The following is a 56,986-nucleotide window of genomic DNA, read 5'->3' as shown; positions in this document are numbered from 1 at the left end:
TCGTCCGCTCAGGGTTAGTCGGGACCTAAGCCGAGGCCGAAAGGCGTAGGCGATGGACAACAGGTTGATATTCCTGTACCACCTCTTTATCGTTTGAGTGATGGGGGACGCAGGAGGATAGGGTAAGCGCGCTGTTGGATATGCGCGTCTAAGCAGTTAGGCTGGAAAGTAGGAAAATCCGCTTTCCGTGAAGGCTGAGCTGTGATAGCGAGGGAAATTTAGTACCGAAGTTCCTGATTCCACACTGCCAAGAAAAGCCTCTAGCGAGATAAAAGGTGCCCGTACCGCAAACCGACACAGGTAGGCGAGGAGAGAATCCTAAGGTGAGCGAGAGAACTCTCGTTAAGGAACTCGGCAAAATGACCCCGTAACTTCGGGAGAAGGGGTGCTTTTTGAGGTGAATAGCCTCGAAGAGCCGCAGTGAATAGGCCCAGGCGACTGTTTAGCAAAAACACAGGTCTCTGCGAAGCCGCAAGGCGAAGTATAGGGGCTGACGCCTGCCCGGTGCTGGAAGGTTAAGAGGAGGGGTTAGCTCACGCGAAGCTCTGAATCGAAGCCCCAGTAAACGGCGGCCGTAACTATAACGGTCCTAAGGTAGCGAAATTCCTTGTCGGGTAAGTTCCGACCCGCACGAAAGGCGTAACGATCTGGGCACTGTCTCAACGAGAGACTCGGTGAAATTATAGTACCTGTGAAGATGCAGGTTACCCGCGACAGGACGGAAAGACCCCGTGGAGCTTTACTGTAGCCTGATATTGAATTTTGGTACAGCTTGTACAGGATAGGTAGGAGCCTGAGAAACCGGAGCGCTAGCTTCGGTGGAGGCGTCGGTGGGATACTACCCTGGCTGTATTGAAATTCTAACCCGCACCCCTTATCGGGGTGGGAGACAGTGTCAGGTGGGCAGTTTGACTGGGGCGGTCGCCTCCTAAAGAGTAACGGAGGCGCCCAAAGGTTCCCTCAGAATGGTTGGAAATCATTCGTAGAGTGTAAAGGCACAAGGGAGCTTGACTGCGAGACCTACAAGTCGAGCAGGGACGAAAGTCGGGCTTAGTGATCCGGTGGTTCCGCATGGAAGGGCCATCGCTCAACGGATAAAAGCTACCCCGGGGATAACAGGCTTATCTCCCCCAAGAGTCCACATCGACGGGGAGGTTTGGCACCTCGATGTCGGCTCATCGCATCCTGGGGCTGTAGTCGGTCCCAAGGGTTGGGCTGTTCGCCCATTAAAGCGGTACGCGAGCTGGGTTCAGAACGTCGTGAGACAGTTCGGTCCCTATCCGTCGTGGGCGCAGGAAATTTGAGAGGAGCTGTCCTTAGTACGAGAGGACCGGGATGGACGCACCGCTGGTGTACCAGTTGTCTTGCCAAAGGCATCGCTGGGTAGCTATGTGCGGACGGGATAAGTGCTGAAAGCATCTAAGCATGAAGCCCCCCTCAAGATGAGATTTCCCATAGCGTCAAGCTAGTAAGAACCCTGAAAGATGATCAGGTTGATAGGTCAGAGGTGGAAGCGTGGTAACATGTGGAGCTGACTGATACTAATCGTTCGAGGACTTAACCAATTTTTAAAGCGAACTCGTAGTTTACAAACACTTCTTCTGCATTATCTAGTTTTGAGAGAACGATCTCTCTAACAAAATAGTCTGGTAATTATGGCGAGAAGGTCACACCCGTTCCCATACCGAACACGGAAGTTAAGCTTCTCAGCGCCGATGGTAGTTGGGACGAAAGTCCCTGTGAGAGTAGGACGTTGCCAGGCTGTTTTATCAATTTTTATACTTTTAATCGTCGCGGGGTGGAGCACGTTCGAATAATCTTCTTCGAATATTCTACAGCGCAACAATTGAGCCACTCCTTGAATAAGCTTTCCGAAATCGGGGCGGTCTTAAACAAAGAGCATGCTCAAAAATAATTTTATTTTACCGTCGCGGGGTGGAGCAGTCTGGTAGCTCGTCGGGCTCATAACCCGAAGGTCGCAGGTTCAAATCCTGTCCCCGCAATATGGTCCGGTAGTTCAGTTGGTTAGAATGCCTGCCTGTCACGCAGGAGGTCGCGGGTTCGAGTCCCGTCCGGACCGCCATATATATGCTAAAATCAAGTGCGAAACCAAGTTTCGGCTTTTTTTTATTTCATCTATTAGGTTTTTTTGCACATTAAGGTTATAATTATGTACACTACATATGGAAAAGCATCCTTAGGAGATATCCTAAGGTTTTTTTTGCACTTAAATAAGGTAAAATGAGAGTAAAGGATTGCTAGGAAAGTAAAAGGTGATTGAATGAACCAACTTGAATGGAAGACTACAAATTCTGAGGAAACCTCAACATTGGCCGAACGCTTGGCTCAGCTTTTACAGCCAGGTGATGTGATTGCCCTTGAGGGTGATTTAGGAGCCGGAAAAACGACCTTTACCAAAGGCCTTGCTAAAGGGTTGGAAGTTAAGAAAACCGTTAACAGCCCTACTTTTACAATTATTAAAGAATATAAGGGCAGGTTGCCCCTGTATCATATGGATGTCTATCGAGTAGCGGATGCTTTTGAAGATCTTGGTTTTGATGAATACTTTGAAGGGGACGGCGTAACAGTAGTGGAATGGGCTCATTTAATTGAAGAGCAGCTTCCACAAGAACTATTAACTATTTTCCTGTATCGTGAAGAGGAAGATCAAAGGAAAATGGTATTCGTGCCAAAGGGCAATAGATATGAGCAACTATGTAAGGAGATTTTTAGATGACTATATTGGCGATAGATACTTCAAACTATGCATTGGGAGTAGCGCTTTTAGAAGAGAATCAAGTATTGGGAGAATACATTACTAATTTAAAAAAGAATCACTCTGTTCGGATTATGCCGGCTATTGAAACTTTAATGAGTGATTGTGAACGGGTACCAGCAGATTTAACGAAGATTGTGGTTGCTAAAGGCCCTGGGTCTTATACAGGAGTAAGAATCGGTGTTACGATTGCAAAAACACTAGCATGGACTCTTAATATCCCTCTTGTGGGTGTTTCAAGTTTAGAAATTTTAGCCGCGGGAACTGGACGATATTTTGATGGAATGGTGTCTCCCTTGTTTGATGCTAGAAGGGGACAAGTCTATACAGGCTTATATCAATTTGTAGACGGAAAGCTTACAGTGAAGAAACAGGATCAGTTAGTGATGCTTGATGACTGGGTGGATAGGTTATTAGATATCGACAAGCCAATCATATTTGTAGGAAATGACCTGCCAATTCATAAAGCTAAAATTGAAGAAGTCTTGGGACCTAAAGCCATTTTTGCAAGTATGACAGAACATAACCCACGTCCAGCTGAACTAGCTTTATTAGGAAAAGAACAAGCTGGAGACGACCTACATTCTTTTGTACCAAATTATATACGTTTAGTAGAAGCGGAAGCCAAGTGGCTTGAAGCAAAAGGAAAAATATAAAATGGATAGGGAAAGAGAAATATGGTAGATTCTTATGTTTTTCGATATATGAGGGAAGAAGATATTGAACAAGTACTAGAGGTAGAACATGCGTCTTTTACTACTCCCTGGAGCAGGGAAGCATTTTATAATGAAATACACAATAATAAATTCGCTGTCTATATTGTCCTTGAGGAAGAAAATCAAATCATTGGCTATTGTGGAACATGGGTTGTCATTGATGAAGCACACGTGACGAACGTGGCCATAATGCCTGGGTATCGGGGAAAAAAGCTAGGGGAGGCATTAATGACAAAGCTAATGTCTGTCGCTAGGGAGTTAGGAGCTAGAAGTATGACACTTGAAGTAAGGGTAACGAATCATGTCGCACAATCCCTTTATCGGAAATTAGGATTTCAAAATGGCGGGATTCGAAAGAATTATTATTCAGATAACCAAGAAGATGCACTAGTAATGTGGGTGAATTTATGAAAAAAGATCAGTATATTTTAGCCATAGAAACAAGCTGTGATGAGACGGCAGTAGCGATCATTAAAAATGGTCGTGAGATTGCAGCCAATATCGTGGCATCTCAAATAGAAAGTCACAAGCGGTTTGGAGGGGTAGTACCTGAAATTGCCTCCCGTCACCATGTTGAGCAAATAACCATCGTGATGGAGGAAGCGTTGAATCAGGCAAACCTTACAATGGCTGACTTGGATGCCATTGCTGTCACAGAAGGTCCTGGATTAGTGGGTGCGCTATTAATTGGTGTAAATGCCGCAAAGGCTTTGGCGTTTGCCCATAATAAGCCGCTTGTACCGGTCCACCATATTGCCGGGCATATCTATGCAAACCGGCTGGTAACAGAAATGAAATTTCCATTGTTGTCTCTGGTGGTCTCTGGTGGTCATACAGAGCTTGTTTATATGAAAGAGCACGGTCACTTTGAAGTAATAGGTGAAACAAGAGATGACGCGGCTGGAGAAGCCTACGATAAGGTGGCAAGAACGTTAAATATGCCGTATCCTGGCGGTCCGCATATTGATCGCTTAGCACAGGGAGGAAGGCCAACGATTGATCTACCTAGAGCATGGCTGGAAGAAGGTTCATTTGACTTTAGTTTTAGCGGCTTGAAATCTGCTGTTATTAATACGGTCCACAATGCGGAACAGCGCGGTGAAACGATCGCACCTGAAGATCTTGCGGCAAGCTTCCAAGCGAGTGTCATTGAAGTACTGGTGAAAAAGACGGAAAAGGCTGTTGCCCAGTATGGGGTGAAGCAAGTATTAGTAGCAGGCGGGGTGGCAGCCAATAAAGGACTAAGAAATGCACTAGAAAAGGCGTTTGCTGACCAACCTGAAATTGAATTAGTGATTCCTCCGTTAGCCTTGTGCACCGATAATGCAGCTATGATTGCGGCAGCAGGAAGCATCATGTTTGAAAAAGGAATCAGAGCAGGTCTTGCGCTTAATGCGAATCCAGGATTGGATATTGAAATGCATAATAACGAGTAACCCTTCCTTATTGGAAGGGTTTTTTTCGTAAATGCTAGATAGAACCATTTTTTAAAAGAACCTTTGGATTGCCTCCGGAGCATCATTGTTATATACCAGCTTCCAGGCATCAAGAACGTTTTCTTTTGTTACTTTTAGCGCGGGGACAGCTACATAGGATGGTGCTTGTTTACCAAGTAGTGCGTATCCTGCCAAGAGCGCTTCAGCAACTCCCTGATGATAGGGCATCTGAGCACCAAGACCCTTGATAAGTCCATCCTTTGCCATTTCTAAAGCAACATTAGCACCTAAATCAATCGTCGTGATTACCAAATCATCTCTTCCTGCCGAACGCGCAGCAGCTAATGCTCCTTCAGCTGGTACATCCCATACGACAAATATTCCCTTTAAATCTGGATGTTTAGCAATCATGGAGGCAGCCACTTTCTCACTTTGATTTGGATCGATAATCCCGCAATGTTCGATGATTTTTATTTCATGGTATTTTTCTCTTATCGTCTTTTCAAATGCTTCTGTTCTTTGTTTAGTGGCAAAGAAATTAGCATCATGGTAGATTACTCCAATCTTACCTTTACAGTCTAATTGTTCTGCCATAATATGGGCAGCCTCTACACCATTTCCATAGTTATCAGCTGAAACGATACTGACATAATCCTTTCCAGGCTGTAAATCCTTTGGTATGTTTTCCATAAAAACCAGCTTGACACCAGATTGCCCCACATGTTTATAAGCAATTGCCGATGAAAGTGTGTCTACAGGAATACTGATAAGTATATCCGGCTTTTTGGTTAAAATTGTTTCGATATCAGCAAGTTGCTTTTCCCATTTAAATTGAGCATCTGTTACTGCAACTACTTCAATTCCCATTTTATCAAAAGTGGCCTTTAACCCGTTTATTACAGACCTTGACCAATCATTATTAGTATAGTGCATGGAAATAGCCGCCTTATAATTGTGTTCCTTCAGCATTTTCAAGTCTTTTAAAGATAACTGAAGAGTTTTTGCAGAAACTGCGGCTTCACCATGCGGCCCCGTGCTTAATATGCTATGTTCTGGAATATCTTGCTTTATCGTACTATTAAAGGTCTGACTTACGGTGTGCAAAAATTCTTTTATATCAATAGGTTTTGTCAGGTAATTACTAAATCCTATGGCTAAGGTATGTTGAATATCCTGGGGCATGGCATTGGCACTAACAGCAATTACAGGAATATCTTTTGTTTTAGCCCCTATTTTTAAAATGTCAAACACTTCATATCCATGGATATCTGGCAAGTCAAGATCAAGCAAAATTAAATCGACTTTTTCTGTCATTGCCATTTCTAATCCTTCTTTTCCAGTTCGAGCTAATAAGAGGTTATAGGAGGGCTGGGATTTCATGATGCTACTGACAAAGTGTAAGTTCGGCTCGTTATCTTCAATATACAGCAAATTAAAGTTATCTGCCTTTCCGTGATTTTCTAAAGGAGCTTTTACTCGCTCTCCCCATTGTACAGCTGCCTTTAATTCATTTGGGAGGGGGAGACTAAAGCAAAAATCACTGCCTTTTCCTTTTTTGCTCGATACACTAATTTCTCCTCCCATAAGATGCACCAGTTGTTTCACTAATGACAGTCCAATGCCAGTGCCTTCTTCTTGTGTCCCTTCAACACGATAAAATGGAACAAACACTTTATGATACTCTTCAATAGACAGTCCTACACCTGTATCCACGATATGAATCACCATTATATTTTCTTCTATATGAGAAATAATTTTTACTTTTCCACCCTCCCGATTATATTTAATGGCATTTTCGAGAAGATTGAGAAGGACTTGTTTAAGTCGAATGGAATCAGCAAGAATGAATGTGTTTTGCCATTGATTTAATTGTTTATGAATACGGATATTCTTCTTTTTAGCCAGTGGCTGGATGATATTAATACATTCATTGATAACAGTAAGAAAATCAATCTCTTCAATAGAGACCTTTAAGTTACCTGTCTCGATTCTTGATAAATCCAAAATATCATTTATTAAATTTAATAAGTGACCTCCTCCACTTAATATCTCATTCACATAATCGTGCTGTTCTTCACTTAAAGATTCATCCATTTCTAATAGCTGTGCAAAACCAAGTATTCCATTCAATGGTGTACGTAGTTCATGACTCATCTTTGAAAGAAATTCTGATTTGGCCATGTTTGCTTTTTCAGCCTCTTCTTTCATCTGAATGATGTCGTGTTCCATTTTTTGTCGCTCGGTAATTTCGGAAATAGTAACAAGGGCAGCCTGTCCCCCATCTTCATTTGTTTTTAGAGGTGTTGAATTAATGGAAAGCCATTTCCTGTCCTGAATCTTGTTAGTTACTCCAATAATAAAATTTTGAAAGGGAATACCCTTTTCAAGGGTGATAACATTTGGTAACTCGGAATAAAGTAACCGAGATCCATCATCTTTTACAAAATCAAGTTGCATCAAGGTGGATTCAGTTAAAAATTCAGCTTTAATACCTATTACCTTTTCAACATTGTCATTCAAAGGAATATACTTACCTGATTTTTCATGAATAAGTACGCATTCCGACATAGTCCGAAGAACTTCCTTATATAAGTTTCCTTTATCGATTGATTCCATTTTTTCCTCCTAACAATAGAACGAATAGTCATGGATTACTTGTAGCTTTCAGCTTCATTATAGCCAAGAAGGTCATTTTCGAGTATTCACTTTTTGGGAAAAAGTACTAAATAAATTATAGTTTGCAAGCGTTTACTTATTTTATTACAATTTATTAGAATCCTTTTTTATACTTCATCTAGTATATCAAGGAAAATGTCTGTAATCATACCATATAAGGGCTATTTATAACATACAAAAGAACTGGAAGGGGGATGAAAATGAGAATCCTGATTGCTGAGGACAATGCGTCATCTAGAAAATTGTTAAAGCATTTGATAAAACATATACCAAACTATCAAATTGTTGGAGAAGCAGTTAATGGAGAGGATTTAATTAACAAGGTAATGATAGAAAAACCCGACATCGCATTAGTCGATATTAATATGCCATTGTTAAACGGAATGGAGGCAGTGAAATCCTGTAAAAAAATTGTTCCATCTTTACAAGTAATCTTTATTACCGGCCATGATGAATATGCCTTAGAGGCTTTTGCTGTTCATGCAATCGATTACATTATCAAACCAATTGAGCGTGACAGGCTTTATTCTGCATTAGAGCGAGCATCTTCCTTAAAGAACCAGGATGTCATGATCCAGCAACCACGAGTCAAAAAAGAAATAATTGTAAAGCAACATCATTCCACTACCTTTATTCCTTTGGATGATATACTATTTATCGAGAGGGTAGATCGTAAATCGGTCATCCATATGCTAGATCAAAAAATCGAAATGAATGAGACGTTAACAAACCTAGAAGATTTGCTTGATTCACGCTTTGTTGTCTCCCATCGCTCTTATATCATAAATTTGCAGTATTTAATAAAAATAGAAGCAGTTGGTCAAATGTATATTGCTTACTTTAAAAATCACAATGAGACAGCAAAGGTTTCAAAACATAAGGTTACAGAACTACAAAAAAGTAAATCTATGTAAAAGTAAGGCTCAGTTACCTGAGTCTTATTTTTTTTGAAAATCTACTTTTTTTGTCCGTAGGGATTGATGCGTGATTTGTGAGGAAAGAATGGTGTATTGAATGGACGAAATCCTTGTCTGAAGCTAGTTAGACAGCAATTTTGTAATCGATTACAATCCATTTATAGAGCAGGAAAGGAAAAGATAATAAGATGGTTGGGATTGTGGATGTAGCAAAAAAAGCGAATGTTTCTACTGCCACCGTGTCTAGAGTGCTTAGTAAACCTGGAGCTGTAAGAGAAACGACGACGCAAAAAGTTTTACAAGCAATACAAGATCTAAATTACCAGCCGAATGCCTTAGCTCGTCAGCTTAGAAGACTTGAGACGAAAACTATATTAGTAGTTGTGCCAGATATTACAAATCCGTTTTTTTCAAAGGTGTTAAGAGGACTTGAGTCAGTGGCAGTTGCGAATGGTTACCAGGTCCTATTAGGGGATACCGGTAATGATGTGGAGCAAGAAACTGGGTACCTTAATATTTTGCAACAAAAAAAGGCAGATGGAATGGTGTTGTTAACCGCAAGAATGGATTCTCAGGCTATTGAAGAAGTATCTCGCTGTTATCCCGTTGTATTAGCATGTGAATATATTGAAGGTTCCAATATCCCTACTGTTTCTATTGATAATATCAGTGGTGCTCGAAAGGCCTCTGAATATTTAATAGAGTTGGGACATGAAAGAATTGGATGTATCACCGGTCCCCTTGATGTTGTATTGAGCCGGGATCGTCTAAAGGGGTTTTACCAGGCAATGGCTCAATGCAATTTGACCGTGGAGCCTGTTTTAGTGCAAGAGGGGGACTTCACTTTTGAAAGCGGTTTTAATCTTATGATGAAATTTTTTGCCCTTGGGGTTCTTCCGACAGCTGTGTTCGCTGCCAACGATGAAATGGCGATGGGGGCTATCAGAGCAGTGAAATCAAAAGGGTTAAGGGTGCCAGAGGATGTATCCATCATTGGATTTGATGATGTGAGGTTTGCCAGCATTTTTGAGCCAGCTCTCACTACCATTGCTCAACCAGCGTTTGAAATCGGCGAACATGCAATGGAGCTACTCATGAAACTCATCAATAAAGATGAAGTTATGAGAGAACAAGTTATTTTAGAAGATCAATTGGTGGTCAGAGAATCTTGTCAAAAGAACAAATAAAAATTTTTATTAAAAATGTAATCCATTACATTTTACCTTTGTTAGCAAGCTAATTCTGCGATTTTATCAAACAAAAATGCAATCGATTACATTTAGGGAGGTGATTCTGCTTTAGGAGATGCAATGGAACATGGCAGGGGTCATTACTTTAAAGATGGAGTGAATATAAATGAAACTTGGATATCAAACAAATACGTGGGGCGGCGTGGTTGGTCACCCAGCAGGAGTTACGTCGGTAAAGGATTTATACTACCTTGCTAATGGATCTACGGTGGAAGCGTTAAGAGATATCGCAGCAGCAGGATATACGGGCTTTGAAATATTTGATGGTAATCTAATGCAATTTGTTGATAAAAAAGAAGAATTTAGCTCATTGTTAAAGGAACTTTCGTTAACCTTAATTGGTGTCTATACCGGAGGCAACTTTATTTTCCCAGATATTTTGGAAGAGGAATTAACAAAGATTGAGCTAGTAGCCGCTTTTGCATCCGAATTAGGAGCAGAACATCTAGTAGTAGGTGGAGGAGCCATCCGTGGAAAAGGAATAAAAGAAAGCGATTACCCGGACTTAGGAAATGCTCTTAATAGAGTAGTAGAAATTGCTGAAAAATATAAGTTAATTGCTAGTTATCATCCGCATTTAGGGACAAACGTTCAAGCACCGGACCAGCTAGATAAATTAATGCCATTAACAAGAATTAATTTATGTCCTGACACTGCACACATCGAAGCAGGTGGAGGAGACCCTGTTGAAGTGATTAAAAAGTATGCAGACCGAATCAAGTATATCCATTTTAAAGATTACAAGGATGGAGAATTCGTTCCTTTGGGCGAAGGTAACCAAAACTTTAACGAAATGTGCCGCTTATTAAATGAAGCAAACTATGATGGCTGGATTACAGTGGAATTAGATAGCTATCCTAACCCAAAAGAGGGGGCAGAAATTAGTAGGTCCTATCTAGCAAAATTTGAGGTATTACAACAAATATAAGAAATGAATGAGAATGGGGGAGAAAAATGAAAAAATTATTTTCTATTTTAATGGTCGTTTTGTTTGTCAGCAGTATGGCCTTAATGGGGTGCAGCAAAGACAGTGCATCAACGGAAAAAAGCTCAGAAGCAGGAACAAAGGAATTAGCACCTGAAACTGGTCCAATTACGATTAACCCAGACCTTCCTGGTGATCAGGAGATTTTAAGTAAAGGTCCTCATGGAGAAAACGCCGTATCTGCTAAGACACTTCAATTGTCCGAAGAGGATGTTGCCAAAATTAAAGAGGGTAACTATAAAGCAGCAATAGTCATGCACTACGCAGGAAATGATTGGTCAACTGCTCAAATCGAAGGGTTAAAAGCTACACTAAAAAGAATGGGAATTGAAGTAGTAGCGGTAACAGATGCTCAATTCAAAGCAGAAAAGCAAGTCTCTGATATTGAAACTGTTCTTGCGAAAAAGCCGGATATCATTATTAGTATTCCAGTTGATCCTGTTTCTACTGCCGATGCTTACAAAAAGGCAGCTGATGCTGGGGTAAAGCTAGTATTTATGGACAACACGCCAAGTGGTCTTGAGGCTGGTAAGGATTATGTAAGTGTTGTTTCTGCGGATAACTATGGTAACGGTGTAGTAGCCGCCGATATTATGGCAGAAAAGCTCGGGAAAAAAGGGAAGATCGGAATGGTTTTCCATGATGCAGACTTCTTTGTAACGAAGCAAAGGACCGATGCATTTGAAAAAACAATGAAGGAAAAATACCCAGATATTAAAATCGTAGCACGCGGTGGTATTACGGATCCGAACCAAGGTGAGAAAGTTGCTTCTGGGATGTTAACAAAAAACCCCGATTTAGATGGAATTTTTGCAGTATGGGATGTTCCGGCTGAAGGTGTTTTGGCAGCTGCCCGCACAGCAGGAAAAGATAACCTTGTCATTACCACTATTGATTTAGGAACCAATGTGGCTTTAGAGATTGCCCAAGGAGGCATTATTAAAGGGCTAGGTGCTCAGCTTCCATATGACCAAGGAATCTCAGAGGCAATTTTAGCTGGATATGCTTTACTTGGAAAGGAAGCACCACCATATGTAGCCGTTCCATCTTTACAAGTAACAAAGGAAAATGTCTTAGATTCTTGGAAGCTTGTATACCATAAGGATGCTCCAGATTCAATTCAGAACGCAGCAAAATAACATTTAATATAATTGGGGGAAAATATAATGAAAAAGCTAAATGTAGGTATGATTGGTGGAGGATTTATGGGAAAAGCACATGCTCTTGCATATGCAGGGATGCCGATGTTCTTTTGGCCGGCACCAGCTGTTCCACACCGCCATACCGTAGTCGATGTAAACGATCAATTAGCCAAGGATGCAGCAGATCGTCTTGGATTTGAACACTATTCATCTAATTGGAGAGAAGTCGTAGCTAATCCAGACATTGATATTATTGATATCGTGACACCTAATGATTCTCATGCTGAAATCGCAATTGCGGCAGCGAAAGCTGGTAAGCATATCATTTCTGAAAAGCCGTTGGCAAGAAATGCTGCCGAGGCAAAAACGATGTTAGATGCAGTTAACGTAGCTGGAGTAAAGCATATGGTCGCGTTTAACTATAGAAGAACGCCAGCCGTAGCGCTTGCGAAGAAATATATTGAAGAAGGAAGAATCGGTAAAATTCTTAACTTCCGTGGAACGTATTTACAAGATTGGTCTGCAGATCCTAACTCACCACTATCTTGGCGTTTCCAGAAAAAAATTGCAGGTTCTGGTGCTTTAGGCGATATCGGTACACATGTTATTGATTTTGCCCGCTATCTTGTAGGTGAAATTTCAGATGTTAATGCAGTTGCGAAAACATGGATTCCAGAACGTCCGGTGCAATCAGGCGGTGCAGATAAATTAGGTACTGTTAAGGGTGGGGAAGATGTTCCAAAAGCGGCAGTTGATGTAGATGATGAATTTACTACACTTGTGAAATTTGCTAACGGTGCCATTGGTAGTATCGAAGCCACTCGTAATGCATGGGGCCGCAATAATTTCCTAACATTTGAGATTCATGGTGAAAAAGGTTCCTTATATTTCAATTATGAGCGCCGTGATGAACTTCAGGTTTGTTTTGCTGATGATCCAGGAGATGCAAAAGGCTTTAGAACCGTTTATACAGGACCAGCTCATCCATATGGAGAAGGACTATGGCCTATCCCAGCTTTAGGTATTGGTTATGGAGAAACAAAGATTATTGAAACCTACGATTTTCTAAAATCGATTGTAGAAGATACCAATGTTTCACCTGATTTCCTTGATGGTTATCAAATCGCTGTAATTTCGGACGCGATTCTTGAATCTGCAGAAAAAGGTGTTTGGGTTAACTTAAATAAAAGTGTAGCAAACGTACGTTAATAAAATGATAGAGGCTGCTCAGTGAGTGAGTAGCCTCTTGTAAAAAAAGAGGGTGATGGACTTGGAACAGACAATTCTTAAAATGGAAAATATCTCAAAGTCCTTTAATGGAATTACCGTTTTAAAATCAGTGGGATTCTCGGTAGAAAAGGGGGAAGTTCATGCCCTCATGGGTGGAAATGGAGCTGGGAAATCCACGTTAATGAAAATATTAACCGGTGTTTATAAAGCTGATTCTGGAGATATTTTTATTGATGAAAAACCGGTTTCAATAAAGAATACAAATGATGCAAGAGCCAATTATATTTCAATGATTTACCAAGAATTTAGCTTAATTCCTACATTAACCGTTGCACAAAATATTTTCTTAACTAGAGAATCGAAGAATGCATTTGGATTACTAAACGATAAAGAAGGTATTGAACGGACAAGAGAGTTATTAAAAGAACTTGAAGTAGATATTGATCCCAATGAAGTAGTCGAAAATTTAGGAGTAGGTTTTTGGCAGATGACGGAAATTGCCAAAGCATTATCCCAAGAAGCGAAAATCCTCATTATGGACGAACCAACGTCTTCATTAACCAAGAAAGAAACGGAAGTTCTCTTCTCTTTCATTAATAAATTAAAGCGAAAAGGAATTTCTATTATATATATATCCCACCGTATGGATGAAATTTTTGAGATTTGTGATCGCATCACGATTCTCCGAGACGGCAAAAATGTAGTAACAGAACACTGTGAATCTACCAGTTTAGAAGCTGTTATTCAGCATATTGTTGGGGCGGAGTTAGATAAGGCGTTCGACTGGAAGGAACGTATTTATTCTATGGATGTCACCCCTGCTTTGGAAGTAAAAGAGTTAGCATCAGGAACAAAGGTTCAGGATATTAATTTTAAGCTATATCCTGGTGAAATCTTAGGGGTAGCGGGTCTGATGGGAAGCGGAAGGTCTGAAATGGCACGTTCCATATTTGGAATAGACCCGAAAGAAAAAGGAGAAATTTTTGTTAAGGGCAATAAAGTGTCTGTGAAGAGCCCGAATGACGGGATTAAAGAAGGGCTTGCCTTGATTCCTGAGGACCGAAGAGTTCAGGGGTTAGTTCTCGACCATTCGGTTAAAGATAATTTAATCCTCCCTTTTGTAAAGAATCTTAAAAAAGGAATTTTTCTCGATGAGAAAAAAGCCAATAGACTCTCAGAGCAATTAGTGGAAAAGTTAAATATTAAGACGGATGATATTTTTAAAACGACTAAATTATTATCAGGGGGTAATCAACAAAAGATTGTTTTGGCTAAATGGTTATCAAATAATCCGGATGTTCTTATACTAGATGAGCCAACCATCGGTGTGGATATTGGTGCCAAAACAGAGATTATGGATATTATTCGCGAACTGGCTGACAATGGTAAGGCCATAATCGTCATTTCTTCGGAACTTCCTGAACTTTTAGCAGTAAGTGACAGGGTTATTGTTCTCCATGAGGGCAAGGTCACGAAGGACATTAAAAGAGCAGAGATAAACACAGAGGAGGAGCTTCAACATGCTATCCAAGGATATTAAAGTAAATGAACCAACAATTAGAACAAACCCTCAGCTGAAAAAGAAATTCGAATGGCGTAACTATATAGTCTACTTTGCCTTTATAGGTGTTTTAATCTATTTTTCTATGACTCTTTTAGATGATGGCTTTCTATCGTCTACTAACCTTTTAAATATTGTACGACAAACAGCGATGATTTCGATTATGGCGGTAGCTATGACGTTTGTCATTAGCACAGGGGAAATTGACTTATCCGTAGGATCGGTCACAGCTTTATCCTCTTTAACAGCAGCCTTAGCTTTACAAGCAGGTTTTGGGATCGTCGGCGGTCTGATTGCTGGTGTGGGAACCGGATTAATAATTGGATTAATCAATGGTTTGTTGATTACGAAAGTAGCCATACCATCCTTCCTTGTGACATTAGGGATGATGGGTATTATAAAGGGTGCGGCGATGTGGGTTACAAATACCGCACCGGTCCCAATTGTAGATGTTAATTTTAACTTCTTATTCGGTTCTGGAGATATTGGCACTGTGCCCATTCTATTAATTTGGACGCTCCTAGTAACAATCGTAGGGCATGTTCTTTTACGAAAAACAGCATTTGGAAGACAGACCTTAGCAACAGGTGGAAATGAAAATGCAGCTAAATTTTCTGGAGTAAAGACAGCAAAAATTAAACTAATGGTCTTTTTAGGAACGGGTTTAATGGCTGGATTCGCTGGAATTTTATATGCTGGGCGGATGCATGCAGGAAGATTTACCTTCGGTGAAGGGGATGAGTTATCAGTTATCGCGGCTGTCATTCTTGGCGGAACTAGTCTTTTTGGCGGAGTGGGAACAGTTATTGGAACTGTTATTGGTTCCCTTATGATTGGAACGATTAATAACGGCCTAATTATTATGGGGCTTGATGTCAGTCAACAAATGATTATTAAAGGTTTGATTATCATTCTTGCTGTTGCCTTCGGGAAAAAAGCCGTTTCTAAATAATTCATCATTCAGGGGAGGAGAATATCAAAATGGAAAAAATAAAGGTGGGAATAATCGGGACAGGTTTTATTGGACCAACACATATAGAGGCAGTGAGACGACTAGGGTTTGTAGAAGTGATTGGTCTAGCAGAGTCAAATCAGGAGGCTGCTGAAAAAAAAGCAGCTGAGCTTGGTATTCCTAAGGCATATGGTGATTACAAGGACATGCTGCAGGATGAAGAAATTCAGGTGGTACACAATTGTACACCGAATCACCTTCATTTTCAAATTAATAAAGAGATCATTTTAGCGGGTAAGCATGTGCTTTCGGAAAAACCGCTTGCCGTTTCTAGCCAACAATCGGCTGAATTGTTAGCATTGGCACGAGAACATCAAGTGGTTCATGGTGTTAATTTTAACTATAGACAATTCCCATCAGTCCGCCAACTAGAATCCATGGTTCGAAATGAGGAGTTAGGAAAAATAAACCTTGTTCATGGCAGTTATCTTCAAGATTGGCTTTTATATGAAACAGATTACAATTGGCGTTTAGCACCTGAAGTTGGCGGAAAATCACGTGCAGTGGCAGATATTGGTTCCCACTGGTGTGATACGGTTCAATATGTAACAGGAAAGAAGATTGCTGAGGTATTTGCAGATTTGGGCACGGTCCATCCGACCCGAAAAAGGCCAAAACAGAATGCTGCTACGTTTGGAGTGAACGCTGGAACTAGGGAAGCTCAGGAACAGCAATTTGAAGATGTTCCCGTAAATACAGAAGATCTTGCATCTGTTCTCGTTCGATTTGATGATGGAACACGTGGTGTATTTACTGTTTCACAGGTAAGCGCTGGACGGAAAAATCGGTTAAGTTTTGAAATTAATGGTAGCCTTGGTTCTGCATTTTGGAACCAAGAAGAACCTGAAAAAATTTGGATTGGTAATCGAAATAGTCCGAATGGAGTGTTACTTGCAGATCCTGGATTGTTCAATCCAGACGTGAATTCAGCTATTCACCATCCTGGAGGGCATAACGAAGGCTGGCCAGATGCATTGAAAAATATGATGTTACATTTCTATTCTTTTATTCGTGATGGAAAAAATTTATCGACCGATCGACCTACATTTGCAACCTTTGAAGATGGTCATCTATCAATGCTTATTACGGATGCAATCTTAGAAAGTCATGAGCATCAAAAATGGACAATGGTGCAAGTGGAACAGGGGGTGCAACAGTGAAATTAGGTCTCTTTACTGTTCCTTATCAGGGCTTGTCTTTTGATGCGATGTTGGATAAGATGTGTGAGCTAGGGATTGAAGCGATTGAATTAGGTACGGGAAATTATCCTGGGAATCATCATTGTAATCCAGATGTATTACTAGATGAACAGGAAAAAATAAAGGCGTTTAAAAAGGCAGTGGAAAGCAGAGGGTTGATGGTTAGTGCTCTAAGCTGTCATGGGAATCCACTCCATCCCGATCAAACCATTGCTCAAAAAGCACATGATGTATGGCGTAAAACGGTGTTGCTTGCTGAACAATTAGAAGTACCGGTTGTCAATACGTTTTCGGGGTGTCCAGGTGATCATCCTGGTGCGAAATACCCAAATTGGGTGACCTGCGCTTGGCCGCCGGATTTTTTGGAAATTTTGAACTGGCAATGGAATGAACAAGTTATTCCTTATTGGAAGGAAGAAGCGCAATTTGCGAAAGAGCATGGAATAAAGGTAGCTTTTGAAATGCATCCAGGATTTGTCGTATACAACCCGGAAACTCTTTTGAAGATTAGAGAGCATGCAGGTAATAATATTGGAGCAAACTTTGATCCGAGCCACATAATCTGGCAAGGAATTGATCCTGTTGAAGCTATTAAAACTTTAGGTCGAGAGAAAGCGATTTTCCACTTCCATGCAAAGGACACCTATTTAGACGATTCCAATATCCGAAAAAATGGTGTTTTAGATACAAAGCACTATAGTGAAATCGTCAATCGCTCCTGGTCGTTTCGTTCGGTTGGTTATGGTCAGGAAGAAAAGGTTTGGAAAGACATTGTCAGTATACTTCGTGCGGTTGGATATGATTATGTCCTATCGATTGAACACGAAGACATGTTAGCATCCATTGATGAAGGTTTAGGTAAAGCCATCACTCTGCTAAAAGGTTCCCTTTTTAAAGAGAAGAACGTCGATATGTGGTGGGCATAAAACTTTTTAATGGGTTTATTGAAATAGAATGTAAACAAAAGAGCCAATTTGCAATTAGTTGTGGATAAAAAGACTTCCCAGATAAGAAATCTTTTTTTTGCAGTGTAATTACTTTGCATTTAAAAACGAGTGTTTTTGTGGATAATTATTTTCTAAAAAAGTCTCATCATGAAAAAATGTGGATAAGTGCATGTGATAATGTGGATAATGTGGATAAAAACAGTATTTACTGTGGATAATGTGGAAAAGTGTGTGGAGTAACTGAAATAGTAAGCTTTGAAATGTAGATAAGGCTGTGGAAAAAGGGCGGTTTTATTAAAATTTGTAGATAAATGATGAAAGTGTGTAGAAAAAATTGAAAAATGTGTAGAAATAATCGGAAAGTGTGTAGAAATATCGCTGATTTGTGTAGAAAAACAACAAAAGTGTGTAGAAAAAACTCCCCCAGTACATAGACAGACATAACTATAGCAAAAAAACCGGGCGCATCCGCCCGGTTTTTCCTATTAATCTGCCAGCTCAGCCCACTCTTCCATCAAGTGCTCAAGCTCTGCCTTCGCTTTTTCGCTTTTTATGTTAATTTCTAACACTTTTTCGTGATTTTGAAAAACCTCTGGGTTACATAACTGCTGTTCGCACTCCTGAATCTGTTCCTCAAGCTCTTCAATCCGTAACTCGATTTCTTCTAATTTCCTTTTGCGCTGGCGCTCCAGCTTTTTGCTTTCTTTATCCTGTTGATAAGAGTTCTTCTCGAAAGCTTCTTGCTGAGCAGCCTTTTTAGACGATTCAGCTAGTGCTAATGCAGCCAATTCTTCCTGCTCGAGCTTCTTTTCAAGATAATAATCATAATCCCCAAGGTACTCCATGCTGCCATGTCTGCTTAATTCCAATACCTTAGTGGCAATCCGGTTTATAAAATACCGGTCATGGGACACAAACAAAATGGTTCCGGGATAATCAATTAGTGCATTCTCAAGGACTTCCTTACTATCAAGGTCCAGGTGGTTCGTAGGCTCGTCAAGAATGAGAACATTGGCCTTTTCTAGCATCAGCTTCGCAAGTGCTAATCGAGCTTTCTCCCCGCCGCTAAGAGTGGAGACTATTTTTAACACATCATCACCAGAGAATAAGAAGTTTCCAAGAACGGTTCGGATTTCTTTTTCATTTTTCAGTGGATAATCATCCCAAAGCTCATTTAATACACGCTTATTAGAGGTTAATTCCGCCTGTTCCTGATCGTAATAGCCAATGGAAAGGTTTGTTCCATAATGGATAGTTCCGGCAAGGGCAGGGAGCTTCTTAATAATCGTTTTTAAAAGCGTAGACTTACCAATTCCATTTGGACCCACAAGAGCAATGCTTTCTCCCTTAAAGGCCCGGAACGAGATCGCCTCAGATACCTTCTCACCACTGTAGCCCACAGCAAGAGAATCGACAGTTAATACATCATTCCCGGTTTGTCTTTCAATTTCAAAAGCGAAAGTGGCAGACTTTTCATCACCAAGAGGTCGGTCCATTATGTCCATTTTCTCAAGCTTTTTCCGGCGGCTTTGCGCTTGTTTGGTGGTGGACGCTCTCGCTAGATTCCGTTGGATAAAATCCTGTAAATTAGCGACCTCTTGCTGTTGTTTTTCATAAACCTTCAAATTGCGCTCATAATTGGCCGCTTTTTGTTCAAGGTAAGAACTATAGTTACCCGGAAAACGTTGGATTTGCTTGCGGGATACTTCATAGACCTGATTCACGACTTTATCTAAGAAGTAGCGGTCATGAGAGACGATTAAGATCGCGCCATCATACCCCTGCAAATATTGCTCCAGCCATGAAAGGGTATCAATATCCAGATGGTTGGTAGGCTCGTCCAATATTAAAATATCAGGTTTTGTTAGCAGTAATTTCCCCAAAGCAAGGCGGGTTTTTTGACCACCGCTTAAACTAGCAATCATGAGAGAATGATCCTGGAAATTTAAACCGTGTAGAACCGAGCGAATGTCAGCTTCAAACTGGTATCCGCCCTGTTCCTTGAATTGTACCTGGAGGGTATCATATTCTTTCAGCACCCGTTCGTACTTGCTTGGGTCTTCAAACACAGAAGGCTCGGCCATTTGCTCTTCCAGTTTGCGGAGCGATTTTTCCATGATTTGAAGGGGTTCAAATACGGTTAACATTTCGTCCCAAATGGTCAATTTGGATTCTAATCCTGTGTTTTGAGCTAAGTACCCAATGGTTACTTCTTTTGGTTTGATGATTTCGCCGCCATCATGAGACAAATGTCCGGCAATAATCTTTAATAAGGTCGATTTTCCGGCACCATTACGGCCAACTAGGGCCACACGGTCTCTCGTTTGTAATTCTAGCTTTATATTCGATAAAATAAGGTCAGCACCATAATATTTTTGTAATTGATTTACTTGCAATAAAATCATTTTATTCACCTCTATTACTTAGGACTAGTGTACCGTATAAGCGGAATGACAGCAATAACTCGGACTCTTCTAGGTGCTGTTCTTTTAAAAAATCTAGTGATTCGTTCAAAGTTTCACACACATAAAAGGAAAAATAGTGTATTATTTTTTGGTAGGAGGATTTTTTATATGGCCGAATTTACGCATTTTAATGAAGAAGGCAGAGCAAAGATGGTAGATGTCAGCGATAAGCCTGAGACAGCACGTACTGCTCTTGCTCATTCTAGCATAACTGTAAGTAAAGAGATTTTTTACAAAATAACCCATCATGAGATGAAGAAGGGCGATGTACTAGCTGTTGCCCAAGTTGCAGCCGTGATGGCGGCAAAAAAAACATGGGATATTATTCCTATGTGTCATCCCATCCCACTGACAGGTGTGAATATTTCTTTTGCATGGGAAGAGGAGCAAACAGGGAACTTTCAATTACATATTGAGGCAGCGGTGAAAACAAAGGGGAATACAGGTGTGGAAATGGAAGCGCTCACAGCTGCATCTACTTGTGCTTTAACCGTTTATGATATGTGCAAGGCAGTCGATAAAGGGATGGTTATTGGGCCAACCTATTTAGTGGAAAAAACAGGCGGTAAAAACGGTGATTTTAGAAGAAATGAACAGGTTAAATAAGAGTTAAAAAACCATTCATGGGGTGTGGGAGAATATGAGTAACGAAACGATGAAAATACCACAGGCGACAGCGAAACGGCTGCCCCTCTATTATCGATTTTTAAAGAACCTGCATACTTCCGGCAAACAAAGAGTTTCATCTGCAGAGTTAAGTGAAGCGGTAAAGGTAGACTCGGCAACGATTCGCCGTGACTTTTCCTATTTTGGGGCATTAGGTAAGAAGGGGTATGGCTATAATGTTAATTATTTGTTAACCTTTTTCCGGAAAACGCTGGATCAGGATGAATTAACAAAGGTTGCGTTAATTGGGGTCGGTAATTTGGGGACTGCCTTTTTAAATTATAACTTTTTAAAAAATAACAACACGAAGATCGAGGTCGCGTTTGATGTCGATCCGGAAAAAATGGGTACAACGATTCGCGAAGTTCCAGTTCATCATATGGATGATTTGGAGAAGGTATTAGAAAATAGTGATATTCAGGTGGCTATTTTAACGGTGCCAGCTCCTGTTGCGCAAATGATAACGGACCGACTGGTAAAAGCGGAAGTTAAAGGGATTCTAAACTTTACGCCTGCTCGGTTAAATGTACCAGGGTCGATTCGGGTTCACCATATTGACCTGGCAGTGGAACTGCAATCATTGGTTTACTTTTTAAAGCACTATCCAACAGTGGATGTAGAGGAATAGAACATGATAATAAGGCCTCTTACGATGATTCAATCGTAGGAGGTGTTTTTATTGCAAAAATTTGTAAGTTATAACTTTACACGCGTAACAGTGTTATGTTACATTGATAAATAGAAAGGGGTTTTTATCATGAGTGAGGAGTTAATCTCAAAAAAAGACCTATTAGAATTTGCGAGAATTTCCTATGGACAGTTATATAGATGGAAGCGAAAGGACCTTATTCCAGAAGAATGGTTCATACGTAAATCAACCTTTACTGGGCAGGAGACCTTTTTTCCAAAAGAGAAGATCCTAGAAAGAATCAATAAAATCCAAACAATGAAAGAAAATTTATCACTAGATGAACTGGCAGACATGTTTTCACCAAATATTTCTGACTTGCAGCTAGGAAAAGACGAGCTAGTAAAACGTAACATTGTTTCATCTGCTGTTATGAATTTTTACCTTGAGAATGAAAAAGGAAGCCCTACGTTTACGATTACTAGGATGCTTGAAGTATATGTGCTTGAGAAGCTTCTGCAATCTGGTGAGATTAATCAAGATGAAGGAAAGATGCTGCTTCAGGTGTTAAAGGAGCATGCTGCTTTAATCAAACAAAAAAGCTGTGAATTAGTCATAACAAGGAAACTTGGGGTGTCATCGTGTCTCTTGCTCATTAACGCAGAAGCGATGCATATGGATTTGGGGACGAAAATGGTTGTGCAGCTCTCACTGATGTCGTGTATGGAAGAGATCAAAGCAAAATTATTATAAAGGAGAATATACATGGATATGAAGGAAAGAGGAGACTTAGTCATCAATGGTTTCGGTGCTTCAAATGGTGGGGCGTTCCGCCAGGTCATATTGAATGGATTCGGAACGGTTAACAGTGATGTTGATTGCGTGGAGTTTGAAAGTAATGGCTTCGGGACCGTGGATGGGAATGTGACAAGTGAACAGACGAAAATAAACGGTAAAGCAAAGGTCAAGGGAACGATTGAATCCCAGCAACTATCGATAGATGGAACGGCAAAGATTGGCGAAAATCTATATGTGAAAAAATTAAAGGTTTCCGGCAAGGCGTCTGTTGGTGGAAAAGTCAAAAGTGAGGAAATCAAAATTAATGGGGTGTTAAGGGTAGAAGGAGATTGTGAGGCAGAGATTTTTAAAGCAGATTCTCAATTTGCTATAGGCGGGTTATTAAATGCCGAACAAATTACGATTCAACTTCATGGCCCATGTAAGGCAAAAGAAATCGGCGGTGAAACCATTTTGGTGAAACATAGAGGTTCCTTTTTCGAAAGTCTCATTAAACCGTTGTTTTCCACTCAGCTCGAAGTGGAATTCATTGAAGGAGACAAAATTGAACTAGAGAATACCATTGCCAAGGTGGTACGGGGGAATCAGGTAAAGATTGGCCGGAATTGCCAAATTGGTGTCGTAGAGTACCGGGAAGATTTTTCACAACATAAAAATGCTGTCGTCAAAGAAAGTATCAAAGTGTAATAGGGGGGTAGGAAAATGGAGAAAACCAGTAACCTGATCATAAATGGTTCGGGGAGTTATCCTGGCGGCCAATATAGAAAAATCAGCATAAGAGGAGAAGGAACCATCGTCAATAACGTCGACTGCTCCAGCTTTCATGTATATGGAACAAGTGAGGCGTGCGAAAATGTGAAAACACGCTCTGCTAAAATCTTGGGTGAAGCAGAGGTCAAAGGATCGATGGAGGCAGAGGAAGCACTCGTTATGGGCACAATGACCGTGGGCGGGAAGGCACATTTGAAAAAAATGAAGATTTTTGGCTTGTTAGAGACGGATGACCGATTAATTGGCGAGTCAGCCGTTATTAAAGGAAGTATCTCTGTAAAAGGTGATGTCGCGTATGAGAAATTTGACTCGAGCGGCGGCTTTGAGATTAAGGGGTTGCTCTCTGCCGACACCGTTAAAATTCTACTGAGCTTTGGTGAGAGCACAGCGGAGGAAATTGGCGGCGGGAAGATTTCGGTAAAAAGAGGATCCTGGTTTATACCATTCACCAATATTCCACTCTCAAAGAGAGCGGGTTTTCTCGATGCAAAAGTCATCGAAGGCGATGAGGTGTACTTAGAAAACACAAAAGCAGCAATCGTTCGGGGAAATATTGTGAAAATCGGTCCTGGATGTGACATCGGTTTGGTGGAGTATAGAGACGATTTGGTACATGACCCTAGCGCCACTATAAAAACAAAAACGAAGGTTTAGAGGGGGATAGGGGATGACAGCAAAAGATAGTAAATTAGGTTTAGTAGTCGCAGGATTATTATTAGGTATTTTAATGGCGTCAATGGATAATACCATTGTTGTGACCGCGATGGGGACAATTGTTGGTGACCTCGGTGGACTGGAAAGCTTCGTTTGGGTTGTTTCTGCCTATATGGTAGCAGAGATGGCGGGGATGCCGATCTTCGGGAAATTGTCTGACATGTACGGACGGAAGCGGTTCTTTATTTTTGGGCTTATTTTGTTTATGGCAGGATCCGCTTTATGTGGTACAGCCGAAACGATTACACAATTAAGTATTTACCGGGCGATCCAAGGAATTGGCGGCGGCGCACTTGTGCCTATTGCCTTTACGATTATGTTTGATCTCTTTCCACCTGAAAAACGCGGGAAGATGGGCGGATTATTTGGAGCGGTCTTTGGTCTATCGAGCATTTTTGGACCGTTGCTAGGGGCGTATATTACGGATCATATCAGCTGGCATTGGATTTTCTATATTAACATGCCGCTTGGAATTTTATCCTTGATTTTTATCGTGATGGCTTACAAAGAGTCACCGATTCATCAAAAGCAAACGATTGACTGGTGGGGAGCGGTGACATTGGTCAGCGGAGTCGTCTGCTTAATGTTCGCTCTAGAGCTAGGTGGACAGAAATATGACTGGGATTCAGTGATTATTTTAAGCTTATTTGCAGGATTTGCAATTTTGTTTGTCGTCTTTTTATTTGCTGAGACAAAGGCAAAGGATCCAATCATTTCATTTTCGATGTTTAAAAACCGGTTGTTTGCTGGAAGTACGATTGTCGGTCTGTTTTATGGGGCAGCTTTTATGGCCGGAACGGTATACATACCGATTTTTGTCCAAGGAGTGTATGGAGGCAGTGCAACGAATTCGGGGTTGATTTTATTACCGATGATGCTTGGGTCGGTGGTGACCGCGCAAGTAGGAGGGTTTTTGACGACGAAAATGAGCTACCGAAATATCATGTTTTTGTCGGCGGCTATTCTGATAGGTGGATTTTTGCTGTTAAGTACGATTACTCCAGAAACCAGCCGGGCGATATTAACGGTGTACATGATTGTCATCGGACTGGGAGTGGGCTTCTCGTTTTCGGTGTTGAGTATGGCGGCGATTCATCCATTTGGCATGGAGCAAAGGGGCTCAGCGACTTCAACAAGTAACTTTATTCGTTCCCTAGGCATGACGATTGGGATTACCATTTTTGGCACGATTCAACGAAATGATTTTACAGACGCTCTCGAAAAAGCCTTTGCAGGGATGGGACCGATGCCGAAGGGTGGAGCGTTCGGGGATTCACGGGCGTTATTATCAGAAGAAGGGCGAAAGATGATCCCTCAACAGATTCTTGATAAAATTACAGATGCTCTTTCCAGCTCGATTGTCCATACCTTTACATGGGCATTGGTACCAGCAGGTCTGGCGTTCTTGTTTATCTTTATCTTAGGCAAAGAACGAATGGTCATTCACCGGGGAGAAGCTTCAAAATAAAAGGTGTCAGGCACCATTGTGAAAATTTTACATGGTGCCTGACACCCTTTTTTGTGATTCGCCGATAAATCGTATGAATTCGCTGATAAAATTCTAGATTCGCTGATAAAATGCGTAAATCCGCCGATAAAGGTTAAAAATTCGCTGATAAAATACAATTTCTTCAGATTGAATGTAATTTTACACAAAAAAAAAGAGCTTATAGTAGCTAAAAAGTTTAATTATAGCTACTATAAGCCTTATTTTTTCAGTTTATCTTTATATTTAAAATGAAAGGTGATCATTTTTAGGCCAGATCCGAAGTCGAAGGTGGCGAGAACGACTAATAAATAGCTAAAGAAGCCCCAGCTGTTTTTTTGAACATCGTCAATAGCGAAATAAGTAAACAACCCTCCAAGAAAGAAATAAATCAAACCGGATAACAAAGGTGAACGTCTCATAAGAATCCTCCGATAAAGTTTTGAACCGCCTCAGCCTCACGCTGCAGTCTTTCAATATCGTCTTTATAGACTGATTGGACTAAGACAACCATGGTATTCATGGTCACATGGGCAAAAATCGGCACCCAAATGCGCTTGGTCTTTACATATAAAAACGCAAATGTTAAGCCCATAGCCGAATAAAGCAAAATGTGAACAGGCTCCATATGTGCTAAAGCAAAAACCACCGAGCTAATCAAAGCCGAGATGAAGAAATTAAATCGCTTATAAAGAGCACCGAAAATAATTTTTCGAAACACGATTTCTTCTAAGATAGGACCGAAAATACTTGTCACAAGGATGGCGAGCGGTAACGTGTCGATGATGGTTAGTATATCCTTTGTGTTCTCCGAGCCCATTTTAATTCCTAAAAGACTTTCGATGATGGCCGCAACATATTGAGAAAATAACGCTAAAAAGACACCAAAGATCGCCCAGGCGATGGACGAGCCGAAAGAACTGTTTCTTTCCTCTAATCTTTTTGCGTTGAATTCTTTCCGTAAGAGGAAAAGAATGATGATGAGGGCTATTGAAAAGCTTGCAATCAGCCAAATAGGTACAGCGAGCCTTTGATTAATTCCTGCATATTTAAAACCGAATAGTAATAATGGCAGTCCAACTAGACTGGAAAGCTGCATAGCAATATATACAATGATGATCCACCAATATTCTTTTTTCAAATGCTAATCTCCTTTTCGCACATCTATATAAATTAATTAAACTGTATGCTTATCTTTATTACGCTATTTTCTATTTTACTCTTAAAATGAGCCTTGTTTCAATTTAGTTGAACTATTTTAATAAGTCAGGTATAGAATGTCCTCTTATTCGCATACTTTATAAGGTTGTAAAAAATGATTTTTTTACCAAAAATTTTTGTGCTTCATACTTGCAAAAGATTATCAGATTCATTATTATAATAATTGTGTTAGCACTCATTAATCGAGAGTGCTAATAATGGCAGAATTACATATATATTTGAGGAGGTTGTTTGATTTGTTAAGACCATTAGGTGATCGCATTATCATTGAGCTTGTTGAATCAGAAGAAAAAACTGCAAGCGGTATCGTATTACCAGATTCAGCGAAAGAAAAGCCTCAGGAAGGAAAAGTTGTTGCCGTTGGTACTGGCCGTGTACTTGAAAGCGGAGAGCGTGTAGCACTTGATGTTACTGAAGGCAATCGCATTATCTTCTCAAAATACGCTGGTACAGAAGTTAAATACCAGGGTGTTGAATACTTAATTTTACGTGAAAGCGATATCCTTGCTATTGTTGAGTAAGGTTTACAAAAATATAAAATTGAAAACTTATGAGGAGGTTTTTTGAAAAATGGCTAAAGAGATTATGTTTAGTGAAGAAGCACGCCGCGCAATGTTACGTGGTGTTGATGCCCTAGCAAACGCTGTTAAAGTTACTCTTGGACCTAAAGGACGCAACGTGGTTCTTGAGAAAAAATTCGGTTCACCACTTATCACAAATGATGGTGTAACGATTGCAAAAGAAATCGAATTAGAAGATGCATTCGAAAACATGGGTGCAAAGCTTGTTGCTGAAGTAGCTAGCAAAACTAACGATGTTGCTGGTGACGGTACAACAACTGCAACTGTTCTTGCACAAGCGATGATTCGCGAAGGCTTAAAGAACGTGACTGCAGGTGCAAACCCAATGGGTATCCGTAAAGGGATCGAAAAAGCGGTTGTAACTGCTGTAGAAGAATTAAAAGCGATTTCTAAACCAATCGAAAACAAAGCTTCTATCGCACAAGTTGCTGCAATTTCTGCTGCTGACGAAGAAGTAGGTCAATTGATTGCTGAAGCAATGGAGCGCGTTGGTAACGACGGCGTAATCACAATCGAAGAATCAAAAGGCTTCACAACTGAATTAGACGTTGTTGAAGGTATGCAATTTGACCGTGGATATGTATCAGCTTACATGGTAACAAACACGGACAAAATGGAAGCTGTTTTAGAAAATCCATATATCTTAATCACTGACAAGAAGATTTCTAGCATTCAAGAAATCCTTCCAGTACTAGAGCAAGTAGTACAACAAGGTAAGCCATTATTACTTGTTGCTGAAGATATCGAAGGTGAAGCATTATCTACATTAGTAGTGAATAAGCTTCGCGGAACGTTCAATGCAGTAGCTGTTAAAGCTCCTGGCTTCGGTGACCGTCGTAAAGCTATGCTTGAAGATATCGCTGCATTAACTGGCGGTGAAGTAATCACTGAAGAGCTTGGCCGTGACCTTAAATCTGCTACAATCGCATCTTTAGGACGCGCTTCTAAAGTGGTTGTAACAAAAGAAAATACTACAATCGTTGAAGGTGCTGGTGAAACAGCTTCAATCGAAGCTCGTGTAAACCAAATCCGTGTTCAATTAGAAGAAACAACTTCTGAATTTGATCGTGAAAAATTACAAGAGCGCTTAGCTAAGTTAGCTGGCGGTGTAGCAGTCATCAAAGTTGGTGCTGCAACTGAAACAGAATTAAAAGAGCGCAAGCTTCGTATCGAAGACGCTTTGAACTCAACTCGTGCTGCAGTTGAAGAAGGTATCGTATCCGGTGGTGGTGTAGCCCTTCTAAACGTATACAGCAAAGTAGCTGAAATTCAAGCTGAAGGCGACATTCAAACTGGTATCAACATCGTATTACGTGCGATGGAAGAGCCTGTACGCACAATCGCTCACAACGCTGGTCTTGAAGGATCTGTTATCGTTGACCGCTTAAAGCGCGAAGAAGTTGGCACTGGCTTCAACGCTGCTAATGGCGAATGGGTAAACATGATTCAAGCTGGTATCGTTGACCCAACTAAGGTAACACGTTCAGCTCTTCAAAACGCTGCATCTGTAGCAGCTATGTTCTTAACAACTGAAGCAGTTGTTGCTGACAAGCCAGAACCAGCTGGTCAAGGTGGAATGCCTGACATGAGCGGTATGGGTGGAATGGGCGGCATGATGTAATCTGCCCGTCAATCCCTTGAAATATAAGGGTTTTGAAGTAAGGTAAAGTGAAATGCAAACATATTTGCTAATATAGTGGATTATAATCGGGGCTTCTCATTAGTTGTGCAAACTTTTGGGAAGCTTCTTTTTTCATTTCATTTGTAACGTGGAGATAGATCTTCTTGGTGATTTGACCATCGGAGTGACCAAGTCTATCCATTTTTACATCGTACCGGGCATGGAGTCTGCTTGCGAAACCACGAAGGACCATATATTGCAGAAGGTAGCAACGAAATATTAAAGGAAAATATGGTGATTACGATTGAGCCAGGCAACCAACCTGATAATTTCTACAGTTGATATAAGTGAGTCAATCGAATCCGTTTTGTTTACGTTGAATAATGCTGTAGTACAGGTGAATCGAATAATATGCAAATTGGAGGTGAACCTGATGGGTCATCTCTTATTTGTGGTAGGGATGATTATTATTGATGAGATCTGCTCGATATATATTTTTTAAATAATATTGTTGTCATAAGTCGAATGTCCTTATTATTTCGCTCACTATTATCGATACATCAGAAATTCAAGTCCACTTAAACCTTGTATTTAGTATGTTCGATGTGTTGGTTATTGTATTATGGATAGAACGACTGCCTCAATAAATATATATAATATAAAAGTTAAGGAGAACTACATGACCTGGAACAAATTGAAGCAAAATCTGGAGAGTTTTCTCTGTCCTGCATTATATGGAAGGGTTGAATACCGTGCAACAAGCTACCGTTATTTACCTGATAAAGCAGGAATTTGTTATATTGCAGTAGATAAAAAGAATGTACTCAATATGAGTGACATAACTACCTTAATCAGATGGTATCAGACGGAGCTGGAAATTAAGAATGATTCTGATATCCAAATTCCTATTACCAATGAGGAAATAGAAGCCGTAAGAAAAGAAACCAAGGGGATAGTTCCTGAGGATCGTCTAAAAGTAATTGCTAGGGGTAGAAAATTATCAGAATATGCAAAAGAGCTTATGGCAGCGCAGTCATCATTAAGTAAATCAAATTTTATCGATGCAGCTAATAAGTTTTTATCCACTTCTATAGAGGAAAGCCTAGAGAGCAATGATATCCTATTGAATATTCTAGCTTTGGTGGACAGACGGGTAGGAAAAAAACGAATTTTAAAAATGAACGAGAAGATGAAGTTAAAGCATCCAATTGTGCAGTATTTTTATGAACTACGGCTTAGTACGTTATGATAATAAATAACTCATCACCTGAAAAACTCTAAAAAAGAAGACTACTTCCTAATAAGGAAGTAGTCTTCTTTTTTTACTTCTTTAGAGATGGCACAACGATTATTTCGATTTAGCTTCTTCACTTATTGCTTTCCCAGGAATGAGATGAACAGTTTCGCTTGGTCCAAACCCACTCCAGCGGTATCCTGCAACTGGTACCAAACCATTTGGATACACATCGGAGAGTCTTTCTCTTTTGGAATATTTCATTCCGCGTCCTACGGCTTCTACTTTAAATGTATAGGTTTTTCCTTGTTTAAGCCCTGTTACCATATAATGGGTGTTTGCCGTTGTTATTTCTGCATTAATTGGTGTAAACGATGCTCCTTCAGGCTTAATTGGTTGGCCATTTACATAGACACGATATCCAATCACCTCTTGGTTTTTCGCAGTTGCCGTATTCCAAGAGAGTGCAACACTTGTCCCGTCCTTACCAATCGCAGCCTTTAAGCCACCATTAAAGGATGGAGCACCAATAGCATAAGGTGCAGCGGTTTCTATCTGAAGTGAGCTGTTAAATGGTGTTTTGTTTCCTGCTAAATCAACGGCTTCCACCGTAACATCGTACTTTGTGCCAGGTTGAAGATTCAATAATGTATATTTGTTTGATGTCGCAAACCCATGGAGTTCTCCATTTGAATACACATTATAACCGGCAATCCCCGTGTCATCACTTACAGCATCCCATTCAACGGATGCCCAAGTAAAACCAGGATACACCACTTCTACTTCTTTGCCGCTAAACGTATCACTTGCAGGAATCTCAGCTGTTGGTTCTTTGATCTGAGTATTATCTGGAAGCACTGGGTTAGTTTTATCAGCTACTCCAGCCGTTGTTACTTGGATTTCCGGACCATCAGAAGTCCGGTTTCCAGTTGCATCAGCTGCTTCTACCTTAAAGCTGTACTCCTTAACGGGAGTCAATCCGGTTACAGAAAAGCTTGATTGTTTCGTTGTTGTATAGTCAGAGCCAACTTTTTCTCCATCTTTGTACACCGTATAGCCTGATACCCCTGTATTGTCGGAAGCTCCAGTCCAAGTTAACGTCACGCTCTTACCATCTTCTGATGATTTAGCTTGAACGGCTGCATCACTAGACCACGTAGGTTTTTCTGCGGCATCAGAAGGAGCAGCTGTTGTATTTTCGAAAACAAGACCAGTAGAATTTTTGATTCTCCATGGACTTCCGCTGTTATCAAGAACGTTCGTAAAGGTTACATTATGAAACTTAATATCCTTTGCGTAATTCAAGTTGGCAGAAAAGACCTTATCAAATTTTACATTATTAAAAGTGATATTCTCGTGATACACTTCACCAACATCACTATTGCCATTAATTAAGATGGATTGTTTCTTGCTTCCGCCCTGATTGCGGACTGTTGTATTCTCAACCCTGATATCCTTAAATTGAGAAATCTTCTGCGCAGGCTCATAAAGAATCGATGCGTTTGCATCTTCATAAGAGGAAGTAAAAACAAAAGGACCGTCCCCATCAATGCCTTCTAGAGCATTGTCTCTAAATAGAATATCTCTCGCTCCGCCGCCCATTGGTGTGTTCGTTTTGGCACGTAGGCCGACATCGGTTTTATACATAATGTTATCTTCTACTAAAAAGTCTTGAATCCAGCCACCGGTATGACTGCCTGTTACAACTCCACCGTGACCTTCGCGAATATAGTTATTGAAGATCCAGGCTTCTCCGGTTGGTTCTTCCTCTGCTGCCGCTTGTCCCATGCCTGCCGCAAAGTTAATGGCATCATCACCCGTGTCAACAAAGTTATTGAAGACCATGATGTTTTGAGAGTCACCAAACTCAAACCCATCAGCATTATTCGCATCATAGGTCTTGGCTGTCGTCCCATTTACCACAATATTTTTACTATGAAGGTTTACAATTCCATGGAAGGAAGGATTGAGTTGGGTAATGCCTTCATAATACATCCCATCAACCCCACGAACAGTAATCAAGTTGGATCGAGTAGAATAGGCAGACTTAGCATTCATTCCATCTACTTGAGCAGCATACGTTTGAGCGGCTGCCAAAATTCCGTACGTAGCATCGGAAGAAAGGTCTAACGGACTCATTTTTCCGTTTTGCACTTTTACATTGCCTGTTACTTTTGAATTACTCCCAGCGAGCAAGCGTGGAAGCTCATTCCCGGCTTCATCTATTGTCGGGTTAGTAGTATCGGTCTTCCATCCATTCCCATCAATCGTTCCTTTCCCTACTATGCGGATATTCTTAAGGCTGCCGTAATCATATGTATGGGCATTGATTAGGGCGTAAGAACGCTCATCTGTAGAGTAATCGTAAACCCAGAAATTCCTGCTGTAGTCTTCAGGGTCCGGGGAACCGAGTAAATAGCCATCGACTTGTAACGTCATATCCGATTTAAGCCATATTCCCCCAGAGATAAATTTCCCTTCTGGAATTAATACCTTTGCTCCTGGAGTGGCGGCATTGATGGCCGCTTGAATAGCTTCCGTATCCTTTTTATCGTCATCTGGGATAGCACCATAATCAACGATATTAAATACGTCAGGAACTTTAGTTGTTTTACCGGTAATTTTATTTGACGGGGCTGATTCCACGCCATCCTTATTGACTGATGTTACATAAAATTCATAGGACTTATTTGGTTTAAGATTTTCAACTGTAAAGTTATGAATAAGAATATCAACGTGGAAATTGTCCTTATCGATATTTTTATAGAAATTATCAATGTAGGTTTTTGCTGTTCCACTGTTATCCTTTAGGGCACTTCCTATTTTTTTGCCATTCATATACACATTGAAGTCTACAATATCGCTGTAATCCTTTGGTTTTTCCCACACAAGGGTAATGCTGTCTTCGTCAAAAGCAAGTGTTGGTATCTGTAAGTTTACTGGAGATGCTGGTGCAGTAGATTTCGTTTCCGCATAGGTGATCGCACCTGTTTGGCCAAATACTAGTAGAAGTACTAGGAAGATCAAAATACTTTCTTTAAATCTCTTCAACTATTATTACCACCTTTCAACTGTCTTTTGTGAAGCAAATAACGTTCATAACCTCCTTTTCTCTAAAAATACATGTTTCATTATAGTTGAAACCGTTTTCAAAAATAATGGAAGATTTTTAGATGAATGTTAAATTTTTTAATATGTTTGTATATTCAGAAAACACTGTTGTACCACAACGCTTTGCTGTGTTAAAATCCAAATAATATGAATGCAGCAAGAGAGTACATAAATGGTTGAAATTCTTTAAGGGGGAAAAAGGGGATGAAGAAGAGTCTAGTTCTATTAGTATCTGCCATGTTATTGTTGCTTTCTGCCTGCGGAGCGGGTAGTAAGGAGGCAAGCGGAGAGAAAAAAGAGAAAGTTGTAAAAATAGGTATTACACAAATTGTCGAGCACCCGTCACTTGATGCTGCACGAGAAGGGTTTATCGCTGCTCTCAAAGATGCCGGCTATGTAGAAGGAAAGAACTTGAAACTTGATTACCAAAACGCCCAGGGAGACATAAACAATAACATGTCCATTGCCCAAAACCTAGTAGCGGACAAAAATGATCTTATTTTAGCCATTGCTACCGCTAGCGCGCAGGCGGTGGTCAAGTCGACAAAGGATATTCCCATCTTATTTACGGCCATTACGGATCCCGTCGGGGCGGAACTTGTCAAAAGTCTAGATAAGCCAGGAGGTAATGCGACAGGCACATCTGACACGCATCCAGTTGCAATCAAGAATACGATTGAAGCCATTAAAACGTTTATTCCAAAGGCTAAGAAAGTAGGAATCATCTATAATAACGGTGAACCGAACTCTGTTGTAAATGTGAAGAACGCGAAGAAAGCTTTAGAGGCAGCCGGGTTGGAAGCGGTAGAAACCACCATTACAAATAGTTCTGAAGTAAAGCAGGCGGCTGAGTCCATGGTAGGGCGTGCGGATGTATTATACATTCCAAAGGACAACACCGTCGTTGCTGCCCTAGAATCGGTAATAACTGTAGCCAATTCCAAGGATATCCCTACTTTTGTTGGGGAAGGGGATTCTGTGAAACGCGGAACCTTTGCATCTTATGGCTTTGACTACCATGATCTTGGCTATACTACTGGTAAAATGGCAGTGGAAATTCTTAAAGGAAAAAAACCAAATGAGATTCCTGTCGGTTTCCCTGAAAAGCTTGAGTTGTTCATCAACAAAAAAGCAGCTCAGGAGGAAGGAATCACCTTAACTGACGAGATGTTAAAGAACGCGAAGATTGTAGGAGAATAATAAGAACGATAAAAAACAGAAAAAAGACTACTTCCTTAATGTTGGAGGTAGTCTTTTTTTCTGTTTTTTATTATGTAACGAGCTTGTTCCGTTAAAAATTCAAAATATGGACAAAGGCCGTTTCACAGCTTATCCCTTTTTAATACAAATATTCTGTAAACAAAATAATTAAGGAGTTGAAATGAATGAGTAGATGTGGAAAAAAATGCCATGATGACTGTGACTGTAATAAATGTCATAAGAAGGTTTGCCATGATGATTGTTTTCAATGTCTCCGCCACAACAAATGCAAAGATGATTGCAAAAATGATTGCAAATGCGACATTCAGCTAGTGAAAGATTGTGTTTGCTGTGAGTGGTCTGTACCAGAAGGCCAAACACAAACAGTATTCCAAACAGGCGGATTTGAACAAATCTTTGGCTCTGGCTTTATAAGTTTTGACTGTGGTCCAGGAAATGACTTTGTTACTGTTCAGTTCTTTTTAGGAAATACGCCAGTTGGTATGCCAATTAATGTATTTCAAGACAGCTGCGTAACATTTACTTTCACGAAATTTGACAGAATCACTGTAACTTGTCAAGCAGTACCTGGTGCGATGAATGGAAATGCTGACTGTGAATGTGATAATTGTGAAGGCGAAATTTGTATCACAACTAGATTCCCAGTTTGCTAACAGTTTATCGAAATAATAGTTTAGAAGTCTATTTTTTAGAAAATACGCAAATGCCGTTGCCGATAAAGCGAAAATTAATATTTTGATATAGAAACAGAAAGTGAGGTGTATATTATTGACGTGCAGAAAATGCAGAGGATTCGATGATGATTGTGATTGTAATCGTGGTTCTAGTTGTAGTTGTGGGGATATTAATTGTTTAAGATGCTGCAAGAAAAAGAGAGGTAAAAGAGGACCAACAGGGCCAACTGGACCGACGGGGCCTGCAGGAGCAACTGGAGCAACTGGCGTAACTGGAGCAACTGGCGTAACAGGACCGACAGGACCGACAGGACCAACAGGACCGACAGGACCAACAGGACCAACAGGACCGACAGGACCAACAGGACCGACGGGACCGACAGGACCAACAGGACCAACAGGACCAACAGGACCAACAGGACCAACAGGACCAACAGGACCGACAGGACCGACAGGACCAACAGGACCGACAGGACCAACAGGACCGACAGGACCAACAGGATCGACAGGACCAACAGGACCAACAGGACCAACAGGACCAACAGGACCAACAGGACCAACAGGACCAACAGGACCAACAGGACCAACAGGACCGACAGGACCAACAGGACCGACAGGACCAACAGGACCAACAGGACCAACAGGACCGACAGGACCAACAGGACCGACAGGACCAACAGGACCAACAGGACCAACAGGACCGACAGGACCAACAGGACCAACAGGACCAACAGGACCGACAGGACCAACAGGACCAACAGGACCGACAGGACCAACAGGACCAACAGGACCGACAGGACCAACAGGACCAACAGGACAAACAGGACCAACAGGACCAACAGGACCGACAGGACCAACAGGACCAACAGGACCGACAGGACCAACAGGACCGACAGGACCGACAGGACCGACAGGACCAACAGGACCGACAGGACCAACAGGACCGACAGGACCGACAGGACCAACAGGACCAACAGGACCGACAGGACCGACAGGACCAACAGGACCAACAGGACCAACAGGACCAACAGGACCAACAGGACCAACAGGACCAACAGGACCGACAGGACCAACAGGACCAACAGGACCGACAGGACCAACAGGACCTCCAGGGCCAACAGGACCACCAGCTGATACAGAATGTGATTGTTGCGTTGGACCAATGACTGACATTTTTGAACAACTTGCTGCTGAAGGTATCCAAGTTTCTGTTGGAACAACTTCACAAACAAGTAATGGCGGTATTAACAACGTAACTATTGATTGTGTGATTGATGGATTCTTCCTTGCGGATAATGGACATATTGCAGCACCAATGTGTCAGATCGTTGGTGTACAGGGTGATGGTCTATTAACCGGTATAACACTTCCAGTAGGACCGACTGGAGTTGATCGTACTGGCGAATGTGAATGCTGTGAGCAGCCAACAAGGGCAATTTTGGAAATGATTAGAGGTATAACAGCCACAGCCGATTACTTTACTGATGGGTTCTTTGACAATATTCAGAATGCGAGAATCGTTGATATACAAGAAGGACTTGTAAAAATTACAACAGGACAAGACACATATATCCTTAGTACTTGTCATATCGCGAAGATTCAAGACATTAGAGCAAATGGAGCATCTCAAGGCGCAGGTTTAACTTGTGAACCATTATAAAAATTAAAATCATCAGCGGTGCTTGTCATGTTTGGCAAGCACTGTTCTTTTTTTTATTGAAACATAGAATAGAATAAAAAACTTTGGAGGCCAACGTGATACAGGAACTTCGTTCAAAAGAATTTAATAGGAGATTAGAAAGATATAAGTTAGCTAACAGTCAGAAATTAATACAGTCAAATAAAAATATCGATCAGCTGCATATTGTCTACGCCATGACACATGTAGGCATTTCCGGTGGGGTGAAAATCATCCTCGAGCATGCCAACAGGCTCCAAAAAGCTGGGGCTAAAGTAACCTTGGTATCTCATTTCCAAAAACCGTCCTGGTATCCAATCGAAGCTGAGTATATTCAAGTTCCTTTTGAATTAGAGCTGGCAAAAGGGATTCCCCTCTGTGACCTAATTGTCGCTACCTACTGGGATCATATTCAAGCATGTATGGAAACAGGTATTGCTCCGGTTGTTTATTTTGAACAGGGAGATTTTCATTTATTTGACTATGATTCTATGAATCGTACATTAAAGAATTTCATTCAGAAACAATTTGAGATTTCCCCTTTTATTTACACGGTCTCCCACCAGGCAGCTAAGCTTATTACTAACATATACGGCAGAGAAGCACAGGTTTTCCCTAATGCGGTTGATGAAGATGTATTTACCACAGATGGAGAAAAGGAAAAGGGTGACCGGCCATACCTATTAATGGTGGGCGGAGAAAGCGCAAAATTTAAAGGTATCTCTGACATAATTACAGCATACGACAAAGTAAAAAATGAATTTAATATGGATTTATATTGGATCACACCAGAACAGCCATCTGAAGCGATGAAAAAGAGAGTAACAAAGGTGTTCGTTAACCCCACTCAGCAAAAAATCAGCAATCTCTATAGAGGGGCATCCTTGTTTATTTGTGGGTCGACTTATGAAAGTTTTTCACTTCCGACGCTAGAGGCAATGGCTTGTGGTTGTCCTGTTGTTACTACAAACAATGCAGGGGTACTCGAATACGCGGTAGATCAGGAGAATGCTTACATCTGTCAGATGAAAAATCCTGATGACATGGCTGAAAAAATCGTACAGGTATTAGGCAGTCAAGAGATCCAATCCAAACTAAGAAAGAATGGCCTTCAAACAGCACAAAAGTATAAATGGGAAACCATAATAAATGATATCCTACACTATTATAAAAATATTGCTTCCTATAACATCCAGTCCTCAAATGACTTGAATAATTGGGAAATAGGCGTAAATGCAGAGCAGTTTTTGAACCAAGAGGATTACGGAAAATTGAAAAGATTTTTGCTTGTTACTCATGCGGATATAGTAAAAGCCCCGGTAATCTATAGTTTTGACAAGGCTCCCAAAATTGCCAGATGGGAAGTCATTGCACATCGTAAAAATGGGAGCGAAGGGAATACAGAGCATTGTTTTTGTCCACTAAAACCTACTAACAAACTTCAGTTATTTAATCTCCCGGGCTACAGCTCTTTTTTATTAAGGGAATATGAAAAAGCATTGGATGACTTTATTTATTTACATGAGAATCAAGAAAATCCGAAAGATAAAGCAGTAGCAGCCCGCTGGATTATTATCACCCTTATGAGGCTGCAAAGGAAGCAACAGGCAAAAAAACGAGTAAAAGAGTGGATCAGCCAATACCCCCATAACGCTGATTTTTATTTACTGAATGCGCTACTCCTTGATGAAGCGAAAATAAAATCCTCTTCCATTGAATCGGTTAAACTGTTAGGCGACGCAACTTCCTATTCGGAATTTTTCTTTCATGTGCAATCTCTGTGGGAGGCACTTCTTGCTGATAAATGAATATACCTAAAATGAACTCATTGTGGAGAATATTTTAACTTTAAGGCTAAAGGGGTTTTTCGATTGACCTATTCATTTTCCCCGGAACAATGGGAGTACTTATTCAGGCTTGGCTATCCAGGTACATGGGATAAGGCTTCACTGGCTTCCGAGGCTATCTATCGAGGCGGAGAGGCAATTGTTAAAGGTAAGTTATTAAAGAATCAATACCTTCCTTTCAATATTGAAGACATCATTGAGGAAGGCATGAAGAACCTATCAAAGGATTTAATTCATTTACAGACAGCTGCGGAAGTAGAGCAGCAACTGAATCAGGCATTGAAGGAAAAGAAAGGGTTCAGTGTGATCCGGCTCGGTGATGGTGAAATACTGGCTTTGGCACATGACATTTTGGTTTCATCAGAAGAAATCAATTCGAACAGACGGTTAAAAGGAATGGGCGGTTTCAAAGTCCCCAATCATGAAAAAAGAGATTTGCTGGTAAAGAATCTACTAGAGGCTGACATTGTAGGATTGCCGGAAGCGAGATACCCTGTCTACCAGAGAATGTTTAATCAAGTGGCAAAAGCATATACCCTTCCACTTCATACAATGAAATTAACAACTTCCCTCATAAACTACCAACTCAATCAGGAAACCACTTTCTTTCATAATATTTTAGGAAATTACAAAGTATTGTTGATCGGAAATCGTTCTGTGGATGGAAAGGACTTTTTCATTAAAAAGGGCTATAGCTCCATTTCAGGTACCATTATGGTGCCAGGGTTTGATTCTATCGAAAAAGTGATGGAAGAAGTGGATCAATATGAGTTTGACATTGCTTTTGTATCCGCTGGGGTTGCAGCTAATATCATTTGTGTAGAAATTGCCAAGAGGAATAAGCCGGCCATTGATTTTGGCCATTTGCTCGATTGGTATCTATCAGGACGGAGGGTCATTAGGACCCAATGATGATGCATGAGGTGTTTTTATGATTAGTGTCATTCTACCTGTATACAACGGGGAGAAATTTATAAAGGAAACCATTAATAGTCTGTTGAACCAAACAGAAAAAGATTTGGAGCTGCTTATTGTTAACGATGGTTCCACTGACAACAGCGAAGAGGTCATCCTATCGTTTAGTGACAAGCGGATCAAGTATTTCAAACAAGAAAATAAAGGGGTAGCTGAAGCTTTTAATAAGGGATTATCAGAGGCAGAAGGAGATTTCATTACGTTTCATGGAGCAGACGACCTATCCCTGCCACATCGTTTTGAGCGGACTATGGAAATTATCAAAAACCAAAGTATTGGATTTGTCCATTCTGATATGCTTCTCATTACTGGAAATGGATCTCCTTTGGGCTATTGGCAATCAAGCAACATATTACCGCAAGACATTTATTCGTTCTTTTTGAATGTGGGTACGCCCTTCAATAATCCAACTATGATTTTTAAAAGAGAAGTACTGAAAACAGATATAAAATATGATCCTACCATTAAGGTTGGTTCAGATACAGACTTTATATTAAAGGCAGTAGAGGATTGCTTGTCGTACCATATCCCGGAGCCGTTGTATTTATACAGAAGGCATCAGACCAACGTGACCAATCAGAGAAGTTATGATGTACTGTCACGTCATGTAAAACTGAACATCACCAATGAAGACTTGAAAAATATTGATGAAGCAAGTTGGAACTATGATGGTCCAGACCACAATTTATTTGCAGCTAAGCTAATTGCAGGTATCGCTCTTTCCAGGAGATGGATGACGAATGAAGCTTTTATTCTATTTAATGAGGCCATTCCTTTGATTAAAAATGAACGGGACCGTACTTTTTTTGAGGGAATGAAAGGGCTTATCGAAGAAGATTATCAGCGGGCGTTTAAACATTTCAGCAAAATAGAGAATCGAAATCATCTTGAGGAAAATTATCTTGGCGAATCCTTGCTTTTATTGAAAAAATATAATGAGGCCTATCCACATTTTCTTAGAGCATTAGAAATCTATCCACTTTATCATTCCCCCGTTATCAATCTGAAGGCCATAGGCATGTTAAAAGGATTTAATATGCTTGATAAGCATGTAAATAAATATAAATAGCCCCCGTTATTAAAGGGGGTTCTTCATTATGAAAATACCCCTTGGTAATCAAAGGAGTTGTAGTTAATGAATGATAAGTTGAAAATTTTATTGCTGATCAAGCCCTTTTGGAAGAAGTTCCCCAAGCATTTGCCGAAATTTGAAACCATTACTGCCATTGAGAGTTTTGCCGAGGTTAGATATTGGTACAAAGACGGGAACATTCAAGAAATTTTAAAACGAATCAAGTTTACTCCTGATTTTATTCTCCACTATGATGTTGCCTGGGGGTATGCCTTTTCACCGATGATCAGCGGTCTTGATCAGGTGGACATTCCAAAAGGATGTATCGTGATTGATACGCATTACTTTCCTTATGTAAGAAGGCAATACTTTAAAGATACAAATATAGATATGATATTTTCCCTCACCAAGTCGCCCTTTTTAAAGACATTTCCTGAATATCAGGAGAAATTCAGGTGGTGGCCGTTTGCTATTAATTCCGGGATTTTTAAAGACTGGCAGTTAGAAAAAGACATCGATTGCTTATTAATGGGACAGGTTTATGATCGGGAAGGAACGAGTCCAAACAATACGAACACACCAAAAGGAAGATACCCTTTTAGAGAAGAAGTATTGGAGAAAATGAGAAATACCAAGGGATTTGTCTTTCATCCACATCCGGGACATGATGCCCCTTCCAGCGCCATATTAAATCAAAAGTATGCCCAGGAATTAAATCGCTCGAAAATATTTTTCACATGTGGTGGGGTATATAAATACCCGGTTCTAAAGTACTTTGAGGCTCCGGCCTGCAGAACTCTTTTGCTTGCGGAACCAGTTCAGGATATCCTTGACCTTGGTTTTATAGATGGACAGCATTTTGTGGCCTGTGATCGGTCAAACTTTCAGGAGAAAGCGGCACATTATTTAGAAAATGAACAAGAAAGACAATTCATTACTGATAATGGATTTGCGTTTATTCATCAATATCACTCGAATCAGGCAAGAGCTCTGCAGTTAATTCAATATATTGAAGAGTTTTTAAGAAACCGGGCTACTTCTTAAAGTTTTCGGAATATAGGAAGAAAGGAAGAAGGCAATGGAAGCACGTAGTTTATATGAAAATCTAATAATTAAATTTCCAGAAGGAGAGATGGGGATAGGGTTAGAGCCTACTTTTCCAGGGATTTCATTTCAGCCCATGACCTATGGATTGTTGCTTTCGTCTGAAGCAATATATTATAAAAAGCTTAATAATAAAAGCAGTATTAATAGAATACGAGAGCTTACGGACTGGCTGATAGAAAATAATGATTTAGATAAAGACGGCATTCCGGGATGGGGGCTACCACACGCGTGGGATGCCTTTCAAGATGGGTCAATCAATCCGCCCAATCATCCATATACAATTACAACATCCATCGTTATGAATGGCTTCTTAGATGCTTTGTCAGTCCAAAACGTGGTCCCAAATGATAAAAAGAAAAAAATACGTGGCCTTTTGGCAAAAGTCACCCTTTATTGGTGTAAATATGTATGGACGAGTAGTAATGAGGGTGGCTATTTCTGGTATAGTCCAAGGAAAGAAGATAGTCACTTTACGGTAAATGTGTCTGCTATGTTTCTAGGAACCTTAGCAAGGCTCTTAGCTGAGCAAGGTGATATTTTTACTAAAAAGGAATCACTTTTTGTACAAGACCGTATGGATGCTGCAGCTAAGTCTATCATTTCAAATGCCAAGCTAAATAAGGGGTTACCAAAGTGGTATTATACTATTCAAGAAGATCCAAAAAGAAGAGGCAAGTTTAATGATATAGTCCATCATGGATACATTCTTTGGGGGTTGGAAAGCTATAGAACACATGGCGGAAAACATCAATTGCCGTGGACATCAGAACAATCTGTTGAATCTATGAATAGTTTTATTATGGAGGATCAAGTTCTAAGATTTCAAAATAATCGAGGACCAGCACGCCTTTGGGGAGCAGGAATGGCATTAGCCTTTTATGCAAAATACGCTCATCAAGAAAAGGTAAATCATCTAATACAGATTATTGATAAAGAATACGGCCCGTTTCCAGATCTATTGTATTATCCAAATGATAAGGATAAAAGTTTTTATCCTCGCTTTGCGGCACATGTATTATGGGGATTAGCATTAAGCATTTAATAATAAAAAATAAGAGGCTGACATCATCAGCCTCTTATTTTTATCCTTTTAATCGACAATATCTCTTAAAGTATCACAAATTTCCTTAATCTGATCCTCTGATAGCTCTGCGTACATAGGTAGTGATAATAGTTCTTTTGCATAATCTTCACTTATTGGGAAGCTGCCTTCTGGAATTCCAAGATTCCTATAGGCTTCTGATAAGTGGATAGGCGTAGGATAATGGATACCTGTTTGAATGCCCCGATTGAGTAAATTTCTTTGAACAACATCGCGGTTCTTCACACGAATAACAAAAAGATGGTATACATGTCTGCAATGTTCTCTTTCCGTTGGAAAAACAATAGAAGAATCTTTTAATAGATTCCTATAAAGTTCAGCATTTTTCCTTCTAGCTTCTGTCCATTGCTCGATATATTTCAACTTAATATTTAAGATAGCGGCTTGAACTCCGTCTAATCTGCTGTTATAACCAGCTATTTCATGAATGTATTTTACTTTGCTGCCATGCTGGCTTAAAAAGCGTACTTTTTCTGCTAGGTTTTGGTCGTTTGTTACAACTGCTCCACCATCACCATAGGCTCCTAAATTCTTGCCCGGATAAAAGCTAAAGCACGCTGCATCACCGATGGACCCAGCCCTTATCCCTTTATATTCAGCCCCATGTGCTTGAGCAGCATCTTCAATCACTTTCAGTCCATGCTCAGCGGCAATTTTTAATATCGGATCCATATCTGCTGTCTGTCCATACAAATGGACGGCAATAATCGCTTTTGTCTTTTCGGAAATCTTATCTGAAATAGCAGAGGTGTTAATGGTATAGGTATCAATATCATGATCGACAAATACTGGGGATGCACCTACTGCAGTAATGGCTTCAGCGGTGGCGATGAAGGTGTTGGCAGGGAGGATCACTTCATCGCCAGGGCCAATATCCATCGCCTTCAGAGTAAGCCATAATGCATCTGTTCCATTGGCCACACTCACACAATGAGCAGCTTGGCAATATTGTGCGAAGCTTTTTTCGAATCTCTCAACTTCTTGTCCACCGATAAAAGCGCAGTTCTCAAAGATTTGTTCGACCGCTGCCTTTATTTCATCCTTTATACTCCTATATTGGGCTTGTAAATCTAAAAATGGTATAGTCATTTTTTATTGCTCCTTAATAAAAAATCACTTTCTTCAAGTACTTTTACAACGTTCAAACCCTTATTTCCACTGGTAAGCGGCTCTTTATTGTTACGTACACAATCTGCAAAATGAGCAAGCTCCACATGTAAAGCTTCTTTTAAAACAAGTTCTGGAATATAGTCTCTTTCATTCATATAACTATAGGAAACTTCTCCATTATCATTCTGTGAAATATCTACATGCTTTAAAAAAACCTTTACTTTCTTCTCAGACTCCATATCATCATAAATAATCATACCCTCGGTCCCTATAACAGCCATTTTTCGGACTTTCTCAGGATATTGCCAGCTATTCATAATGTAGACTTTTTCTCCATTTGAAAAAGTTAAATTGAGAAATGCAGTGTCCTCCAATTCCGGATTCACATTTCGTTGTCCATAGGCTTCTACCTTTGTGATTTGTCCATCAATAAGGTAGTCAACAATAGACAAATCATGTGGTGCTAAATCCCATAGCACATTAATATCCCTTTGATATAAGCCCATGTTTAACCGTTGAGAAGAAATATATTTGATTTCTCCAATCTCTCCTGAATCAATAATTTCTTTCATTTTTCGGACGGCACTTGTGTAAATAAATGTATGTCCGACCATCAGTGTAAGATTTTTTGATTCAGCCATCTTACATAGATCTGTAGAACTCTTTACAGAATTGGTCAGTGGTTTTTCTATAAAGACATGTTTGCCGTTCATGAGTGCTTCTTTTGCAAAATGATAATGAGTATTTACTGGAGTGACAATTAAAACCATGTCAATGGAAGGATCCTTAATTATGTCTTGATAGTTTGTGGTGATAGTAACATGAGGATATAATGCTTTTTGTTTGTTTAGTTGATCAGTGTTTAAATCAGCGATATACATAAGATCGACTTCCGGCAATGCATCCAGATTACGGATTATATTTGGTCCCCAGTAGCCGCAGCCAATGACACCTGCTCTTAACATTCCTTGTCCTCCTAATGAATAATAATCTGGATATGGGAGAAGAGAATTATTCCTTAATAATGCGGATCAGTTTGGCTGGGTTTCCGGCAACAATTGAATTTGCTGGAACATTCTTTGTAACGACACTTCCAGCACCTATCAATGCTCCTTTTCCTATAGTGATGCCTGGCAAAATGGTGCAGCCTGATCCAATGGATACACGCTCTTCAACGACCGTTTCGAGCAAAGTCCATTCAGCATCAGTTTGCAGCGTACCATCTGCGTTGGTGGCCTTCGGGAACATATCGTTTGTAAACATCACTCCATGCCCAATAAAAACCCCATCCGCTATATAGACTCCCTCACAGAGAAAGGAGTGGCTGGAGATTTTGCAATTTTTCCCGATTTTAACGCCTTTTTGGATTTCTACAAATGCTCCAATTCTGGTACCATCACCTATTTCACATCCATAGGCGTTTACAAAGTCATAAATTTTTACATTTTCTCCCAGTTTTACATTTGTTAAATTACTTTTGCTTTCCATAATACACTCCCATATCTTTCATTTGTCATGAGGTCGAAGCCATAAAGTATAAATGGCTTTTTAATCAGTCTCTTTATGGTATATGTTTAAAAAAAGGAAGTGCTTGAGAAAAAAACCTACATAGAAAAAAATCCGCTAGTATAATAACCGAGCGGATTTGTTATGTTTGTTAATCTTTGCCTTGTTCAGCTAAATAGTCCTCCACATACTTGACGAATTGTTGTGCTCTCACATCGTTTGTATGATGAGTATGGATAAAATGGTAGCCATTATCCATAATTCTTGTTCTTTCTGCTTCATTTTCAAGGTAATACATCGCTGTTTCATAAACATTGTCTTCATTACAAGCAACGAAATTTTCACCATCAACGAAGCCTAATTCCACGAGATCGGGGACAGGCTTTGCCAAAAGCAAGGTTCTGCATGCAGGGGCTTCGAAGTATTTCAAAACTGGATAATTGTACTTTGATCCACATGTAAAGAAGATTTTAGCTCTATTTAGCTCTTTTGCGTATTTTTGATTAAGATAGGCTTTTGCTGATTGTTTTGCCCGATGGCCAGGGTGCTGATGAAATAAAAATCCTTCTGTTCCCCTCATTTTAACTAAAACTTCTTCCCTAAAAGGATACTTTCCCCGTGGCGTGTTGGTCTTATTATTGCTTTTTCGTTCTCTGTCAAACACCTGGCCCATAAGTAGAAAGTTGATATCCTTCTTACTATTCCAATCTTTAAATACCTCAGGATTGATGGCGAAGGGAAACCATCGGAACTGTTCCTGGTATTGAGGGAAGGTTTTTAGGAATGGAGACTTTGTTACTGAAAAGATTAAATCGATTTTATTTTTAGTGAAAAAATTTCTCCTATCGGTTGGGTTGTAATGGATATCAATCACTATCGACCCTTTTGGGATGTTGATCGTGCCCAAACCAGAAATGACGGGTGCTAGAGAGCTCCCCCATGCATGGTCGTAATGAAGAATAAAATCAGGAGTGAAATTCAATTTCTTGATTATTTCATGTATGTCACCATTCGTATGCCAATAGCGAACATCCGCATACTTTTCTATTGCTTTAATCGTATCGAATTTTGGTTGATGTTTTGGTAACGATTTATTGAACGCCCTGATCAAAATTAAGATTTTTAGTTTTTCTGTCAAAAAATCACCTCAATTCACTATAAATATTAGAGTCTGTCCATCTATCATATTCATTTTTAAAAATGATGCTTATAGTAAAAGCCAATTTTGATGAGCTATTTAGACGCTTTATTTACACAAAGAAAATGAAACTACATAAAATAACGGAGAGTGTCCGGAATAAAGTGGAGTTGAAAGGGTTGATTGAGTGAAGAATGTGACAGTTGTTGGGTTGGGTAAAATTGGACTGCCTTTAGCCGCGATTTTTGCGAATTGCGGACATTTCCATGTATATGGAGCAGATATAAATAAACTTGTGGTGGATCAAGTAAATCAAGGAATAGCGCATGTAAGTAATGAGCCTGGACTAGATGAGCTCGTTGCCAAAGCCCATCAAGCTAAAACTTTAGAAGCTACTGTGAATACAGCCGATGCAGTGAGTAAATCTGAGGTCGTAGTGGTCATCGTACCAGTATTAACGAGGGAAAATGGACAAATTTACTATCAATATATTGATTCTGCGGTCGAGGAAATAGCAAAGGGAATAAAGAAGGGGACATTAGTCACCTTTGAAACAACGTTGCCTGCAGGAGATACGAGAAATCGTTTTGGCAAAACGATTGAAAAAATTTCAGGGCTAACGATGGGAGAGGATTTTTACTTATCCTATAGTCCTGAAAGAGTCTATTCTAACCGAATTATTAAAGATTTATCTTCCTATCCTAAAGTGGTAAGCGGCTATAACAAAACCAGTCTAGAGTTAGCAACAGATTTTTATAAAAAGGGTTTAAACTGTGAGATTTTACAGGTAAGCAGTTTGGAAGCTGCTGAATTTACTAAAGTTGCTGAGTGTGTCTATCGGGATGTTAATATCGCACTTGCTAATGAACTTGCTGTTTATGCAAACAAGCTTGACATTAATATCATGGAAGTGATTAAAGCAGCAAACAGTGAACCTTATTCCAATATCCATCTGCCGGGAGTTGGTGTGGGAGGGCATTGTATTCCTGTATATCCATATTTCTTTATCAATAACGGCATGCAGGAGGGGCTGACAACGTTATCCAGGAAAATTAACGATAACATGGCACAATATGCAGTTGAGTTAACGGAAGAAACCATTGGTCAATTAAAAGATAAAAAAATCCTTATATTAGGATTATCGTTTAGAGGAAATGTAAAGGAACCAACAAAATCTTCTACATTGTTACTGATAGAAGAATTAGGAGAGAAGGATGCAAAAGTGTTTGTTGATGACCCATTGTTTGATGCAAATGAAATAAGTAAATATGGGGTCATTCCTTTCTCTAATCAGCAGGCCGATCAAATAGACGCCATCATACTCCAGGCCTATCATGATGAATATCAGAAACTGGACTTTTCAGACTTTAAAAACTGTAGCTTGGTATTGGATGGAAGAAATGTGTTAAACCGAAGGGATGTTGAAAAATTTGGCATGAAGTACCTCGGTATCGGAATGAAATAGGAGGATATCAATCACGAAGCAAAAGAGGGAATTGGTCATATTCCCTCTTATTTTTTGCCTTTATTTTTCATATGATCATTAAAAAACTTCTCATTGAACAGAACCTGCTTGTCATTTGGACGGTATTTTTTTGCCAGTTTATTATGTTCAATTGATTTCTCTACATTCCCCAGTTCCCAGTGGCAGACACAAAGTGCAAGATGAGGGTACCAGGTGGAATAGGCTTCGTTTTGGAAGCCTGAAGTGATTTTCTTCTTTTGATAGGCAATGTCATACCAGAAGACGGCTGTCTGATAGTATTTTTTCGCTTTAAACTGATCCCCTAACCGGCAGCAAGTTTCAGGGCGTGGAACATCATAAGCTAATGTTTTTAAAAGGGCGTCCATTTCCTCATCCTTTTCACCTCTACGTGCGTGGATATCGGCCAAATAAAGGCAAGCTCGTATGTTATCCTCTACCCATCCCTTTTTACCTACAAGAAACTCATTATAGTAAATGATCGCTTTTTCATATTGTTTATGATCACGCAACTCATTGGCATAGTAAAATAAGTCCCTTGGGGAAAAATCTTCGCCTTTTTTTATTCTATTTTCATAGATTCGTAAATTCCTATCAGATAGGTGAGTACTGGCTTTTTTGATATATTTTTTATGCTCCACAGCAATATCTGCTAAGATGATCTTGCCGCCGACATCCAGATACTCATGTACCGGCCCGTTCCATTTAAAGTTCTTACTTCTTTTCACCAAGCGATTTCTTCTGTAATGAAAAGAGGGGTTCCCATATTCATCCCTGTCGATAACATAAATCATTGACACTGCATCGACACTTGAATCTAGCCCTGCTTTTAATTTCTGAAATTTCTCCTGATCCTCCGGGAGCAACACATCGTCCGCGTCCAGCCACAGGATATAATCCATTGTCGCATGGCTGAAGGCATAGTTCCTCGCTGCTGAAAAATCATCAATCCATTCAAAGTCCAATACTTTGTCTGTAAACTGTTTGGCAATCTCCTTTGTGCGATCAGTAGATCCCGTATCTACGATAATAATTTCATCACAGATTTTTTGAACACTTTGGAGACAGTTAGCCAAAACTTCTTCTTCATTTTTAACAATCATACAAAGACTAATGGTTGGCATTTAGTCACCTCTTGTTAATAGATTTCTCCTCATCATATGTGAGTGGACAAAGATTGGAAACTCTATGACAAATAGATTAATGCCTGTTCTTTTTTGCATATAGATTTTTAACCATATTTGTTGACACCCAGTCCCAACGCTTAGTCTTATGCATAGGATGTTATGAAGTACAGACCACGAAGATAGGAAGGGCTTTAAAATGATCCAATTGTTAGAACATAAACAGGTTATCATGGATGAGTACTGCCATTATCCAGTAGTATTTTACCTGCAAGGGGGTAAAATCTTAAATAGTAGCGGTTTGTATAGAAGAAGACCATTTATGACAAAGTTCTTTTTAATCCATTCTATAGAGGGCTGCTGTATCAATTTAACACTATTAAAACCAAGTAAACACTGCTCTAACCAGTTGATCCTTGTTCCTACCGAAACGTGCATAACTCTTGATTTGAAATGCATTTGTGGTCTCCAATTCCTACCTTGCATTCCAGTGGGGGAATGTGAACTAAATCCAATTATTATTAAGGACTGCATATGTGCACCTTTTGTTATTTTACCGGGCTATAAAGAGACCGTTCTATGGAAAACAAATCTCACATCTGCCTTTAGTGGTTCACTAAACATATGCATCGAGGAAGGCTTCGATGAGAGCTTGGAATTAAGAGTGTACTATCATGATTTGCATGAATATCGAGCGTATCCCATTTACCAAAAGGAAGAGTTTTTTATTTTTCAAGACTGCAAAATGATCACACTCAACAGAAAAGCATCCTCAAAAAAAGTAAAAGGAATATTTGAAATAGAAATGGCAGGCGAAATTATGGACGAAGTAGTTCCTTCCTTTTTGCAATAATTCATGCGAAGAGGATGGAACTATTTTTATTTAGGCTGTGTTAAAGAACAGTGTTGATTGTAACACCCTGTTGATTGGAGCGGAAGGCACGAAGACTCCTGTGGGAGTATGGTTCAGGGGAGACCCCGCAGGCGCAAGCGCCGAGGAGGCTCGCCGAAACACCCACGGAAAGCGAAGTGCCTGGAGCGGAAATCAACAGGCAAGTTTAACAGATCCATTATTTAAAGGTAACATCTGCTGAAACATTTTCCAGCCTTCTTCCGTCTACTAATTATGCAGTTTTTGAATATTGTGTGACTTTACATACAGGAGATTTCCAGAAAATAGAGAATACATAATGATAAATGGTCGATTAAATAAGGAGGAGTCAACTTGTCATTAGAACAAATGAATCCCACTATAGAGAAAATACTAGCAAACATTGAAAAGGTTATGATTGGAAAAAGGAACGTCGCGGAACTCAGCCTCGTTGCTTTACTGGCAGAAGGGCACGTGTTATTAGAAGACGTTCCAGGTGTAGGGAAGACAATGATGGTTCGAGCACTTGCCAAATCGGTAAATGCTAACTTTCGTCGAATTCAATTTACCCCGGACTTATTGCCATCGGATGTAACGGGCGTTTCAATTTATAACCCGAAAGAAATGGAATTCCAATTTCGTCCAGGTCCATTAATGGGTAACATTATTCTTGCCGATGAAATCAACCGGACATCTCCGAAGACTCAGTCTGCCTTGTTAGAGGGAATGGAGGAAGCCAGCGTTACCATTGACGGAGTGACACATAAACTGAAAAAGCCATTCTTCGTTATGGCGACACAAAATCCGATTGAATATGAAGGAACATATCCCCTTCCGGAAGCGCAGCTGGACCGCTTTCTGTTAAAAATGAAGATGGGTTATCCGGAGCTGCACGAGGAAATGGAAGTATTGAATCGAGCACAAAAGGTACCGCCGATTGAGGATCTCTATCCTGCTGTCGACCTTGAAGGCCTGCTCAATTTACAAAGAGAAATCAAAGACGTGTTTGTTGATGACAGTATCAAGCGTTATATCGTTGATATCGTCAATCGGACGAGGGGACATGGAAGTGTGTACCTTGGTGCAAGCCCAAGGGGATCGATTGCCCTGATGAAAGCGGCACAAGCCTATGCGTTTATGTTTGGCCGTGATTATGTGTTACCAGATGATATTCAATATTTAGCTCCATTTGTTTTATCCCACCGGATTATCTTAAAGTCAGAGGCCAAATTCGAAGGGATTTCTGCAGAAGAAGTGGTGAACCGGGTGGTTGCAAGAGTTCCTGTACCGGTACAAAGGCTTGTGAAATAAGATGAAAAAGTTGTGGAATCCATTTAAAAAAATTTGGAGATTTATCCTTTTGCTTTTTTTGATTTGCCTCACCTTCTCGTACGCCATGTTTCAGGGAGGGTTCGTTAGCTGGTTTTTATTTTATAGCTTTCTGCCATTTTCTATTTACTGTGTCGTGATCTCTTTTTATTCCTTAAACGAGCTTGAGGTCACACGGGTTTTACCAAAGTCAGATTATAATGCTGGCGAACCCTTGAAGGTAACCGTCACGATCAAAAGGAGAAATTCGTTTCCGCTTTTTTATTTGCTTGTCGAAGACCATTTAGATGATGCATTAAAATATGCAGAAAAGACTAGTTCGCCAAAGGCACTTGTTTTTCCAGGATTAAAAAAGGAATTTTCGTATCAATATACGATTAATAAGCTCCCAAGAGGAGAGCATTTCTTTCAATCCTTTTCATTGAGAATTGGTGACCCGCTTGGATTATTTGAAAAGGAAAAGACGTTTACAGTAGAAGGGAAAATTGTCGTCTATCCTGCTTACACAGAGCTATTGTACAGACCATTTGAAAATCAATATGATCAAGGGTTAACCGCTTCACGCGAGCGGGTCCAGCGCGATACCTCAATGGCAGTGGGTGTAAGGGACTATCAGCCGGGAGACCGTTTCTCCTGGATTAACTGGAAAGCCTCCGCTAAACGAAATGTGATTATGACGAAGGAGTTCGAACAGCGGCAGTCACATGACGTATTCGTTATCATGGATTGTGTGCCAGATCAACGCTTTGAAGCGGTCGTTTCCTTTACAGCCTCTCTTCTACGTGCCGTTCTAAAAAAAGGAGCACAGACGGGGCTGTTAACCTTTAGTAAGGAGCGGGCTTCTTTTCCTATACGAGGGGGAGAGCAGCATCTGCAGCAGCTTTTTTATCATTTAGCAAAAATAGAAGCAAAAAGCTTACGTTCCTTTGAAAAAGTGCTAGAGAAAGAAGCGTTTTTTATTCAACAGACCGTTTCGTTTATGCTTGTTACGGCCCAATTAACTAAATCGCTCATTGAAAAAGCAAGTTTTCTTGGACAAAGAAAGGGCTCAATTGCTCTTTTTCTCATTAAGGGTCTAAAGGAGTCACCATCAGAAGAGGAACGCTCGCTTATTGCCGTCGCGAATGCACGAGGTATTCGCATTGTACTCGTTCATGAAGGTAATTTTGCTGCTGTTTTTTCGGAGGTGACGCGATAATGAAAAGGGATATCCCTTCGTTTTTATTAAACATGTTAGGGTTTATACTTCTGTGGGAATGGCTTAGGCCAATAGAAAAATTAACCAACACGGAAAATATCGAAATGTTTATTGTTTTTCTATTGATTTCTTTTGTTATTTCCTATTTAAATCTGAAGTGGATCTGGCAGTTTCTGATTAAAATTGTTTATATTTTATTTTCAATTAACCAATTACATTATGAAGAAGGATTTTTCCATGCAAGTTGGGTGAAGAGCTTTTTCGGCGATATTGCTTATAATATCGGTCTGCTTTTTACCCGCCAATGGAATGATATCACGAATGAATTTCGTTCATTGTTGTTTTTTGTTTTGTTATGGCTAATGGTTTACTTAATCCATTATTGGCTGTTAAATAGGCAGAGAATTTTTATCTTTTTCTTTATGACTTTGGTTTATATCACCGTACTGGACACATTTACACCCTATAGTGCAAAAATAGCCATTGTGCGTACTGTTGTGGCAGGATTTGCTGTGATGGGGATGCTAACCTTTTCACGAATTATACATAGGGAAAATGTCTCTTATCATCCCTCCTTTGTTCGTAAATGGATGGCACCGCTGGCAATAATGATTGCTGTTAGTGTGCTTGTAGGGATTGCCGCTCCTAAGGCGGCCCCTATTTGGCCGGACCCGGTTCCGTATCTGACTGCTAATAATGATAAGGATAAGAAGGAAAGTGCTGGTGGGGTCCACCGTATTGGCTATGGCACGGATGATTCGGTATTAGGTGGCCCATTTATTGGTGACAGTAGCCCGGCCTTTCAATATCAAGCAAATGGTAAAACGTACTGGAAGATGGAGACAAAGGACACTTATACAGGAAAGGGCTGGCTTGCATCTGGATCAACACCCATCTCATTTCGTCAAGAAGACCTTGTCCCTGTTTTTTCTTATCCAGATACGGTGGAGACAATTAAAGAATCTGTAATTGTCAGGGCACATGTCAATTATAAGTACAACTATATTATGTATCCTGCAGGTATTAAAAAAATAGTGAAAATGCTCCCGCAAGATCCAGATGGGAATAAATTTTTCATTGATACCACCAATGAGAGGATTAGTTTCTTCAAAAATGACAACCGGCCTGCTGCACCAAAGGTGTTTACCTTAGCATTTGAAAAGCCAAAATATAAAGCAACTGATTTAATCAAAACAACAAGCTTCAATCCGAATGACATGAACCCGGAGTTTTATAAAAAGTATACGCAGGTGCCTGAGGCATTGCCAGAACGAGTGAAAGTGTTAGCCGAAGAAATCACGAGGGAAAAATCAAATTGGTTCGAAAAAGCAAAAGCCGTGGAAAGTTACTTTGGGAAAACGGAATATTCCTATGACCAAAAAAATGTAGCGGTACCTGGTGAAAACGATGATTATGTGGATCAGTTCTTATTTGATACCAAAAGGGGATACTGTGACAATTTCTCATCCTCGATGGCGATTATGCTTCGAACATTGGGGATTCCAACCCGTTGGGTAAAGGGTTATACGGGCGGTGATTTTCTCCAATATAGTGATGAGGATTCAGGTGAACAGGTTTACGAGGTGACCAACAATAATGCCCACTCTTGGGTAGAGGTTTACTTTCCGAACCAAGGATGGGTTCCATTTGAACCGACCAAGGGCTTTAGTAATGAGATCATTATCAACTACGAAGCTGTAGGGAATTCTGCAAACAATCCAGGAGCTACGCCTCCATTAGCACAGAAACCGCAAAAGGAAGAAAAGGAAGATCCAAATACAAAAAAGGATTCAGAAAGTACATTCAATTTTACTAAAATGTGGGAAAATATAGCTACCGCTTTTAAAAGCAATTGGAAGATGGGCGTTTTCCTTCTCGTTTTTCTCGCATTTATCGGCTGGATTCTTTACCGAATCCGGGGCAAATGGGTTCCATATGTTGTCATGCTTAGGTACAGGTTTAAAAAGAAGGATGAGAGCATCGGGGAGGCCTATTTAATCTTATTGGCTCAACTGGATCGCTATGGATTAAAACGAAAGGAAAATCAAACCCTTCGTAACTATGCTCGTTATATCGATACGTTTTTTTCAACAAGGGAAATGACGCGGTTAACGGTTCATTATGAGCAATATATGTACCATCAGCACCTTCCGAAGGGGACATGGGAAGAGTCGTATAAATTATGGGAAAATTTAATTAAAAAGACAATCGCTTGACCTGAAAAACGACCTATTGTTACAATATGATTTAATTCAATGTCTAGCAACTGCTTTCTTGAATGCGTCAGCTAGTCTAATAGGTACGTTTCCTTCATATATCCTCGAAAATAGGGTTCGAGAGTATCTACCGGGCCGCCGTAAATGGCCTGACTATGAAGGCAGGATTTTTTTCTATGGGTCTTTTTACTAGAGAACTAGAATTCTGCCTTCCTACATTTTTAGGGGGCAGATTCTAGTTTTTTTTATTTTTTTTCATTATGGTAAAAGCTAATAAAAACTTGAGAAGATTGAGGTGGCTGTTTTGGCAGGGAAAAATGATTTGGTTATTGTTTTAGATTTTGGAAGTCAATACAATCAGTTGATTACACGCCGAATTCGTGAATTTGGAGTATACAGTGAGCTTCACCCGCATACCATTACGGCTGAAGAAATCCGCCGTTTAAATCCAAAGGGAATTATTTTTTCTGGCGGACCAAACAGTGTGTATGATGAAAATTCTTTCCGTTGTGATGAGTCCATTTTTGAAATGGGTCTGCCGATTCTTGGGATTTGCTACGGCATGCAGCTAATGACGGTTCATTTTAATGGTAAGGTTGAAAAAGCCAAAAATAGTGAGTACGGAAAAGCGACTTTAACGGTTCAAAATCAATCCGCATTGTTTGCTGATCTACCTGATGAGCAGGTGGTTTGGATGAGCCACGGTGATCTTGTGGTTGAAGCGCCAGCTGGCTTTACTGTTGACGGTACGAACCCGTCCTGTCCGATTGCAGCCATGAGTGATGAAGCTAGAAAGCTTTATGCGGTTCAATTCCATCCAGAGGTACAGCATTCAGTTCATGGAAATGACCTTCTTAAGAACTTTGTCTTTAACGTGTGTGACTGTAGCGGCGATTGGTCGATGGAGAATTTCATTGAAATGGAAATGGCAAAAATCCGAGAGAGGGTTGGTGACAAAAAAGTTCTTTGTGCGTTAAGTGGAGGAGTAGACTCATCCGTTGTTGCCGTTTTAATTCACAAAGCAATTGGGGACCAGTTAACGTGTATCTTCGTTGATCATGGTTTGCTTCGTAAAAATGAAGCAGAAAGCGTAATGAAGACTTTTTCAGAAGGCTTCAATATGAATGTTATCAAAGTCGATGCCAAAGAAAGATTCCTATCAAAGCTTGAGGGTGTTTCTGACCCAGAGAAGAAGCGGAAAATCATCGGCAATGAGTTTATTTATGTATTCGATGATGAGGCGACAAAGCTTGAAGGAATTGAGTTTTTAGCGCAAGGAACTCTTTACACAGATATCATCGAAAGTGGTACGGCTACGGCTCAAACGATTAAATCCCATCACAATGTGGGAGGCCTGCCAGAAGATATGCAATTTACATTGATTGAACCATTGAGCACTTTGTTTAAGGATGAGGTTCGCGCCCTTGGAACGGAGCTCGGTATACCAGATGAAATCGTTTGGAGACAGCCATTCCCTGGTCCAGGTCTTGGAATTCGTGTGTTAGGGGCCATTTCTGAAGATAAACTGGAAATTGTTCGTGAATCAGATTGGATTCTACGAGAAGAAATCAAGAATGCAGGTCTTGATCGAGAAATCTGGCAGTACTTTACCGTGCTTCCAGACATCCGCAGTGTTGGTGTCATGGGGGATGCCAGAACCTATGATTACACCATTGGGATTCGTGCAGTTACCTCCATTGATGGGATGACTTCGGATTGGGCAAGAATTCCTTGGGATGTCCTTGAAGTGATCTCCACGAGAATTGTCAATGAAGTGGCACATGTAAACCGAGTGGTTTACGATATCACTAGTAAGCCGCCAGCAACCATTGAGTGGGAATAATAGTCGAGTGATTTTATGGCGTTGCTTATATACGAACGATTTTTATATTTTTATAAAAATCGTTCGTATTTTATGTTGACGAAGAATATTTATGCTGTTATGATAATAGAGAAATGAATAGATTGTCGAATCACGTCGTATAATATTGGGAATATGGCCCAAAAGTTTCTACCGAGCCACCGTAAATGGCTTGACTACGAGGCAGTGATTAATAGAGAGGGGTTTCTCTTTCCTCTGTTAATTATCTTTGCCCACGTCAACGCTCCGGTAGAAAATATCGGAGCGTTTTTTGTTGTAAAAAACAGAGATTTTTAGGGGGAAAAGAACATGCACAAATATTTTGAGTTTG

The 56,986-nt window shown here is 40.2% G+C and carries 48 protein-coding genes, 2 tRNA genes, 2 rRNA genes, 1 pseudogene and 2 riboswitches (2 of these 55 cut by a window edge); of the genes and pseudogenes, 43 read left to right on the top strand and 10 right to left on the bottom strand.

Annotated elements, in window-relative coordinates; translation table 11 throughout:
- The 8 genes from RCG25_RS24835 to tsaD all read left to right on the top strand — a co-directional run.
- Nucleotides 1–1,565 (top strand): 23S ribosomal RNA (locus RCG25_RS24835) (it extends 1,369 nt beyond the left edge of the window).
- Nucleotides 1,566–1,645: 80 nt separating this feature from the next.
- Nucleotides 1,646–1,762 (top strand): 5S ribosomal RNA (rrf, locus tag RCG25_RS24830).
- Between the two features lie 167 nt (nt 1,763–1,929).
- A tRNA-Met gene (locus RCG25_RS24825) sits at nt 1,930–2,003 on the top strand.
- 3 nt (nt 2,004–2,006) lie between these two features.
- Nucleotides 2,007–2,083: transfer RNA gene (locus RCG25_RS24820), tRNA-Asp, on the top strand.
- A gap of 198 nt (nt 2,084–2,281) precedes the next feature.
- On the top strand, nt 2,282–2,737 hold the full coding sequence (gene tsaE / locus RCG25_RS24815; protein ID WP_308081472.1) for a tRNA (adenosine(37)-N6)-threonylcarbamoyltransferase complex ATPase subunit type 1 TsaE: 456 nt from the start codon (nt 2,282–2,284) through the stop codon (nt 2,735–2,737).
- The gene (gene tsaB / locus RCG25_RS24810) at nt 2,734–3,432 is read left to right on the top strand and encodes a tRNA (adenosine(37)-N6)-threonylcarbamoyltransferase complex dimerization subunit type 1 TsaB (RefSeq protein ID WP_308081471.1); all 699 of its coding nucleotides are present in this window, start codon (nt 2,734–2,736) and stop codon (nt 3,430–3,432) included. The genes tsaE and tsaB overlap by 4 nt, the downstream gene beginning before the upstream one ends.
- Nucleotides 3,433–3,453: 21 nt before the next feature.
- Complete coding sequence (gene rimI / locus RCG25_RS24805) at nt 3,454–3,903, top strand: ribosomal protein S18-alanine N-acetyltransferase (RefSeq protein ID WP_308081470.1); 450 nt, start codon at nt 3,454–3,456, stop codon at nt 3,901–3,903.
- Nucleotides 3,900–4,928 (top strand): tRNA (adenosine(37)-N6)-threonylcarbamoyltransferase complex transferase subunit TsaD, encoded by a 1,029-nt coding sequence (gene tsaD / locus RCG25_RS24800; protein WP_308081469.1) that lies wholly within the window; start codon nt 3,900–3,902, stop codon nt 4,926–4,928. Before rimI ends, tsaD begins: the two co-directional genes overlap by 4 nt.
- Nucleotides 4,929–4,979: 51 nt before the next feature.
- Here tsaD and RCG25_RS24795 read toward each other — a convergent pair whose 3' ends face one another.
- Nucleotides 4,980–7,544, bottom strand: coding sequence for a substrate-binding domain-containing protein (locus RCG25_RS24795; protein WP_308081468.1), 2,565 nt, complete (start codon nt 7,542–7,544; stop codon nt 4,980–4,982).
- Between the two features lie 260 nt (nt 7,545–7,804).
- On the opposite strand from RCG25_RS24795, the gene RCG25_RS24790 reads away from it, so the two are divergent.
- The 9 genes from RCG25_RS24790 to RCG25_RS24750 all read left to right on the top strand — a co-directional run bounded on the left by RCG25_RS24790 (nt 7,805) and on the right by RCG25_RS24750 (nt 17,826).
- Nucleotides 7,805–8,518: a LytR/AlgR family response regulator transcription factor gene (locus RCG25_RS24790; protein WP_308081467.1), complete on the top strand. Its 714-nt coding sequence runs from the start codon at nt 7,805–7,807 to the stop codon at nt 8,516–8,518.
- 191 nt (nt 8,519–8,709) lie between these two features.
- The gene (locus RCG25_RS24785; protein ID WP_308081466.1) at nt 8,710–9,708 is read left to right on the top strand and encodes a LacI family DNA-binding transcriptional regulator; all 999 of its coding nucleotides are present in this window, start codon (nt 8,710–8,712) and stop codon (nt 9,706–9,708) included.
- A 169-nt stretch (nt 9,709–9,877) separates the two neighbouring features.
- Nucleotides 9,878–10,699 carry a sugar phosphate isomerase/epimerase family protein gene (locus RCG25_RS24780; protein WP_308081465.1) on the top strand — a complete coding sequence of 274 codons (822 nt, stop codon included), beginning with the start codon at nt 9,878–9,880 and terminating at the stop codon, nt 10,697–10,699.
- Nucleotides 10,700–10,725: 26 nt separating this feature from the next.
- Nucleotides 10,726–11,895, top strand: a complete 1,170-nt coding sequence (locus RCG25_RS24775) for a substrate-binding domain-containing protein (RefSeq protein WP_308081464.1) — start codon at nt 10,726–10,728, stop codon at nt 11,893–11,895.
- A gap of 27 nt (nt 11,896–11,922) precedes the next feature.
- Nucleotides 11,923–13,107 carry a levoglucosan dehydrogenase gene (locus RCG25_RS24770; RefSeq protein ID WP_308081462.1) on the top strand — a complete coding sequence of 395 codons (1,185 nt, stop codon included), beginning with the start codon at nt 11,923–11,925 and terminating at the stop codon, nt 13,105–13,107.
- Between the two features lie 61 nt (nt 13,108–13,168).
- Nucleotides 13,169–14,668 carry a sugar ABC transporter ATP-binding protein gene (locus tag RCG25_RS24765; protein WP_308081461.1) on the top strand — a complete coding sequence of 500 codons (1,500 nt, stop codon included), beginning with the start codon at nt 13,169–13,171 and terminating at the stop codon, nt 14,666–14,668.
- Entirely contained in the window at nt 14,649–15,641 is a 993-nt protein-coding gene (locus tag RCG25_RS24760) for an ABC transporter permease (RefSeq protein ID WP_308081460.1), read from the top strand. The genes RCG25_RS24765 and RCG25_RS24760 overlap by 20 nt, the downstream gene beginning before the upstream one ends.
- A 29-nt stretch (nt 15,642–15,670) precedes the next feature.
- Complete coding sequence (locus tag RCG25_RS24755) at nt 15,671–16,861, top strand: Gfo/Idh/MocA family protein (protein WP_308081459.1); 1,191 nt, start codon at nt 15,671–15,673, stop codon at nt 16,859–16,861.
- Nucleotides 16,858–17,826 (top strand): sugar phosphate isomerase/epimerase family protein, encoded by a 969-nt coding sequence (locus tag RCG25_RS24750; RefSeq protein WP_308081458.1) that lies wholly within the window; start codon nt 16,858–16,860, stop codon nt 17,824–17,826. The genes RCG25_RS24755 and RCG25_RS24750 overlap by 4 nt, the downstream gene beginning before the upstream one ends.
- A 506-nt stretch (nt 17,827–18,332) precedes the next feature.
- On the opposite strand, the gene RCG25_RS24745 is transcribed toward RCG25_RS24750, so the two are convergent.
- Nucleotides 18,333–20,252 (bottom strand): ABC-F family ATP-binding cassette domain-containing protein, encoded by a 1,920-nt coding sequence (locus RCG25_RS24745; protein WP_308081457.1) that lies wholly within the window; start codon nt 20,250–20,252, stop codon nt 18,333–18,335.
- A 168-nt stretch (nt 20,253–20,420) separates the two neighbouring features.
- Between RCG25_RS24745 and moaC the strand changes: the two genes are divergently transcribed.
- From moaC to RCG25_RS24715, 6 genes are all read left to right on the top strand, one after another.
- Nucleotides 20,421–20,918 carry a cyclic pyranopterin monophosphate synthase MoaC gene (gene moaC / locus RCG25_RS24740; protein WP_308081456.1) on the top strand — a complete coding sequence of 166 codons (498 nt, stop codon included), beginning with the start codon at nt 20,421–20,423 and terminating at the stop codon, nt 20,916–20,918.
- A 34-nt stretch (nt 20,919–20,952) separates the two neighbouring features.
- Nucleotides 20,953–21,606 carry a redox-sensing transcriptional repressor Rex gene (locus RCG25_RS24735; protein WP_308081455.1) on the top strand — a complete coding sequence of 218 codons (654 nt, stop codon included), beginning with the start codon at nt 20,953–20,955 and terminating at the stop codon, nt 21,604–21,606.
- Nucleotides 21,607–21,735: 129 nt separating this feature from the next.
- Complete coding sequence (locus tag RCG25_RS24730) at nt 21,736–22,359, top strand: YhbD family protein (protein WP_308081454.1); 624 nt, start codon at nt 21,736–21,738, stop codon at nt 22,357–22,359.
- Between the two features lie 12 nt (nt 22,360–22,371).
- Nucleotides 22,372–23,091 carry a polymer-forming cytoskeletal protein gene (locus RCG25_RS24725; protein WP_308081453.1) on the top strand — a complete coding sequence of 240 codons (720 nt, stop codon included), beginning with the start codon at nt 22,372–22,374 and terminating at the stop codon, nt 23,089–23,091.
- A 15-nt stretch (nt 23,092–23,106) separates the two neighbouring features.
- A complete protein-coding gene (locus RCG25_RS24720; RefSeq protein WP_308081452.1) occupies nt 23,107–23,829 on the top strand; it encodes a cytoplasmic protein in 723 nt (240 codons plus the stop codon).
- 13 nt (nt 23,830–23,842) lie between these two features.
- Nucleotides 23,843–25,357 carry an MDR family MFS transporter gene (locus tag RCG25_RS24715; RefSeq protein WP_308081451.1) on the top strand — a complete coding sequence of 505 codons (1,515 nt, stop codon included), beginning with the start codon at nt 23,843–23,845 and terminating at the stop codon, nt 25,355–25,357.
- 239 nt (nt 25,358–25,596) lie between these two features.
- Here RCG25_RS24715 and RCG25_RS24710 read toward each other — a convergent pair whose 3' ends face one another.
- On the bottom strand, nt 25,597–25,797 hold the full coding sequence (locus tag RCG25_RS24710) for a YdiK family protein (RefSeq protein ID WP_308081450.1): 201 nt from the start codon (nt 25,795–25,797) through the stop codon (nt 25,597–25,599).
- Nucleotides 25,794–26,516, bottom strand: coding sequence for a CPBP family intramembrane glutamic endopeptidase (locus tag RCG25_RS24705; RefSeq protein WP_308081449.1), 723 nt, complete (start codon nt 26,514–26,516; stop codon nt 25,794–25,796). The genes RCG25_RS24710 and RCG25_RS24705 overlap by 4 nt, the downstream gene beginning before the upstream one ends.
- 316 nt (nt 26,517–26,832) lie before the next feature.
- Between RCG25_RS24705 and groES the strand changes: the two genes are divergently transcribed.
- The 4 genes from groES (at nt 26,833) to RCG25_RS24685 (ending at nt 30,047) form a co-directional block, all read left to right on the top strand.
- Nucleotides 26,833–27,117, top strand: coding sequence for a co-chaperone GroES (groES, locus tag RCG25_RS24700; RefSeq protein ID WP_308084271.1), 285 nt, complete (start codon nt 26,833–26,835; stop codon nt 27,115–27,117).
- A gap of 49 nt (nt 27,118–27,166) precedes the next feature.
- The gene (gene groL / locus RCG25_RS24695; protein WP_308081448.1) at nt 27,167–28,798 is read left to right on the top strand and encodes a chaperonin GroEL; all 1,632 of its coding nucleotides are present in this window, start codon (nt 27,167–27,169) and stop codon (nt 28,796–28,798) included.
- Nucleotides 28,799–29,029: 231 nt separating this feature from the next.
- Complete coding sequence (locus tag RCG25_RS24690) at nt 29,030–29,140, top strand: M24 family metallopeptidase (RefSeq protein ID WP_308081447.1); 111 nt, start codon at nt 29,030–29,032, stop codon at nt 29,138–29,140.
- Nucleotides 29,141–29,477: 337 nt separating this feature from the next.
- A complete protein-coding gene (locus tag RCG25_RS24685) occupies nt 29,478–30,047 on the top strand; it encodes an SF0329 family protein (RefSeq protein WP_308081446.1) in 570 nt (189 codons plus the stop codon).
- A 99-nt stretch (nt 30,048–30,146) separates the two neighbouring features.
- Here the strand turns inward: RCG25_RS24685 and RCG25_RS24680 are convergent, their stop codons facing one another.
- Entirely contained in the window at nt 30,147–33,083 is a 2,937-nt protein-coding gene (locus RCG25_RS24680; RefSeq protein ID WP_308081445.1) for a fibronectin type III domain-containing protein, read from the bottom strand.
- A 264-nt stretch (nt 33,084–33,347) separates the two neighbouring features.
- Between RCG25_RS24680 and RCG25_RS24675 the strand changes: the two genes are divergently transcribed.
- From RCG25_RS24675 to RCG25_RS24635, 9 genes and pseudogenes are all read left to right on the top strand, one after another.
- Complete coding sequence (locus RCG25_RS24675; RefSeq protein ID WP_308081444.1) at nt 33,348–34,343, top strand: ABC transporter substrate-binding protein; 996 nt, start codon at nt 33,348–33,350, stop codon at nt 34,341–34,343.
- A 185-nt stretch (nt 34,344–34,528) separates the two neighbouring features.
- Nucleotides 34,529–35,017 carry an S-Ena type endospore appendage gene (locus RCG25_RS24670; protein WP_308081443.1) on the top strand — a complete coding sequence of 163 codons (489 nt, stop codon included), beginning with the start codon at nt 34,529–34,531 and terminating at the stop codon, nt 35,015–35,017.
- A gap of 220 nt (nt 35,018–35,237) precedes the next feature.
- A pseudogene (locus RCG25_RS26135) lies at nt 35,238–35,972 on the top strand (hypothetical protein); the annotation flags it as partial.
- Between the two features lie 228 nt (nt 35,973–36,200).
- A complete protein-coding gene (locus RCG25_RS24660; RefSeq protein ID WP_308081441.1) occupies nt 36,201–36,698 on the top strand; it encodes a hypothetical protein in 498 nt (165 codons plus the stop codon).
- A gap of 95 nt (nt 36,699–36,793) precedes the next feature.
- Nucleotides 36,794–38,524: a glycosyltransferase family 4 protein gene (locus RCG25_RS24655; RefSeq protein WP_308081440.1), complete on the top strand. Its 1,731-nt coding sequence runs from the start codon at nt 36,794–36,796 to the stop codon at nt 38,522–38,524.
- 63 nt (nt 38,525–38,587) lie between these two features.
- Entirely contained in the window at nt 38,588–39,475 is an 888-nt protein-coding gene (locus tag RCG25_RS24650) for a GT-D fold domain-containing protein (protein ID WP_308081439.1), read from the top strand.
- A 19-nt stretch (nt 39,476–39,494) separates the two neighbouring features.
- Nucleotides 39,495–40,607 carry a glycosyltransferase gene (locus tag RCG25_RS24645; protein WP_308081438.1) on the top strand — a complete coding sequence of 371 codons (1,113 nt, stop codon included), beginning with the start codon at nt 39,495–39,497 and terminating at the stop codon, nt 40,605–40,607.
- A 66-nt stretch (nt 40,608–40,673) separates the two neighbouring features.
- Entirely contained in the window at nt 40,674–41,654 is a 981-nt protein-coding gene (locus RCG25_RS24640) for a glycosyltransferase family protein (protein ID WP_308081437.1), read from the top strand.
- A 34-nt stretch (nt 41,655–41,688) separates the two neighbouring features.
- Nucleotides 41,689–42,759 carry a hypothetical protein gene (locus RCG25_RS24635; protein ID WP_308081436.1) on the top strand — a complete coding sequence of 357 codons (1,071 nt, stop codon included), beginning with the start codon at nt 41,689–41,691 and terminating at the stop codon, nt 42,757–42,759.
- A gap of 48 nt (nt 42,760–42,807) precedes the next feature.
- Here the strand turns inward: RCG25_RS24635 and RCG25_RS24630 are convergent, their stop codons facing one another.
- The 4 genes from RCG25_RS24630 to RCG25_RS24615 all read right to left on the bottom strand — a co-directional run bounded on the left by RCG25_RS24630 (nt 42,808) and on the right by RCG25_RS24615 (nt 46,573).
- Nucleotides 42,808–43,908, bottom strand: coding sequence for a DegT/DnrJ/EryC1/StrS family aminotransferase (locus tag RCG25_RS24630; RefSeq protein WP_308081435.1), 1,101 nt, complete (start codon nt 43,906–43,908; stop codon nt 42,808–42,810).
- The gene (locus RCG25_RS24625; protein ID WP_308081434.1) at nt 43,905–44,894 is read right to left on the bottom strand and encodes a Gfo/Idh/MocA family protein; all 990 of its coding nucleotides are present in this window, start codon (nt 44,892–44,894) and stop codon (nt 43,905–43,907) included. Before RCG25_RS24625 ends, RCG25_RS24630 begins: the two co-directional genes overlap by 4 nt.
- 46 nt (nt 44,895–44,940) lie before the next feature.
- Nucleotides 44,941–45,417 (bottom strand): acyltransferase, encoded by a 477-nt coding sequence (locus RCG25_RS24620; RefSeq protein WP_308081433.1) that lies wholly within the window; start codon nt 45,415–45,417, stop codon nt 44,941–44,943.
- A gap of 169 nt (nt 45,418–45,586) precedes the next feature.
- Entirely contained in the window at nt 45,587–46,573 is a 987-nt protein-coding gene (locus tag RCG25_RS24615) for a glycosyltransferase (protein WP_308081432.1), read from the bottom strand.
- A 187-nt stretch (nt 46,574–46,760) separates the two neighbouring features.
- Here RCG25_RS24615 and RCG25_RS24610 point away from each other — a divergent pair, with 187 nt between their 5' ends.
- A complete protein-coding gene (locus RCG25_RS24610) occupies nt 46,761–48,038 on the top strand; it encodes a nucleotide sugar dehydrogenase (RefSeq protein ID WP_308081431.1) in 1,278 nt (425 codons plus the stop codon).
- 47 nt (nt 48,039–48,085) lie between these two features.
- On the opposite strand, the gene RCG25_RS24605 is transcribed toward RCG25_RS24610, so the two are convergent.
- The gene (locus RCG25_RS24605; protein WP_308081430.1) at nt 48,086–49,180 is read right to left on the bottom strand and encodes a tetratricopeptide repeat-containing glycosyltransferase family 2 protein; all 1,095 of its coding nucleotides are present in this window, start codon (nt 49,178–49,180) and stop codon (nt 48,086–48,088) included.
- A gap of 199 nt (nt 49,181–49,379) precedes the next feature.
- Between RCG25_RS24605 and RCG25_RS24600 the strand changes: the two genes are divergently transcribed.
- From RCG25_RS24600 to RCG25_RS24575, 6 genes are all read left to right on the top strand, one after another.
- Nucleotides 49,380–50,033, top strand: coding sequence for a hypothetical protein (locus RCG25_RS24600; protein ID WP_308081429.1), 654 nt, complete (start codon nt 49,380–49,382; stop codon nt 50,031–50,033).
- Nucleotides 50,034–50,420: 387 nt separating this feature from the next.
- Nucleotides 50,421–51,362, top strand: coding sequence for an AAA family ATPase (locus RCG25_RS24595; protein ID WP_308084270.1), 942 nt, complete (start codon nt 50,421–50,423; stop codon nt 51,360–51,362).
- Nucleotides 51,363–51,411: 49 nt separating this feature from the next.
- On the top strand, nt 51,412–52,578 hold the full coding sequence (locus RCG25_RS24590) for a DUF58 domain-containing protein (protein WP_374121016.1): 1,167 nt from the start codon (nt 51,412–51,414) through the stop codon (nt 52,576–52,578).
- The gene (locus RCG25_RS24585) at nt 52,578–54,794 is read left to right on the top strand and encodes a transglutaminaseTgpA domain-containing protein (RefSeq protein ID WP_308081427.1); all 2,217 of its coding nucleotides are present in this window, start codon (nt 52,578–52,580) and stop codon (nt 54,792–54,794) included. The genes RCG25_RS24590 and RCG25_RS24585 overlap by 1 nt, the downstream gene beginning before the upstream one ends.
- Nucleotides 54,795–54,868: 74 nt before the next feature.
- Nucleotides 54,869–54,970: riboswitch (purine riboswitch) on the top strand.
- Nucleotides 54,971–55,098: 128 nt separating this feature from the next.
- Complete coding sequence (gene guaA / locus RCG25_RS24580; RefSeq protein WP_308081426.1) at nt 55,099–56,637, top strand: glutamine-hydrolyzing GMP synthase; 1,539 nt, start codon at nt 55,099–55,101, stop codon at nt 56,635–56,637.
- 115 nt (nt 56,638–56,752) lie between these two features.
- A riboswitch (purine riboswitch) is annotated at nt 56,753–56,854 on the top strand.
- A gap of 110 nt (nt 56,855–56,964) precedes the next feature.
- Nucleotides 56,965–56,986, top strand: partial view of an NCS2 family permease gene (locus tag RCG25_RS24575; protein ID WP_308081425.1) — the beginning only. The gene runs 1,307 nt beyond the window's last position; 22 of the gene's 1,329 nt are visible here — the first part of the coding sequence; its start codon is at nt 56,965–56,967; its stop codon lies off the right edge, out of view.

The sequence above is a fragment of the Neobacillus sp. PS2-9 genome (genome assembly GCF_030915525.1).
GTDB lineage: Bacteria > Bacillota > Bacilli > Bacillales > Cytobacillaceae > Neobacillus.
The sequence above is the reverse complement of the archived record's forward strand: the minus strand, read 5'-3'. Positions and strand labels throughout refer to the sequence as shown.

Excerpts from the sequence above, each read along its gene's own strand:
- RCG25_RS24735 (WP_308081455.1), top strand. The coding sequence starts at position 20,953 with ATGAGTAACGAAACGATGAAAATACCACAGGCGACAGCGAAACGGCTG.
- RCG25_RS24785 (WP_308081466.1), top strand. The coding sequence starts at position 8,710 with ATGGTTGGGATTGTGGATGTAGCAAAAAAAGCGAATGTTTCTACTGCC.
- RCG25_RS24685 (WP_308081446.1), top strand. The coding sequence starts at position 29,478 with ATGACCTGGAACAAATTGAAGCAAAATCTGGAGAGTTTTCTCTGTCCT.
- RCG25_RS24770 (WP_308081462.1), top strand. The coding sequence starts at position 11,923 with ATGAAAAAGCTAAATGTAGGTATGATTGGTGGAGGATTTATGGGAAAA.
- RCG25_RS24755 (WP_308081459.1), top strand. The coding sequence starts at position 15,671 with ATGGAAAAAATAAAGGTGGGAATAATCGGGACAGGTTTTATTGGACCA.
- RCG25_RS24600 (WP_308081429.1), top strand. The coding sequence starts at position 49,380 with ATGATCCAATTGTTAGAACATAAACAGGTTATCATGGATGAGTACTGC.
- RCG25_RS24760 (WP_308081460.1), top strand. The coding sequence starts at position 14,649 with ATGCTATCCAAGGATATTAAAGTAAATGAACCAACAATTAGAACAAAC.
- tsaE (WP_308081472.1), top strand. The coding sequence starts at position 2,282 with ATGAACCAACTTGAATGGAAGACTACAAATTCTGAGGAAACCTCAACA.
- RCG25_RS24720 (WP_308081452.1), top strand. The coding sequence starts at position 23,107 with ATGGAGAAAACCAGTAACCTGATCATAAATGGTTCGGGGAGTTATCCT.
- RCG25_RS24595 (WP_308084270.1), top strand. The coding sequence starts at position 50,421 with ATGAATCCCACTATAGAGAAAATACTAGCAAACATTGAAAAGGTTATG.
- RCG25_RS24640 (WP_308081437.1), top strand. The coding sequence starts at position 40,674 with ATGAATGATAAGTTGAAAATTTTATTGCTGATCAAGCCCTTTTGGAAG.
- RCG25_RS24710 (WP_308081450.1), bottom strand. The coding sequence starts at position 25,797 with ATGAGACGTTCACCTTTGTTATCCGGTTTGATTTATTTCTTTCTTGGA.
- RCG25_RS24660 (WP_308081441.1), top strand. The coding sequence starts at position 36,201 with ATGACTGACATTTTTGAACAACTTGCTGCTGAAGGTATCCAAGTTTCT.
- rimI (WP_308081470.1), top strand. The coding sequence starts at position 3,454 with ATGGTAGATTCTTATGTTTTTCGATATATGAGGGAAGAAGATATTGAA.
- tsaB (WP_308081471.1), top strand. The coding sequence starts at position 2,734 with ATGACTATATTGGCGATAGATACTTCAAACTATGCATTGGGAGTAGCG.
- RCG25_RS24780 (WP_308081465.1), top strand. The coding sequence starts at position 9,878 with ATGAAACTTGGATATCAAACAAATACGTGGGGCGGCGTGGTTGGTCAC.
- RCG25_RS24790 (WP_308081467.1), top strand. The coding sequence starts at position 7,805 with ATGAGAATCCTGATTGCTGAGGACAATGCGTCATCTAGAAAATTGTTA.
- RCG25_RS24670 (WP_308081443.1), top strand. The coding sequence starts at position 34,529 with ATGAGTAGATGTGGAAAAAAATGCCATGATGACTGTGACTGTAATAAA.
- RCG25_RS24795 (WP_308081468.1), bottom strand. The coding sequence starts at position 7,544 with ATGGAATCAATCGATAAAGGAAACTTATATAAGGAAGTTCTTCGGACT.
- RCG25_RS24745 (WP_308081457.1), bottom strand. The coding sequence starts at position 20,252 with ATGATTTTATTGCAAGTAAATCAATTACAAAAATATTATGGTGCTGAC.
- RCG25_RS24620 (WP_308081433.1), bottom strand. The coding sequence starts at position 45,417 with ATGGAAAGCAAAAGTAATTTAACAAATGTAAAACTGGGAGAAAATGTA.
- RCG25_RS24675 (WP_308081444.1), top strand. The coding sequence starts at position 33,348 with ATGAAGAAGAGTCTAGTTCTATTAGTATCTGCCATGTTATTGTTGCTT.
- groL (WP_308081448.1), top strand. The coding sequence starts at position 27,167 with ATGGCTAAAGAGATTATGTTTAGTGAAGAAGCACGCCGCGCAATGTTA.
- RCG25_RS24635 (WP_308081436.1), top strand. The coding sequence starts at position 41,689 with ATGGAAGCACGTAGTTTATATGAAAATCTAATAATTAAATTTCCAGAA.
- RCG25_RS24715 (WP_308081451.1), top strand. The coding sequence starts at position 23,843 with ATGACAGCAAAAGATAGTAAATTAGGTTTAGTAGTCGCAGGATTATTA.
- RCG25_RS24630 (WP_308081435.1), bottom strand. The coding sequence starts at position 43,908 with ATGACTATACCATTTTTAGATTTACAAGCCCAATATAGGAGTATAAAG.
- moaC (WP_308081456.1), top strand. The coding sequence starts at position 20,421 with ATGGCCGAATTTACGCATTTTAATGAAGAAGGCAGAGCAAAGATGGTA.
- RCG25_RS24625 (WP_308081434.1), bottom strand. The coding sequence starts at position 44,894 with ATGTTAAGAGCAGGTGTCATTGGCTGCGGCTACTGGGGACCAAATATA.
- RCG25_RS24725 (WP_308081453.1), top strand. The coding sequence starts at position 22,372 with ATGGATATGAAGGAAAGAGGAGACTTAGTCATCAATGGTTTCGGTGCT.
- RCG25_RS24605 (WP_308081430.1), bottom strand. The coding sequence starts at position 49,180 with ATGCCAACCATTAGTCTTTGTATGATTGTTAAAAATGAAGAAGAAGTT.
- RCG25_RS24775 (WP_308081464.1), top strand. The coding sequence starts at position 10,726 with ATGAAAAAATTATTTTCTATTTTAATGGTCGTTTTGTTTGTCAGCAGT.
- tsaD (WP_308081469.1), top strand. The coding sequence starts at position 3,900 with ATGAAAAAAGATCAGTATATTTTAGCCATAGAAACAAGCTGTGATGAG.
- RCG25_RS24645 (WP_308081438.1), top strand. The coding sequence starts at position 39,495 with ATGATTAGTGTCATTCTACCTGTATACAACGGGGAGAAATTTATAAAG.
- RCG25_RS24585 (WP_308081427.1), top strand. The coding sequence starts at position 52,578 with ATGAAAAGGGATATCCCTTCGTTTTTATTAAACATGTTAGGGTTTATA.
- RCG25_RS24730 (WP_308081454.1), top strand. The coding sequence starts at position 21,736 with ATGAGTGAGGAGTTAATCTCAAAAAAAGACCTATTAGAATTTGCGAGA.